This is a genomic window from Heliomarina baculiformis (assembly GCF_019966545.1).
GTDB lineage: Bacteria > Pseudomonadota > Alphaproteobacteria > Rhodobacterales > Rhodobacteraceae > Heliomarina > Heliomarina baculiformis.
This window is the reverse complement of sequence record NZ_JAIMIC010000009.1, coordinates 1-57,671: the sequence shown is the minus strand read 5'-3', so window position 1 is coordinate 57,671 and position 57,671 is coordinate 1. Positions and strand designations below refer to the sequence as shown.

General features: G+C 58.6%; 50 protein-coding genes (1 of these 50 running past the window's edge). 33 read left to right on the top strand and 17 right to left on the bottom strand.

The genetic code is table 11. The features are described 5' to 3' along the window. The 8 genes from MF268_RS19885 to MF268_RS19850 all read left to right on the top strand — a co-directional run. Positions 1–3,889 carry the 3' portion of a type I polyketide synthase gene (locus tag MF268_RS19885; RefSeq protein ID WP_238372611.1) on the top strand. The gene continues 2,480 nt to the left of window position 1, outside the view, so 3,889 of the gene's 6,369 nt are visible here — the last part of the coding sequence; its start codon lies off the left edge, out of view; its stop codon occupies positions 3,887–3,889. 42 nt (positions 3,890–3,931) lie between these two features. Next, a complete protein-coding gene (locus MF268_RS19880; RefSeq protein WP_238372610.1) occupies positions 3,932–4,762 on the top strand; it encodes a hypothetical protein in 831 nt (276 codons plus the stop codon). Positions 4,763–4,955: 193 nt separating this feature from the next. Further along, positions 4,956–5,978 (top strand): MBL fold metallo-hydrolase, encoded by a 1,023-nt coding sequence (locus MF268_RS19875; protein ID WP_238372609.1) that lies wholly within the window; start codon positions 4,956–4,958, stop codon positions 5,976–5,978. Positions 5,979–6,121: 143 nt separating this feature from the next. Beyond that, positions 6,122–6,952: an SDR family oxidoreductase gene (locus MF268_RS19870; RefSeq protein ID WP_238372608.1), complete on the top strand. Its 831-nt coding sequence runs from the start codon at positions 6,122–6,124 to the stop codon at positions 6,950–6,952. A gap of 63 nt (positions 6,953–7,015) precedes the next feature. Continuing rightward, complete coding sequence (locus MF268_RS19865; protein ID WP_238372607.1) at positions 7,016–8,173, top strand: acyl-CoA dehydrogenase family protein; 1,158 nt, start codon at positions 7,016–7,018, stop codon at positions 8,171–8,173. A 74-nt stretch (positions 8,174–8,247) separates the two neighbouring features. After that, a complete protein-coding gene (locus MF268_RS19860) occupies positions 8,248–9,819 on the top strand; it encodes a class I adenylate-forming enzyme family protein (protein ID WP_238372606.1) in 1,572 nt (523 codons plus the stop codon). 100 nt (positions 9,820–9,919) lie between these two features. Then, positions 9,920–10,894 (top strand): phosphotransferase, encoded by a 975-nt coding sequence (locus MF268_RS19855; protein ID WP_273545114.1) that lies wholly within the window; start codon positions 9,920–9,922, stop codon positions 10,892–10,894. A gap of 51 nt (positions 10,895–10,945) precedes the next feature. Beyond that, the gene (locus MF268_RS19850) at positions 10,946–11,599 is read left to right on the top strand and encodes a GntR family transcriptional regulator (protein ID WP_238372604.1); all 654 of its coding nucleotides are present in this window, start codon (positions 10,946–10,948) and stop codon (positions 11,597–11,599) included. Positions 11,600–11,631: 32 nt separating this feature from the next. On the opposite strand, the gene MF268_RS19845 is transcribed toward MF268_RS19850, so the two are convergent. The 8 genes from MF268_RS19845 to MF268_RS25435 form a co-directional block, all read right to left on the bottom strand. After that, on the bottom strand, positions 11,632–12,408 hold the full coding sequence (locus MF268_RS19845) for an enoyl-CoA hydratase-related protein (RefSeq protein ID WP_238372603.1): 777 nt from the start codon (positions 12,406–12,408) through the stop codon (positions 11,632–11,634). A gap of 2 nt (positions 12,409–12,410) precedes the next feature. Continuing rightward, entirely contained in the window at positions 12,411–13,187 is a 777-nt protein-coding gene (locus MF268_RS19840; RefSeq protein ID WP_238372602.1) for an enoyl-CoA hydratase-related protein, read from the bottom strand. Continuing rightward, complete coding sequence (locus MF268_RS19835; protein WP_238372601.1) at positions 13,184–15,130, bottom strand: acetyl/propionyl/methylcrotonyl-CoA carboxylase subunit alpha; 1,947 nt, start codon at positions 15,128–15,130, stop codon at positions 13,184–13,186. The genes MF268_RS19840 and MF268_RS19835 overlap by 4 nt, the downstream gene beginning before the upstream one ends. A 17-nt stretch (positions 15,131–15,147) precedes the next feature. Further along, a complete protein-coding gene (locus MF268_RS19830) occupies positions 15,148–16,764 on the bottom strand; it encodes an acyl-CoA carboxylase subunit beta (RefSeq protein ID WP_238372600.1) in 1,617 nt (538 codons plus the stop codon). Positions 16,765–16,874: 110 nt separating this feature from the next. Beyond that, positions 16,875–18,167: a TRAP transporter large permease gene (locus MF268_RS19825; protein ID WP_238372599.1), complete on the bottom strand. Its 1,293-nt coding sequence runs from the start codon at positions 18,165–18,167 to the stop codon at positions 16,875–16,877. After that, complete coding sequence (locus tag MF268_RS19820; RefSeq protein ID WP_238372598.1) at positions 18,164–18,661, bottom strand: TRAP transporter small permease; 498 nt, start codon at positions 18,659–18,661, stop codon at positions 18,164–18,166. Before MF268_RS19820 ends, MF268_RS19825 begins: the two co-directional genes overlap by 4 nt. Continuing rightward, positions 18,648–19,682: a TRAP transporter substrate-binding protein gene (locus MF268_RS19815; protein WP_238372597.1), complete on the bottom strand. Its 1,035-nt coding sequence runs from the start codon at positions 19,680–19,682 to the stop codon at positions 18,648–18,650. Before MF268_RS19815 ends, MF268_RS19820 begins: the two co-directional genes overlap by 14 nt. A 146-nt stretch (positions 19,683–19,828) precedes the next feature. Continuing rightward, positions 19,829–20,638, bottom strand: coding sequence for a helix-turn-helix transcriptional regulator (locus MF268_RS25435; RefSeq protein WP_238372596.1), 810 nt, complete (start codon positions 20,636–20,638; stop codon positions 19,829–19,831). A 198-nt stretch (positions 20,639–20,836) separates the two neighbouring features. On the opposite strand from MF268_RS25435, the gene MF268_RS19805 reads away from it, so the two are divergent. The 3 genes from MF268_RS19805 to MF268_RS19795 all read left to right on the top strand — a co-directional run bounded on the left by MF268_RS19805 (position 20,837) and on the right by MF268_RS19795 (position 23,785). Then, positions 20,837–22,108, top strand: coding sequence for an acyl-CoA dehydrogenase family protein (locus MF268_RS19805; protein WP_238372595.1), 1,272 nt, complete (start codon positions 20,837–20,839; stop codon positions 22,106–22,108). 86 nt (positions 22,109–22,194) lie between these two features. Then, entirely contained in the window at positions 22,195–22,848 is a 654-nt protein-coding gene (locus MF268_RS19800; RefSeq protein ID WP_238372594.1) for a glutathione S-transferase family protein, read from the top strand. 79 nt (positions 22,849–22,927) lie between these two features. Beyond that, positions 22,928–23,785 carry a beta-keto acid cleavage family enzyme gene (locus MF268_RS19795; RefSeq protein WP_238372593.1) on the top strand — a complete coding sequence of 286 codons (858 nt, stop codon included), beginning with the start codon at positions 22,928–22,930 and terminating at the stop codon, positions 23,783–23,785. Between the two features lie 123 nt (positions 23,786–23,908). Here MF268_RS19795 and MF268_RS19790 read toward each other — a convergent pair whose 3' ends face one another. From MF268_RS19790 to MF268_RS19780, 3 genes are all read right to left on the bottom strand, one after another. Continuing rightward, positions 23,909–26,026: a 3-hydroxyacyl-CoA dehydrogenase NAD-binding domain-containing protein gene (locus MF268_RS19790; protein WP_238372592.1), complete on the bottom strand. Its 2,118-nt coding sequence runs from the start codon at positions 26,024–26,026 to the stop codon at positions 23,909–23,911. Positions 26,027–26,045: 19 nt separating this feature from the next. Further along, entirely contained in the window at positions 26,046–27,215 is a 1,170-nt protein-coding gene (locus tag MF268_RS19785) for an acyl-CoA dehydrogenase family protein (RefSeq protein ID WP_238372591.1), read from the bottom strand. A gap of 127 nt (positions 27,216–27,342) precedes the next feature. Next, positions 27,343–29,040, bottom strand: coding sequence for a dihydroxy-acid dehydratase (locus MF268_RS19780; protein ID WP_238372590.1), 1,698 nt, complete (start codon positions 29,038–29,040; stop codon positions 27,343–27,345). 219 nt (positions 29,041–29,259) lie between these two features. Between MF268_RS19780 and MF268_RS19775 the strand changes: the two genes are divergently transcribed. Genes MF268_RS19775 through MF268_RS19750 form a run of 6 tightly spaced genes read left to right on the top strand, consistent with a single transcriptional unit; the run spans position 29,260 to position 35,308 of the window. Beyond that, the gene (locus tag MF268_RS19775; protein ID WP_238372589.1) at positions 29,260–30,279 is read left to right on the top strand and encodes a TRAP transporter substrate-binding protein; all 1,020 of its coding nucleotides are present in this window, start codon (positions 29,260–29,262) and stop codon (positions 30,277–30,279) included. Between the two features lie 60 nt (positions 30,280–30,339). After that, complete coding sequence (locus tag MF268_RS19770) at positions 30,340–30,888, top strand: TRAP transporter small permease (protein ID WP_238372588.1); 549 nt, start codon at positions 30,340–30,342, stop codon at positions 30,886–30,888. Then, positions 30,885–32,177, top strand: a complete 1,293-nt coding sequence (locus MF268_RS19765) for a TRAP transporter large permease (RefSeq protein WP_238372587.1) — start codon at positions 30,885–30,887, stop codon at positions 32,175–32,177. Before MF268_RS19770 ends, MF268_RS19765 begins: the two co-directional genes overlap by 4 nt. Before the next feature lies 1 nt (position 32,178). After that, complete coding sequence (locus tag MF268_RS19760) at positions 32,179–32,676, top strand: MarR family winged helix-turn-helix transcriptional regulator (RefSeq protein ID WP_238372586.1); 498 nt, start codon at positions 32,179–32,181, stop codon at positions 32,674–32,676. Next, on the top strand, positions 32,673–34,502 hold the full coding sequence (locus MF268_RS19755) for an AMP-binding protein (RefSeq protein ID WP_238372585.1): 1,830 nt from the start codon (positions 32,673–32,675) through the stop codon (positions 34,500–34,502). The genes MF268_RS19760 and MF268_RS19755 overlap by 4 nt, the downstream gene beginning before the upstream one ends. Then, positions 34,499–35,308 (top strand): enoyl-CoA hydratase/isomerase family protein, encoded by an 810-nt coding sequence (locus MF268_RS19750; RefSeq protein WP_238372584.1) that lies wholly within the window; start codon positions 34,499–34,501, stop codon positions 35,306–35,308. Before MF268_RS19755 ends, MF268_RS19750 begins: the two co-directional genes overlap by 4 nt. Positions 35,309–35,356: 48 nt before the next feature. Here MF268_RS19750 and bchO read toward each other — a convergent pair whose 3' ends face one another. The 4 genes from bchO to crtA are packed head-to-tail and all read right to left on the bottom strand — an operon-like array spanning position 35,357 to position 39,612. After that, positions 35,357–36,232 carry an alpha/beta fold hydrolase BchO gene (gene bchO, locus MF268_RS19745; protein WP_238372583.1) on the bottom strand — a complete coding sequence of 292 codons (876 nt, stop codon included), beginning with the start codon at positions 36,230–36,232 and terminating at the stop codon, positions 35,357–35,359. Position 36,233: 1 nt separating this feature from the next. Continuing rightward, on the bottom strand, positions 36,234–37,889 hold the full coding sequence (locus MF268_RS19740; RefSeq protein ID WP_238372582.1) for a magnesium chelatase subunit D: 1,656 nt from the start codon (positions 37,887–37,889) through the stop codon (positions 36,234–36,236). Positions 37,890–37,912: 23 nt separating this feature from the next. After that, a complete protein-coding gene (bchI, locus tag MF268_RS19735; protein WP_238372663.1) occupies positions 37,913–38,917 on the bottom strand; it encodes a magnesium chelatase ATPase subunit I in 1,005 nt (334 codons plus the stop codon). Further along, positions 38,917–39,612 (bottom strand): spheroidene monooxygenase, encoded by a 696-nt coding sequence (gene crtA, locus MF268_RS19730; protein ID WP_238372581.1) that lies wholly within the window; start codon positions 39,610–39,612, stop codon positions 38,917–38,919. Before crtA ends, bchI begins: the two co-directional genes overlap by 1 nt. Positions 39,613–39,728: 116 nt before the next feature. Between crtA and MF268_RS19725 the strand changes: the two genes are divergently transcribed. The 3 genes from MF268_RS19725 to tspO are packed head-to-tail and all read left to right on the top strand — an operon-like array spanning position 39,729 to position 42,801. Beyond that, the gene (locus tag MF268_RS19725; RefSeq protein ID WP_238372580.1) at positions 39,729–41,279 is read left to right on the top strand and encodes a phytoene desaturase; all 1,551 of its coding nucleotides are present in this window, start codon (positions 39,729–39,731) and stop codon (positions 41,277–41,279) included. Then, positions 41,276–42,316 carry a 15-cis-phytoene synthase gene (crtB, locus tag MF268_RS19720; protein ID WP_238372579.1) on the top strand — a complete coding sequence of 347 codons (1,041 nt, stop codon included), beginning with the start codon at positions 41,276–41,278 and terminating at the stop codon, positions 42,314–42,316. Before MF268_RS19725 ends, crtB begins: the two co-directional genes overlap by 4 nt. 5 nt (positions 42,317–42,321) lie before the next feature. Further along, positions 42,322–42,801, top strand: coding sequence for a tryptophan-rich sensory protein TspO (tspO, locus tag MF268_RS19715; protein WP_238372578.1), 480 nt, complete (start codon positions 42,322–42,324; stop codon positions 42,799–42,801). On the opposite strand, the gene crtC is transcribed toward tspO, so the two are convergent. Beyond that, on the bottom strand, positions 42,794–43,663 hold the full coding sequence (crtC, locus tag MF268_RS19710) for a carotenoid 1,2-hydratase (protein ID WP_238372662.1): 870 nt from the start codon (positions 43,661–43,663) through the stop codon (positions 42,794–42,796). The genes tspO and crtC overlap by 8 nt on opposite strands. A gap of 41 nt (positions 43,664–43,704) precedes the next feature. After that, complete coding sequence (gene crtD / locus MF268_RS19705) at positions 43,705–45,213, bottom strand: 1-hydroxycarotenoid 3,4-desaturase CrtD (protein ID WP_273545104.1); 1,509 nt, start codon at positions 45,211–45,213, stop codon at positions 43,705–43,707. An 84-nt stretch (positions 45,214–45,297) separates the two neighbouring features. Between crtD and MF268_RS19700 the strand changes: the two genes are divergently transcribed. The 13 genes from MF268_RS19700 to dxs form a co-directional block, all read left to right on the top strand. Continuing rightward, entirely contained in the window at positions 45,298–46,167 is an 870-nt protein-coding gene (locus MF268_RS19700) for a polyprenyl synthetase family protein (RefSeq protein ID WP_238372576.1), read from the top strand. Between the two features lie 4 nt (positions 46,168–46,171). Further along, the gene (locus tag MF268_RS19695) at positions 46,172–47,293 is read left to right on the top strand and encodes a methyltransferase (protein ID WP_238372575.1); all 1,122 of its coding nucleotides are present in this window, start codon (positions 46,172–46,174) and stop codon (positions 47,291–47,293) included. Between the two features lie 129 nt (positions 47,294–47,422). Continuing rightward, on the top strand, positions 47,423–48,364 hold the full coding sequence (gene bchC / locus MF268_RS19690) for a chlorophyll synthesis pathway protein BchC (protein WP_238372574.1): 942 nt from the start codon (positions 47,423–47,425) through the stop codon (positions 48,362–48,364). Then, the gene (locus MF268_RS19685; RefSeq protein ID WP_238372573.1) at positions 48,361–49,365 is read left to right on the top strand and encodes a chlorophyllide a reductase iron protein subunit X; all 1,005 of its coding nucleotides are present in this window, start codon (positions 48,361–48,363) and stop codon (positions 49,363–49,365) included. The genes bchC and MF268_RS19685 overlap by 4 nt, the downstream gene beginning before the upstream one ends. Continuing rightward, positions 49,366–50,889 (top strand): chlorophyllide a reductase subunit Y, encoded by a 1,524-nt coding sequence (gene bchY, locus MF268_RS19680; protein ID WP_238372572.1) that lies wholly within the window; start codon positions 49,366–49,368, stop codon positions 50,887–50,889. It abuts the gene before it with no gap. A gap of 190 nt (positions 50,890–51,079) precedes the next feature. Next, on the top strand, positions 51,080–52,567 hold the full coding sequence (gene bchZ / locus MF268_RS19675; RefSeq protein ID WP_238372571.1) for a chlorophyllide a reductase subunit Z: 1,488 nt from the start codon (positions 51,080–51,082) through the stop codon (positions 52,565–52,567). After that, positions 52,564–52,791 (top strand): cytochrome PufQ, encoded by a 228-nt coding sequence (gene pufQ, locus MF268_RS19670; protein WP_238372570.1) that lies wholly within the window; start codon positions 52,564–52,566, stop codon positions 52,789–52,791. Before bchZ ends, pufQ begins: the two co-directional genes overlap by 4 nt. Positions 52,792–52,911: 120 nt before the next feature. Beyond that, positions 52,912–53,061, top strand: a complete 150-nt coding sequence (gene pufB, locus MF268_RS19665) for a light-harvesting antenna LH1, beta subunit (protein WP_088634358.1) — start codon at positions 52,912–52,914, stop codon at positions 53,059–53,061. A 13-nt stretch (positions 53,062–53,074) separates the two neighbouring features. Further along, positions 53,075–53,233, top strand: coding sequence for a light-harvesting antenna LH1, alpha subunit (gene pufA / locus MF268_RS19660; RefSeq protein WP_238372569.1), 159 nt, complete (start codon positions 53,075–53,077; stop codon positions 53,231–53,233). Between the two features lie 136 nt (positions 53,234–53,369). Further along, the gene (gene pufL / locus MF268_RS19655; protein WP_238372568.1) at positions 53,370–54,209 is read left to right on the top strand and encodes a photosynthetic reaction center subunit L; all 840 of its coding nucleotides are present in this window, start codon (positions 53,370–53,372) and stop codon (positions 54,207–54,209) included. Between the two features lie 2 nt (positions 54,210–54,211). Then, on the top strand, positions 54,212–55,198 hold the full coding sequence (gene pufM / locus MF268_RS19650) for a photosynthetic reaction center subunit M (RefSeq protein WP_238372567.1): 987 nt from the start codon (positions 54,212–54,214) through the stop codon (positions 55,196–55,198). A gap of 1 nt (position 55,199) precedes the next feature. Further along, positions 55,200–56,312, top strand: coding sequence for a photosynthetic reaction center cytochrome PufC (gene pufC, locus MF268_RS19645; RefSeq protein WP_238372566.1), 1,113 nt, complete (start codon positions 55,200–55,202; stop codon positions 56,310–56,312). Positions 56,313–56,505: 193 nt separating this feature from the next. Then, a partial coding sequence (gene dxs, locus MF268_RS19640) for a 1-deoxy-D-xylulose-5-phosphate synthase (protein ID WP_238372565.1) occupies positions 56,506–57,671 on the top strand: 1,166 nt, incomplete at its 3' end.

Sequence of the window (57,671 nt, the reverse complement as noted above, 5' to 3'; positions counted from 1 at the left end):
TTTCCAAACGTTTCTCGAGGTTGGACCTTCGGCGAGCCTGATTGGCATGGCAAGACAATGCGAAAAATCCGAAAAAGCACACTGGGTGAGCTCCTTGCGCAAGGGTCGAAATGATAACGAAACTCTTAAAGGAGCTGCAGCCGCGCTTTATGTGCACGGCCAAAAATTGAACTGGGAAAACCTGCTCGGCGGCGGTCTATCTCCGGTATCACGCCAAGCCTTGCCAACTTACCCGTTTCAACGTGAACGCTACTGGGCAGAATTCGACGAAAATCAGAGCGCTGTTACGACACGGGGGAACCACCCATTGCTTGGAAGTTCCAATCCCGGGCCTGTTCAAGTATTTCAAAGCAGCATCGGAATTTCGACAGATGCATGGCTGGCAGATCATCGTATCTATGATCATGCGCCTTTTCCCGCAGCCGGGTTCATTGAAATGGCGTTAGGCGCGGTAAAAGAGGCAACCGGTTCATCTACGCTTGCGTTGCAAGACATCGAGATTCGCAATGGATTGATCCTGCCAGAGGACAACAGCGTCGAGATGCAAGTTGTCGTAAATACCGAAGGCTCCACCCTAAGTGATATCCGGATCTATAGCCTGGCCCCATCAGATGGCGGCGAAACCTCTGATTGGCGGCTGCACATGCGAGCCAAACTAACTGAAGCCAAGACACCCAAAGATGGACTCGCACTGCCGGAAATTCCCGGATCCGCGACCTGTATTAAAACAGACGACTTTTATAGCTGGTTGGTTTCGTTTGGCATCGATTATGGCCCGGCTTTCCGCCCGCTCAGCGACATACGCTGCTTTGGGTCCGAAGCCTGGGCACAGATCGAACTGTCAGACAGCTTATCGGACAAGGGATTCATAGCGCATCCCTCTCTGGTCGATGGCTGCGCTCAGTTGCTCGGCGCGCTCTTGTTCGAGTCCGAGAAAAGCGGCGATGCATACATGCCCGTTGCTATGCGTGATTTTCAGGTATTAGCTCCGGTGCCTCGCAAAGTGCATTGCCATCTAACCCAGCGCGAAACGGCCGAAGCAGATCAGTACGAATGCGATTTCAATCTCTTTGATGGCGAAGGGAATGCTGTTCTGTTTGCAAGGGGATTCCGCTTTCAGCGCGTCAAGCGCAGCACCCTGCGCCGGATGCTCGGGGCGCAGGATCGTGGCGACTGGCTTTCCGACATCACTTGGAAAAGTGTGCCGCTACCGGAAGCGCCGGTTGATCAGTGCATCGGTAAATGGCTGATCCTTGCCGATGAGTCAGGAACGGGCGAAAAGCTTGCAAATCGGCTGCGTGCTGCCGGCGGCGAAATCTGCATAGCTCGGCAGGGACCTAAACTTGGGATCGGCGACCCCCAAACTACGGTTAGTGAGCATACCATAGGGAAAATCGAAACACTGCTAGAAGACGCAGGCCCGGTTACAGGTATCCTGAACTTTTGGCCATTGGATGCCCATGAACATGACGCGCTTCTCGGCGCGGCCCTTGGCCTGGCGCAAGCTGTTCCGGATGGGACAAGGCTGTGGTTCGTCACGCGTGGTAGCCAGTCCATCTTTGGCGAGCCTCCGAACCTCGCACAATCGCCAGTGAATGCCTTTGCCGGCGTCGTAGCATCAGAAAGACCTGAAATTCATTGTGTCCGTATCGACCTCGACCCAAGAGTTTCGGACAGCGAAATCGAACAGTTATTCCTTTCGGTCAGCAACCCGGATGACGAGGATCAGACGGCATTTCGCGGCGACTCGCGTTATGCTGCGCGCCTCGCCCCGGGACGTACCTTAGCTTCTGCTGGCGAAGAGTCCGTAATGCTCGACATCACCAAGCGTGGGATGCTGGAAAACCTGACGTTGACCAAGGTAAACCGCGTACCACCAGGTCCGGAGCAGATCGAGGTGCGAGTCCGCGCCACTGGGGTCAATTTCCGTGATGTCTTGAACACGCTTGGAATGTATCCCGGCGATCCCGGACCGCTGGGTAGCGAATGCGCGGGCGTCGTAACCGCTCTAGGTCCCGACGTTACCGAATTTGCCATTGGTGACAAGGTCGTAGCCATGGCAGACAGAAGCTTTGCCACCTATGTGACGGTGAATACCGCGCTGGTGGTTCCCAAGCCTTCCAATCTTACCATGGCGCAGGCGGCGGGTGTACCGGTTGCCTATCTTACTGCGGGTTATGCGCTAAAGACTCTCGGAAATGTCAAACCGGGCCAAAAGGTTTTGATCCACGCTATAACCGGTGGTGTTGGCATGGCCGCGACACAGATCGCTCTGAACATGGGCGCAAGGGTCTTTGGCACTGCCGGCACACCCGAAAAACGTGCTTTGGCTCTTGAACTGGGCGCCGAAGCCGCCGGCGATTCCCGCTCCCTGTCGTTCGTGTCGGACCTGACGGATGCGACCGATGGCACAGGATTCGACTTTGTCCTCAATTCTCTCGGGGGCGAGTTCATTCCTGCCAGCCTTGGCCTTTTGTCGGAAAGCGGTTGCTTTGTCGAAATCGGCAAGACTGACGAATGGGATCAAGCCCGTATTGACAAGGAATATCCGGGCCGCAGCTATCATCAGCTTTATCTGGGTGACATCACGGCTGCGGACGCTGGGTTGGTGCGCGGCCTGCTACAGGAAGTCTACGATCAGATGGCAAAGGGTGCACTAACGCCAATGAGCCATCGTGCCTGGCCGCTTGAACAGGCTCAGGATGCTTTCCGTTTCATGGCCCAGGGACGTCACACCGGCAAGATTGTTTTGACACAAACCCGGCCTCAAGGAATTTCCGCCGACGGGAGCTATCTGGTTACGGGCGGTTTGCGAGGGATCGGGTTGCGAACAGCCAGATGGCTTGCCGAATCCGGCGCTCGCAACCTCATCCTGATCAGCAGATCCGGCGAAACTGCAGATGCCAAGCTGGAAATCGACAAGCTTAGAGGGCTTGGTGTGACGGTCCTCACGCGCGGCGTCGATGTGGCGGACAAGGATGCAATGGCAGAGGTCATAACCGAAGCGCAACAAAAGATGCCACCGCTTCGGGGTATCATACATGCCGCAGGTGTCCTTGATGATGCGGTGATTTCGGAAATGACACCCGCACGCATTCATAAAGTCATGTGCCCAAAAGTTGACGGCGCCCTTGTTATGCATACGCTGACAGCAGAGCAGGATCTGGATTTCTTCGTGATGTTTGCCTCCGGTGCAGGATTGATGGGTGCGGCCGGGCAATCGAACTACGCCGCCGCCAACGGCTTTCTTGACGCCTTCGCGCACTGGCGGCGTGCGCAAGGTCTCCACGCGATGAGCGTGGACTGGGGAAGCTGGGCCGAAATCGGCATGGCATCAGAGGTCGACGATCGGCACCACAAACGCTGGGAAGCCATGGGCCTGAAGATGATCCAGCCCGACGATGGCGTAGAGATGCTGGCAGATGCATTATTTGGCAGCCCGTCGCCGCAGGTTGGTATCGTTCCGATGAACCGTTCCAAGCTGCCGTCCACCTCGGGACCGCTATTCAAAGATATCATCAAACAGACAACGAAAGCGGAAAGTGCCCCAGAAGAGGATGTACTGGAAAAGCTTGCCACAGCGAGTAGTGATGAGCAGTCGGGGCTACTGGCCGATTGGTTGGCGGATCAGATTGTTCGTGTTCTGGCTCTTGAACCGGGAATGGCCGACCAGCGGGATCGATCTCTGATGGATCTCGGCATGGATTCCCTGATGGCGATGGAGCTTCACAATCGGTTGCGTACCGGTCTTGCCCAGACGATTCAGGTCAGCGAACTCCTCAAGGGGCCAACGGTAAATGATCTGACCGAGATGTTGTTGAAGAAGTTGAACGGAACGGACTCGGCCGAGGGCGAGGGCGAGGGTGAACGAGAAGAGGCTGAAATCTGAATGCGCTCTCATAGCGAAAGCAACCGGTCAGCGATAACTTTCATGTTTCTGTTTGCTGTTGGTTGGTTTGTCGTCGAAAATGTCTTTGGCCATCGAATTCGACAGCCAATCAACCTGTTGCAAATCGTCTGGTGCCGTTATCTCGTTCATATCATTGTTGTGATGTTGGTGTTTCACAGACAGACTTTCTGGCGCACAGGACGACCCGCCTATCAGCTTTCCCGTTCGGTATTAATGTTGACTATGCCGCTCGGCTTTGTTGCGGCTATGTTAGCCGGCGCATCTGGCGGGCAGGCATGGGCAGGCTTCTGGGTCGCTCCGCCACTTATGCTGGTTTTTGCGTGGTTGATTAATCACGAACCGCCCCGTCCGATGATGGTTATCCTAGCCTGCATCAGTTCGATGGCGGCTATCGCAGTCATCGGAAGCTTTCCGTCTCTGGAAATTCTGCCCGTTACAGGATCGATTATCATGGCAGCTTCGTTTGCGACCTATGTGGCGATGACACGGTCCCTGCAAAGCGAACCAATTGCGACCAATCTCTTTTATACCGCGATGGTTCCCTTCGTAGTGCTTGCGCCTGCAATGCCTTTTGTTTGGGAAACACCCGGCTTGCACGATGCCCTCGCGATTATCGGCATTGGTGTCACCGGCTTTGTTTCGCTCTATTTTCTGGATCTTGCGACTGGGGCATCACCCATAGCGTTTACTGCACCAATATTGCCTTTGCTTGCGGTTTTCCCATTACATACTTCACTTGGCGATCCCGAGGGCTTCCCCACGTGGAGGGCGCTAATTGGGGCGACCGCAATCATTGCTGTTGCAGCTTTTTGCCTATTATCCAAGAACCAAAAATCAAGCGCTTTAAGCTAGATAGGTTTCCTTCAGCTTCTCCTCCAACACGCAATCAGCGACCGCCGCCGTGCTCAATTCGACTGAGCAGCTTCAGTTCTGGCACAGGTAAATAATGGCTTGCGCCGGTTCCTCGGATGCGTTCGAAAGTACTGCGGCCTTCGCGAACAAATGCGCGCCGAGGTTTTCGCATAGCTGACAAAAGGACAATGACATGCTGGATTTCCCCTATGATACCGCACCGGCTCCGGGTGAAGTCGTCACTGTTCGCCCAGGTCTGCTCTGGGCGCGGTTGTCGCTACCTTTCCGGCTGGATCATGTGAACGTCTATTTTATCGAGGATGATACCGGCTGGGTCATAGTTGATACCGGTATCGACAACAAAGTCGGCCGGGCACAGTGGCGTGCCTTGTTCGATGGACCGTTGAAAGACTTCAGGTTCAGCGGCCTTCTGGTGACGCATCACCATCCTGATCACATCGGTCTGGCAGGCTGGCTTTGCTCGACGCTGGAAATTCCCCTGATCGCCAGCCGCACCGCATTTCTTTCCGCTATGAACTTCTACAACTCGCCAGAGCTTCTGGCTGCGACCGCATATAGCCGGTTCTACGCAAGCCACGGCATGACACCCGAAGTTGCGGCGCTGGTAAGCACGCAGGGGCAGGAATATATGCGGATGCTTTCAAAGCCGCCGTTTACTTATCGCCGGATTCAGGATGGCGACGTTCTGGAACTGGGCACGCGGAGGTTCAAGGTTTTGACCGGGGATGGCCACTGTCCCGAACAGGTTATGCTGTACCTGCCGGAGGATGGATTGCTGCTTGCCGCCGATCAAGTCATTGAGAAAATCAGCCCGAACGTTTCCGTTATGGCCTTTGAACCCGCGGGCGATCCGCTCGGAAGTTTCATCGAGTCGCTCGCTCGGATCCAACGAGACGTACGAGACGATGTTTTGGTTTTATCAGGACACAGATTGCCATTCTACGGACTGCACCACCGCTGCGCTGATCTGATCGCACACCATGAAGAGCGCTGCGAAATCATCCGAGATGCCGTTTTGAACGAACCGAAATCCGCAGCGGATCTGGTGCCGATCATGTTTCCGCGAGAACTAAGCCCTCATGAAATGAGCTTTGCCTTTACCGAAGTTCTGGCACACACGAACTACCTTGTTGCACGCGGTGGTTATACTTGGGTCGATCGCGGTAACGGCACGCAGGCCATTGCCGTAACGTAATTTTCTTCCAGCATCTCAACGCAAGAGTACCCCCTTCGCCGCCGGATAGAACTCTGCGGTAACGATGGAGTCTGCCGCCTGCATAATGCCTGCTTTGCCAGGCTGTTGCGACGGAGGCCCGAACCCCCGGGGGGCACCTGAATATGGCCGAAAAGCTGCGAGGCCGAACTGTTTTCATAACCGGCGCGAGCCGAGGCATCGGTCGAGAGATCGCCCTGCGCGCCGCGCGTGACGGAGCCAACATTGTCATTGCCGCCAAGTCCGCAGAACCACATCCGAAATTGCCCGGGACCATTCATTCCGTAGCTGAGGAGGTCGAGGCGGCGGGCGGACAGGCCCTGCCGGTCCAGCTTGATGTACGCGATGACGCTATGATCGCGGCAGCAATGGAGCGCGCCGCAAAGCAGTTCGGCGGAATAGATGTCGTGGTGAACAATGCTGGCGCCATCCGGCTCGACCCCGTGGAAAAGATCGAGATGAAACGCTTCGATCTCGTTTTCCAAATTAACACGAGGGCCGTTCTGGCGGTCACAAAGGCAGCCCTGCCCTATCTCGCCAAATCCGATCATGCCCATGTGCTAAGCCTCTCGCCCCCGATCAACCTCAATCCAAAGTGGCTGGGATCGTACATTCCGTATATGACGACGAAATACGCGATGACTTTGTTGTCGCTTGGCATGGCTGAAGAGTTTCGCGATCGTCAGATCGGGGTAAACACGCTTTGGCCGCGCACGACCATTGCCACGGCGGCCGTCGAATTCGAAGTCGGAGCGGAGTACATCGCCCGTTCGCGCACTCCGGCGATCATGGCGGAAGCGGCACATGCCATTTTGGTTTCGGACCCCGCAGAAATGACAGGCCAGACGTTTCTGGACGAAGAGATACTTCGAGAGCGGGGCGAAACGAGTTTCGACCAATACCTTAACGACCCAGCATGTACGCAGCTCATGATGGACTTGTACGTCGACGATTGAAGCGAAGGCACAGGCATTAGAAACGAACATGCGTAATTGCGTCACCACGATGGAGGTTTATTCTTGCAGTTGACCCATGAGCACGAGGCCGTGCGACGCTCGGTCCAGAGTTGGATCGAAGACAAAGTGAATCCCTATGTTGATGAGTGGGAAGCCGCTGGCATCTATCCCGCGCGCGAGGTTATGGGGACACTTGGACAACTTGGCATGCTCGGCGTCTCAAAGTCCGAGCAATTCGGCGGGTTGGGACTCGACTTTTCCTATGCCGCTGTTCTGGCTGAGGCATTGGGGGCCATCAAGTCTGGCGGCGTGGCCATGAGCATAGGTGTACAGACCGACATGTGCACACCGGCTCTTGAAAAACACGGCAGCGATGAACTACGCGAGGCATATCTACGGCCAGCGATTGCCGGCGAGATGGTCGGGTGTATCGGGGTTTCTGAACCGGGCAGCGGATCGGACGTAGCCTCGGTCAAAACAGTAGCTCGGAAAGATGGCGGCGATTACGTCATCAATGGCACCAAGATGTGGATCACGAACGGCACTCAGGCCGATTTCTGCTGCCTGCTGGCTAACACGGGCGATGGGCCGGTCCATCGAAACAAATCGCTGATCGTGGTGCCGATGAATACGCCGGGTATCGAAGTCGCCAGAAAAATCGAAAAGATCGGGATGCGGGCCTCGGACACAGCGCAACTCTATTTTGACGATGTGCGCGTGCCCCAGTCCAACAGGATCGGCGAAGAAAACATGGGTTTCATCTACCAGATGGAACAGTTCCAAATCGAACGGCTCTGGGGTGCGCTGAACAATGCAGCTATGTTGCAACGCGCAATCGATTGCACAATTGCATATACGCGCGAACGCCGTGCATTTGGCAAACCAATCATTGAGAACCAGTGGGTCAATTTCAAACTGGCAGAAATGCAATCCGAAGTTGAAGCGCTAAACGCGCTCAACTGGCGCGCCGTCGAGATGATCGTGAATGGCGAAGACGCTACCAAGCTTGCGACAATGGCCAAGCTAAAAGCGGGGCGACTGGCCCGCGAAGTGGCTGACGGCTGCCTGCAATTCTGGGGCGGTATGGGTTACAGCGAGGAAAGTGAAATCTCCCGCATTTACCGCGATACGCGATTGACCTCCATCGGAGGCGGCGCGGATGAGGTCATGCTGCGCATTCTGACGAAATACATTGGGATCGCGGGCGACGGGAACGCCTAGCTTATTGCCACAAGTTTTGCCCGTCCTGCCTGTTAGGCTCAGCGCAATGTCGGCGTTCAACAGGGGAGGAGCATATGGCAGGCTACAATATCGATGGAGGCGTCACACCGCCCCCCTCTTGTATTTCCCGCATCGCGATCGGCGACATTCTGCGCCGTACAGCGCGGCGTATGCCCGGGAATATCGCTCTTGTCGATGGCAAGCGCAGGATATCCTATGGCGAGCTGGATGCTGCAGCCAACAGGATGGCACACTACCTGATAAATGCCGGCTGCAAGCCCGGGGACCGCTGTGCCATGATGTTCGGCAACTCCATCGAGTTGGTCGTGACGCTTTTCGCGATCCATCGTGCCGGGCTGGTCTGGGTCCCTATCAATCTGATGCTGGATGATGAAGACGTAGAATTTACGCTCACCCATGCCGAAGTAGGTCACGTGGTTATCGAACCTGTTTTCGCCGACCATCCGAACCTTGGCGCTGTTGCAAAGAAATTGGGGTTCCCCGTAACGGTTGCCGAGCAGGGTTTTTCGTTCTGCGCGGACCTTCCCGAGAGCGAGCCGCAGGTCGAGATCGACCGCGACGACATTGCCGCAATCATATACACGAGCGGCACGACCTCGAAACCGAAAGGTGCGATGCATTCGCATTTGTCCATCTACATGTCGATCATGGCTGATGCGGTCGAATGGAGTCTTACGCGCGAAGACGGCATTCCGCTCCAGCTCCCTCTGTTTCATTGTGGCGCGCACGTGCTGCTTTTGTCGTTCATGCTCGTCGGTGCGAAATGCGTTTTGCTTCGGGGGTTCGAACCCGCAGCCTTACTTGCAGCAATCGAAGAGGAAGAACTGAGCGTGGTTGTCGGTTTGCCGATGATGTATGCAGCGATGCTGGATCATCCCGATATGGAAACGCGCTCACTGAAATCGCTGCGCTTCGGGCTTCATACTATGGCGCCGATGTACGAGTCTCTGATGCGCCGCATGATCGACCGGATCTGCCCGACATTCATGCTGACGTCGGGCCAAACAGAGATGTACCCTATCACAACTATGTCGCGGCCCGAGATGCAGTTGAAACGCTTTGGCAATGTCTGGGGCGAGCCAACTGTAATATGTGACCTGGCTATCATGGGACAGGATGGAGAGCTGCTACCACCGGGCGAAATCGGTGAACTCGTGCATCGGGGCCCTAACGTCATGTTCGGCTACTACAAGAACCAGGATGCGACGGATGAGGCGCGGCGTTTCGGTTGGCACCATACCGGCGACGTTGGCCGTATCAACCAGTGGGGCGAGTTCGAATTCCTCGACCGTACAAAGGATATGATCAAGAGTGGCGGCGAGAATGTCTCCTCCATGCAGGTGGAATCGCACCTTTTGAACTGCTCCGGGGTGCTTGAGGCAATTGCCGTCGGTATCCCCCACGAGAGATGGGGCGAGGCGGTCACGGCCTTTGTCGTTGCAAAACCCGGTGCGCCCCAGGACCCGCAGCCAATCATGGATGAACTGGGAAAGCATCTTGGTGGATTTCAATTGCCCAAGAAGATAGTTTTCGTGGACGAGGTGCCTAAAACCGCGACAGGCAAATTGCGCAAGGTCGAACTGCGTATGGCATATTCTGAGCTATACACCGACGAAATGGCCTGAAACGGCGGCACCGCCAACAGGAGCAGGAAGAGTAACCGTGTCTCAAACTCAGACGGCGGACAAGGCACAGTGGCCCGACGTAAATGCGCTCTCGAATTGGATGCAAGCAAACGTCGAAGGTTTTTCCGGCACTCCGGCCCTCAGCAAGTTCGAAGGCGGGCAATCCAACCCGACATTCCGTGTGTCCTCGGAAAACGGCGAATACGTCCTGCGCCGAAAACCCGCCGGGCCAGTGCTGAGCAGCGCTCACGCGGTTGACCGCGAGTTCAAAGTTTTAACCGCAATGAAAACAGCGGGAATTCCAGTGCCAAAGGTTCATGCGCTGTGCACCGATGAATCTGTGATCGACAGTATGTTCTATATAATGGACTTCGTCCCCGGACGTGTTTTCTGGGATCCGCGCCTGCCTGAACTGACCAAGTCCGAACGGGCAGGAATCTTCGATAGCATGAACGAAACAATTGCCCGGATTCATCGTCTCGATCCTGATGAGATCGGTCTAGAAGATTTTGGTCGCAAGGAAGACTACCTCAAACGACAGATATCTCGTTGGACCCGCCAGTACGAAGCAGCCCGCATCGGCGAAAATGACAATATGGAGCGGCTGATCGAATGGCTGCCAGAGCATTTGCCAGACGAACATCCGGCCCGTGTCGTGCACGGCGATTATCGGCTCGACAACGTTCTCATCCATCCGTCAGAACCGCGTGTCATTGCCGTATTGGACTGGGAATTATCGACCATCGGGAATCCGATTGCGGATTTCGCCTATCATCTCATGACGTGGCGCTTTGCACCTGACTTGTTCCGAGGTTTGGCCGGAACAGATTTCGCGGCAACCGGCATTCCTGATGAAACAGAATATGCGCAAAAGTATCTCCAGCGTGTCGGGCTAAAGGCCCCGGACAACTGGAAATTCTATCTTGTCCTCAGCATGTTCCGAATTGCCTCCATTCTACAGGGTATCGCAAAGCGTGCAGTCGAAGGAACCGCTGCGGACGAACGTGCCAAAGATGTCGGCGCTCAGGCAGGCCCTATTTCCAAAGTCGCCTGGAGGCTTGCCAAGAACCTGTGAGTGAGTTCAAAGCTCTATGAATGTTGTCCATTCCCTTTGAGAGGTATCCGGATGCCTGGAGGCATCGAAAAGACAGACAAGGGCTCGAGTACGTCGAGCTATATTGTTCGCGATGTGGTTCGTGGACTTTACGAAGGCCGGTATGTGGCCGGTCAGCGTCTGGTCGAACCGGACCTCATGTCACATTACAACGTCGGCCGCAGCACCGTACGGGAAGCTCTCAAGGAACTGAGTTCCGACGGGATTGTCGTTCTTGCCGCCTTCCGCGGTGCCCAGATACGCAAGCTGAGCCGGGAAGAAGCCGCAAACCTCTTTTCCATAACCGAAGTCGTGCTGGGCCTTGCAGCCCGACAGGCCGCCCAGAAGATCGAAGCACCCGGAGCCCGCGAGAGCATCGAAGAGCTTTTCCGTTCGATCGAAGAGTATCGCGACGAAGAAGGTCGCTTCGAGTTTCTCCGTCGCCGGAACAGGTATTTCCGGCAGCTTGTAAGAATCAGCGGCAATGAGGAAATTCACCGTATCCTGCCGCGTTTGCAGGTGCACCTGATCCGAAATCGGCTGTCCGTACCCTCGGTAGAACGCATAGAAGGCTATCGCAAGATAACCGAAGCAGTGCTTTCCGGGGATGGAGCGCAAGCGGAACAGATTGCGCGCGCCTATGTGGCTAAGACCGCAGCATTCATTGTGCCTCATTTTCCGGAATGATCTTGGCAGCTAAACGCCTTGAATTTCTGAGCTTAGACGCCGCGCCATATTGGTGACCGTTTTTCCAGAAAGGCCCGCGCGCCTTCCTGCGCGTCTTCTGACCCGATGGTTTGATCCAGGTATTTATCGTTGAGATGCCACAGTACCTCTTCATTGCCACTGGCGGCCGTACGTGCAAGGTCGAGGCTGAGGCTTACCGAGAGCGGAGCGGAAGCTGCGATTTTTTCGGCTAGTTCACGGGCTGTTTTCATAAGACTCTCTGATGGTACCACCCTGTTGACCAAACCTAGTTCGAGCGCGCGCGCCGCAGTGATGGGATCACCAGTGAGGGTCATTTCATTCACCACAGCGATCGGCAACCGCCGAGCAAGCCGGAACACGCCCCCTGCCCCGGCGATCAATCCACGCCGAGCCTCAGGCAGACCAAAAACTGTGGTATCCACAGAAACGGCCAGATCGCAGGCAAGCATGATTTCAAAACCGCCTGCCATTGCCGGACCATTAACCGCTGCGATCACAGGCTTGCGGCGTTTCACTCCGACGAACCCTGCAAATCGCCCCGAGCCGTGAAGTATCGCTTTACCTTCACCGTTACCAAAAGCAACAAGATCCATACCTGCGCAAAAGGAAGAACCTGCGCCTGTCAGGATGGTTACAGAGACCGAAGAGTCGTCTTCACATTTCTCGATTGCCTCGTTCAATGCCTTGGCTAGTAGGGCGTTTACCGCGTTCCGGCGCTCGGGGCGATTGAGCGTGATCGTCGCGATATTGCCGTCGATCTCTAGCAGGACAGCAGGCTTTTCAATCATTACTACTTTCCGGTGAATTTCGGGGATCGCTTCTCGTTGAATGAGGCAAGCCCTTCCTTGGCGTCTTGGGTCAGGGTCATCAGACCCAGCTGACCTTCCGCAAAAGCAATGGCCTGATCAAAGCTCATCGCGTCCACGACGCGCATTGCATATTTCCCTCGACGCAGTGCAGAGGGCGAGGTCTTGGCCAAGCTGGAAACAATGCCGTCCGCGCATTCAACCAGTTGCTCGGTCGGGACGACACGGTTAAGCAGACCCGCCTCCATCGCGTCTTGTGCAGAAAACAACTCCCCAGTCAGCATCCATTCCCGTAACGTCCGTGCAGGGACAAGTGCCTTCATCAACGCCAGTACCTGCATCGGGAACAGACCGATCTTGGCTTCTGGTAAACCAAATTTTGCCGTATCTACGGCAATGGCCAAATCAGCCATCGCAACAAGACCCATGCCACCCGCCACACAAGTCCCGTTGACGACTGCGAGAATCGGCAAGGGGCAGTTCTGAGCCTGGCGCAGCAGATTTCCATATGCGGTAGAAGGCTCGGCAAAATTGAAATTGAACCCACCCCCGGGCTGAAGATCGCCCCCGGCGCAAAAGGCCTTATCGCCCGCGCCGGTCAGTACGATGCACCGGACGTCTGGGTCGGCCTCGGCCTGTTTGATGCCGTCGGATATGCCTTCGATCAGGTCATTATTGATCGCATTGCGCTTTTCCGGGCGATTGAGCGTTATTCGAAACGCATGGTTCTCGCGGCTGTACAGAACGACGGCGTTAGTCATGCGGCGTCGATCTCTACCAGGACGGCATGGGTGCTGACCTGCATACCTTTCGTAACGTTCACTGCCGTCACCGTTCCGCTAAGCGTACTGGCATGCGTGTGTTCCATCTTCATCGCTTCTACCACGACAAGCTTTTGTCCCTTTTCAACGGTGTCGCCGACGGCGATATCAACAGAGACGATATTGCCATTCATCGATGCGCGAACTTTGCCATCGCCACCTGCGGCCTCGGCAGCAACGGTCGGCTGGAAAGTGAGATCGAGAAAATCATAACTGCGCCCCTGATAGTGAACTGTAACGCGGGTTTCGTCCTGCCAAAGCAGTGCTTTACTGGTTGCCCCATTCAGTTCGAGCGTAACTCTAGGGCCGTCGACCGTGGTCACGCAAAGCTCAAGAGGTTCCTCACCCGACATTTCCACATGACATGCCCCATTACGGAAAGCTTGCACGATGGGGGCAAACGCGCGCTCTCCACGGGCCAGACGCAACGGTGTATAAAACCCGTGGGTCAAACGATTGCCCGGACCCGCACGCATGAGAGCTGCGGTAATCATCGCAGCACGGGCTTCGCGGGTTGTTTCGACTGCCATCAGATCGTCGCCGTGATCAGCGATGAACGCCGTAGTTGCCCTACCCTCCGCGAAAACCGAGTGGGACAGACAGTCAGAAAGGAAGTTCTTGTTCGTCCGAAGACCGATCGCCACAGTGTGATCCAGTGCCGAGACTAATTTTCGCCGCGCATTGTCACGAGAGCTGCCATGGGCGATGAGCTTAGCGATCATGGAATCGTAAAAGGGCGGTATTTCGGCACCACTGCGCAGCGCGTGGTCTACCCTTACGAATGACGCCGGCTCCCATAGTTCCAGTCGACCGCTTTGCGGCATGAAACCAGCGGCGGGGTCTTCGGCGCAAAGGCGAACCTCGATTGCATGGCCACTGTAGAAAACATCACTCTGGTCAATCGGCAGCTTCTCTCCGGCGGCAACCCGCAATTGCAGTTCCACCAGATCAAGACCGGTGATCATCTCGGTGACAGGATGTTCAACCTGAAGCCGTGTGTTCATTTCCATGAAAAAAAAGTTGCCGTCACCGTCGAGCAGATATTCAAAGGTTCCCGCACCCGCGTAGCCAATCGCCCGAACTGCATCGATCGATGCTTTACCCATCCGCTCTCTAAGCTCAGGGTCGACAGCGGGTGACGGCGCTTCCTCGATCACCTTCTGATGGCGGCGCTGCACCGAACAGTCCCTTTCTCCACAGTGAATGGCGTTGCCATGGTGATCCGCCATAACCTGAATTTCCACGTGGCGCGGGTTCAGGATGGCCTTTTCCAACAGGACGATGTCGTTACCAAAGGCGTTCCTGGCTTCCGATTTTGCCGACTGCAGAAGGTCCAGAAACTCCTGTTCCGTCGAAACCAGCCGCATGCCGCGCCCGCCACCGCCAGCCGTCGCTTTGATCATGACCGGAAAGCCGATGCGCTTGGCTTCTTTTAATAACTTGTCGCTGTCCTGATCTTCACCCTGATAGCCCGGCACGCAGGGCACGCCGGCCTGTTCCATCAGTGCTTTTGCGCCTGCCTTGTCGCCCATGTTGCGGATGGCTTCGGCGCCCGGCCCGACAAAAACGATACCGGCCTGCTCGCATGCAATTGGCAGAGCATCATTCTCGGCAAGAAAGCCGTAGCCAGGATGTATCGCATCGGCACCGGTCTGGCGGGCGGCATCGATTATCGCCTCGATTTTCAGATAGGACTCTGACGGAGCGGCCATTCCAATACATACCGCCTCATCGGCGATGCGAACATGTTCTGCCTTGGCATCCGGTTCCGAGTAAATGGCGACGGTTCCATATCCCATGGTCCGGGCGGTTTTCATGATGCGGACTGCTATCTCGCCCCGGTTCGCGACAAGCAGCTTCTGGAATGATTTGGGTCTGGTCATCATACGTCTCGCGGTTATCAGGGGCGCGCCACGGCGAACTGGATTTCATTAGGCCTGCGATCGTCGGCTTCACGCGCGATCTGCATCAACTCGATCATAAGATCACGAGTATCCCGTGGATCGATCACCCCGTCGTCCAGCACCCGGGCAGAGGTGTAGAATGCATCCATCTGACGGTTGAAGTTTTCGGTGATCCTGGACTTGAGCGCATCCAGCTTTTCGTGGTCGACGTCTTCGCCCAGCCTTTCGGCGCGCATTTCCTGCACCACGGCCATGGTTCCGGCTGCCTGCTCGCCGCCCATGACGGCCGTCTTCGCGTTGGGCCAGGAAAAACAGAACCGGGGATGAAACCCGCGCCCGCACATGCCGTAGTTTCCAGCCCCGAAAGACGCGCCACAGTAAATAGTGAACTGTGGAACGGTGGCAGTCGTCACTGCCTGAATCATCTTGGACCCATGCTTGATGCTCCCTGCTTCCTCGTAACTGCGACCGACGAGGAACCCCGTGGTATTATTGAGGTAAAGGATCGGTGTTCCGGCCTGACAGCAGGCCTGAATGAAGTGCGTTGCTTTTGCTGCGCCACTCGGGTCGATGGGTCCGTTATTCGTGATGATACCTATCGGCCAGCCTGCAATTTTGGCATTGCCACAAACAGTCGCGCCGCCATATCGCTCACCGAATTCGACAAAATCGGACCCGTCCACAAGGCGCGCGATGACCTCTTTCATATCGACTGGTTGGCGGTGATCCATCGGCATCAGGCCTAGCAGGTCTTCGCGGTCATAGGCCGGTTCGGCGTATGATCTCTCTCCCTTCGATGCCGCATTCCATTCGATGTTTTTCAGGATCGATCGCGCCAGTCCGATGGCCTCACGATCATCCTCTGCCATGTAATCGCCCAGCCCCGAAATCCCGGTATGCATCTCGGCGCCGCCAAGCTCTTCTTCTGTGGCGATTTCGCCAGTCGCGGCTTTGAGCAGCGGGGGACCGGCCAGAAAAGCCCGGGTACGTCCACGCACCATGATGATGTAATCGGAAAGCCCGGTTTGATAGGCACCGCCCGCAGTTGAACTTCCATGGGTGATCGTGACAACAGGCAACCCCGCCGCCGAAAAGCGGGCGATGTTGCGGAAGAGGTTACCGCCCCGCACGAAATCTTCGACCCGATACGCCATAAGATTTGCACCGGCGCTTTCGACTAGCTGGACATAGGGCAACTTGTTCTCGAGAGCGATTTCCTGAATGCGAAGCTGCTTGTCCAGACCCATAGGTTGCAGCGCCCCGGCGGCAATGCCGGAATCCGAAGCGTTGATCATGCAGCGCACGCCCGAGACATAACCAATCCCCGCGATCACGCCGCCACCGGGAACCGACTTTTCGGTGTCCTCCTGATCAAGCCCATAGCCCGCCAGCTTGGACAATTCGATAAACGGCCGACCGGGATCGAGCAAAAGAGCGACCCGGTCACGGGGCAAGAGTTGGTGCCGTTTTTCGAAGCGCTCGCGCGATTTTTCCGAAGCCTTTCGGGTGCGGGATTCTATGTTTTCCATTTGGTCGAGCAGATCGGTCATACCTTTACGGTTGGCCGCGAAGGTCTCTGCGTCGGTGGAAATGGAGCTTAAAATCTTTGCCATGTCTAACCCGGATTATTGCTTGAAAGTTCGATGGACGCAGGCGTCCCGATCAGTTCCATTGTTTTCTGACAGTTCATACCGGCTGCGGCTTGCGTCGTTTAGCTGAAGCCTCAAAAGAGCAACCTGGGCAGAAAGAGCGATATCGCGGGAATCGAAGCAATCAGCGCGATGCGCAGTATATCAGCGATCCAGAACGGTGTGACGCCGCTGAAAATGGTCGTGGTGGCCACGTCCGGCAGAACCGAGCGCAAAACAAAAACATTTATGCCGATCGGAGGCGTCAGCAGCCCGATTTCTACCGAAACGACAACGACGATGCCAAACCACACCGGGTCGAACCCAAGTTCGACGATGATCGGAAAGAAGATCGGAACCGTCAAAAGAATCATCGACAGGCTTTCGAGGACGCAACCGAGGACAAGATAAATGCCGACGATTGCCGCGATCACCATCCAGGGTTTCACCTCCTGACCGGTAACCCACTCAAGAAAGCTGGTATGCATGCCGGTGTAGTTGATGAATTCGCTGAAGATTGTCGCACCGATCAGCACTCCGAACATGATGCCGCTGGTTCGGGCGGAATCGACCAGCACCTCGATAAAGGCACGAAAATTCATCGAACGACGCAGCAGCGCAAAGACAAAGCTGATGCCGGCCCCCACACCCGCCGCCTCGGTCGGCGTGAAAAAGCCGCCGTAAATTCCACCGATGACGATCACGAAAAGCGCAAGCACGGCCCAGACACCACGCAGCGCTGCGATCCGTTCCGACCAGCTCATTTTCGGCCCGGCAGGTCCCATGTCGGGATTGCGCCAGGTTACGTAACGCACGGCGAACATGTATCCGATGAGACCGATTAGACCCGGTATCATGCCAGCAGCGAAAAGCATGCCGATGTTGGTTTCGGTGATTACACCGTAAAGGATCAGGATAACGCTTGGCGGAATAAGGATCCCGAGCGTACCGCCTGCAGCGATGGATCCGGTCGCAAGGCGGTCGTCGTAGCCGAATTCGCGCATGGAAGGCATCGCGACCTTGGCCATCGTGGCAGCGGTCGCAAGCGACGATCCGCAAACGGCGCTGAACCCCCCGCAGGCTACGACAGTCGCCAGCGAAATCCCGCCCCGCAGATGACCCATAACGGCGTAGGCGGCAGCGTATAGCTCGCGAGAGATTCCTGCCCGGGTCAGAAAATTACCCATCAGTACGAAAAGAGGGATAACCGAAAGATAATAGTTCAACAGGCTCGACTTGGCAGTCAGAGCTACCATTGCAAATGCTGGCTTCCATGAGATCAGCAGACCAAAACCAATGAACCCGACAAGGCCAAGCGCCACAGCCAACGGGACACGCGCAAAGATAAGGATGAATGCGGCGAGTACGCCGATAAGTGCTTCGGTCACGCCTCTGTCACCTTGCAAGGATTGAGTATAGCGAAAAGGAAAGCCAGCGCCGAAATTCCGAAAAGAACGGCGACGCCGTAGAGGACGGGTGCCATGGGGATTTCAAGAAGCGGCGTCTGCCCGTCGAAACGAGCTGTCTTGTCGCCTTCGATCCATACCCGCCAAGCGACAAAGGCAAAGCTGACAGCACAAAGCAGGTTTGAAAGACCAACCTGCCATGGCCGAAACCTTTCGGGAACGAACACGTCAAGGACATCGATCGTCGCGTGAAGGCCGCGCCAAGCAAGCGAGGGAAAGACACAGGCGATTGTTATGGCAACTGCCAGTTCAGTTAGTTCCGTCGCCCCCGCCATCGGGGATCGGAAAAAACTGCGCCCGACCACATCAAAGAACGCGATCCCCATCATACTCAAAAGAGCCAGTGCGGCCAGACCATCGGTCAGTGAAATGACTAGCCTGACAGCACTAAACCGCTTGGCATTACTCGCCGGCAAGTTTCGCCTCCTCCTTGGCGATCTCCGCCCGGAATTCGGCAAGCACGCCCGCCGCGTCTTCGAGGCCCATTTCCGTTGCCTTGTCGATCCACGTCTGGTCGATGGACGCCAGATTTTCCTCGAGTGCTTGAATCATTTCTTCGGAAGCCGGTGTGATCGTGCCGCCTTCATCAAGCACATCCTGCCGGCCCCGCGCGTTAAGCTGATGATAGACTTCGGCAATACCGGTCGAGAAAACTTCGCCCGATACGCTCCAGAAAGCTTCCTGATCGGCTTCGGACAGTTCAGAGAGCGTGTCCTCATTCACCACAAAGGATATACCCGCACTGCCGAGGCCACCCGGAACAGTCAGGAGGTTGCCGATGGATCCGGCGATCTTGAAGCTGTTGATGGTTTCGGTCGATGATATCATCCCGTCCACCACACCGGTGGAAATGAGTTCATACATCTCGCTGATCGGCTTGTTGACGGGCGCGCCGCCCAGCGAAACGACAACCTTTGAACCGGTTGCCGTCGGTACCCTCAGCTTGAGACCCTTCAGCTTGTCCATGCTGTCGATGGGTCCGGGTCCGGTTGCAAGCGCCATGGGCCCAACCGAAGATTTCGCGACGGGAATTGCATTCTCGTACTCGGCGAATTGCTCGAGATATTTCTTATATATGCGCCAATAGGCTATGCTGATCGCCCGGGCGTCGTTGCCAAGGAAAGGTAGCTCGACGATGCCATTCAAGTTAAAGCGCCCTGCGGAATAGCCATCGACAATAAGCGACATGTCGGCCAGCCCGTCGCGCACCACTTCGAACTGGGTCGGAACCGTTCCAACGACCTTGGGTAGGATTTCAACGGTGACACGGCCCTCTGTCGCCTCGGCCACATCTTCGATCCAGGGCTGAATTACTTCGGACATGAAGGGATGTGTTGCAGGCAGCCAGTTGGAATAGCGCAGTGTCGTATCGGCGGACAGCGAAGTGGCTGTCAGACAGATCGCAATTCCCGGGGCGAAAGTCTGAAAAAATGTCATGTGGTCCTCCCAAAATGCTCTGACAGGACTGTCTCATCTGATTTTTTCCAAAACTTGCGTCGATACGTTGAGACCGGGGAATTGACCTGACCAAACGAAACGCGACCCGATTGGAAGCGGGTGGCGTTAACGGTTTGACCGCGGTTTCAGGCGCAGGAATAGGCCATCATTCGCGCGCTGCTGTCCACGCGGAGGTTCTGCGAACCGATCCGGATCGACCTGGGCTGCAGCCCGAATGTCTTGCGGATCGAGTGGCTGAAATGGCTCGAGTCTGGATATCCGAGGGTCAGAGCCACATCGGTAAGGCTGCTGCTGTTGTTTGCATGCAAGAGAAAGGTCCGGGCACGCCGCCACATCCGGTAATTGCGAAAGGACACGCCGGTTTGTTCCTTAAACAGATGAAGAAAGCGCGATGACGACAGCCCAATCTTGGCGGCGAGATCTGCGGCCAGCGATTGGCTCTCAAGACCTTCCAGTTCCAGTTCATTCAAAACCGAAACGACCCGCATATCGATTCTCCGTGTATCAAGCTCTCGTCCGATCACGATCCGATCGAATTCACGGGTCGTCATCTCACCATCCGGTCTTGACCCGGAAAGCTGTGCCGTAACCGAACGTAGCCTCGCAACCAGACCCGCAACACATTCAGGATCGCGGTATTCGGCAATCAGGCGTGAGAGTTCCGACCTCTCCAGCCGTTCAGGTTCAATCAATACGCTGATGATCTTGCCGCAATCCGAAACCACCTCGTGTGACTGATACGGCTCGACGATGGCTATTTGATGCCGAGACCACTGTCCATTACCTTCCTTGAGCCGAAACTGGCCTTCCGGAGCGAGATAAATGGAGACCGCGCCTAGTTTGCGGGCCTGCATCTTGTGACCAAGGAGGCCAAAGTAGAAAACCCGGTCATCTAGAACCAGCATGTATTTTCTGTCTGCGATATTGTCGATCACGGCTGCCTCCCTACAGCTATTAATCACTTTGGCCGCGACTCTCGCGCTCTCCCACATCGAATTCATCGGCCGTGCAGAACCGTAGACCGCGAAATTTTTAGGGTCAACTTTTTCGTCTGACGTTATTGCCTGTCGAAGATGGTGACGATAGCGTGATCGCCAGCAGAGCAGCATGTCATCTCATAGGGAAAGCTCATTATGATTCCGGAAATTTCGCAAAAATCACAGTCGTTAAAGGCTCGGATCGAGACTTTCATGGAAGAGAACATCTATCCGAACGAGGGTCGATTCTACCGAGAATCAGAGGACCTAGGGCCATGGAAAGTTCAGCCAGTCGTCGAAGAACTCAAGGCAAAGGCGCGCGAGCAGGGGCTTTGGAACCTTTTTCTGCCTGAATCCGATCGGGGCGCGGGGCTATCCAATCTGGAATACGCACCGCTGTGCGAAATCATGGGCCGCAGCCACCTTGCACCAGAAGTTTTCAACTGTTCGGCACCAGATACGGGCAACATGGAAGTTCTGGAACGCTATGGATCCGAGGCGGACAAAAAGCGCTGGCTTGAACCATTGCTGAACGGCGAAATCCGGTCTGCTTTTGCGATGACGGAACCCGCAGTGGCCTCCTCGGACGCACGCAACATCGAGAGCGCGATTGTACGCGATGGCGACGAATACGTAATCAACGGTATCAAGTGGTACACGACCGGCGCGACCGACCCCCGCTGCAAGATCATCATTTTTATGGGTAAATCCGATCCGAATGCGAAAACCTACCGTCAGCAGTCCATGATCCTTGTCCCAAAGGACACGCCGGGCGTAACGGTCAAACGATCACTACCTGTCTTCGGATTTTATGGTGTACCGGATCGGGCATCCGAGGTCATTTTCGAAAACGTCCGGGTCCCCGCCGAGAACATGTTGCTCGGAGAAGGCCGCGGATTTGAGATTGCGCAAGGCCGCCTGGGGCCTGGGCGCATTCATCACTGCATGCGGCTCATCGGGCTGGCCGAGCGAACGCTTGAAAAGATGATTTTGCGATCCGAAGATCGCTTTGCATTCGGCAAGCTGTTGTCGGAACAATCGGTCACTCGCGAAAGGATCGCAGAATCCCGCATCATGATCGAACAATCGCGTCTGCTGACACTGCGCGCAGCGCATATGATGGACGCTGTGGGCAATAAAGAGGCCAAGTCCGAGATCGCTATGATCAAGGTCGCGGTACCGCAGATGGCGTGCCAAGTACTCGATTGGGCGATACAACTTTTCGGGGGCGGCGGCACAAGCAATGATTTCGGACTGGCCTCTGCCTATGCGACAGCCCGGCTCTTGCGGCTTGCGGATGGTCCGGATGAAGTACATCGGGATCAGATTGCGCGACTTGAGTACAAAAAGCTGCGCAATCGCAACGACCTTGCCGGTGCCGATGGATGGCAGGCCGCAGTTTCGGACAGGGCTTTGGGCGTGGCATGAGCCATGCTTGACTGGCTGCCCAGCGACTTTGCACAATTCTTCATGCAAAGCTCGGAGCAAACTGCCGCGAACACGGGGGGATGGTGATGCTGCAACTCTGGCATTCAAGCGATGCGCGCTCGTTCCGGGCGCTATGGTCGCTTGAGGAACTTGGCCTAAAATACGAACTGCACGTTCTCCCGTTTCCGCCCCGCGTACACCGGAAAGAATATCTCGGTGAAAACCTCCTTGGGACCGTTCCATTGCTGGTTGATGGCGAAACGCGGATGACCGAATCCTCCGCAATCCCGCATTACCTTTCGACCGTGCATGGTGATGGCCGGCTTGCGCTAGAACCGGGCCATCGCGACTATGGCGCCTACCTCAACTGGCTGCACCATGGCGAGGCGACACTGACCTTTCCACAGACGATCTACCTGCGCTACGCGATGCTTGAGCCGAAAGAGCGACGCCAGCCGGTCGTGGCCGAAGACTACAAGACTTGGTTTCTTGCGCGTCTGCGCCTCACTGAACATACACTGTCCGACGGGCGCGATTACCTGCTTCAATCCGGGTTCTCCAACGCAGATATTTCTGTCGGGTATGCCTTGATGCTGGCCGTCATCATCGGGCTTCGCCACGATCTGCCAGAGCATTGTCTTGCCTATCATGATCGCCTTTGCGCCCGTCAGGGCTACCTTCAAGCCAAGGCGGCGCAGGGCGCAGACCTCGAACTCTCGGGTTTTCAAGAGCAGTCCTGAAACGCGACAGCGCCTATGCGCAAGCCGCAGTGATATTGGTTGGCTATCCTCTCGGAAAAGCTGAAATTCCGGAGTTCTCATGTCCAAAGCCATCATCACATGTTCGCTCAACGGCGTGCTGACCAACCCAAAGCAGCACAATGTTCCCGTCACGCCCGATGAAATGGCGGCCGAGGCGCGGCGGGCCTATGATGCTGGCGCCTCTGTTATGCATATCCATCTGCGTAAACAGGGGCCGGACGAAGGCCATCTTGGTTCCTGGGACCTCGGCCTTTCGAAGTCGGTTCAGGCCGCAATTCGCGACGCCTGCCCCGATGTCATCATCAATCACACGACGGGTGTGGTCGGACCAGATTATCAGCCCGCTCTGGACTGTGTGGCCGAGACCCGTCCTGAGATGGCCGCCTGCAACGCAGGTTCGCTGAATTACCTTAAACTACGTTCGGATGGCAGCTGGGCCTGGCCGCCGATGATGTTCGACAACCCGGTCGAAAAGGTACAGGCATTCCTCGACGTCATGGCCAAAGCCAATACAGTTCCCGAATTCGAATGCTTCGACGTGGGGATCGTCCGTTGTGTCGATATATATCAGCGCAACGGCATGTTTTCCGGGACGGCGCAGCTCAATTTCGTAATGGGCGTCTCATCCGGCATGCCCACGAACCCCGACTTGCTGCCAATTCTCGTGGACCTCGCGCCGGAAGATTCCCGATGGCAGGTCACGGCCATTGGCCGGGCCGAAATCTGGCCATTGCACAGGCGCACCGCGGAACTTGGCGGGCACCTGCGGACGGGTCTCGAGGATACGTTCTATATCTCATCCGGCGACAAGGTGAACTCGAATGGACCGCTGATCGAAGAGATGGCAAAAATGGCGCGCGAAACCGGTCGCGAGGTCGCATCCCCGCAAGAGGCGCGCGCCATTCTAGGGCTTTGAAATAGGAATAGTTTCAGTATCCGGAGCGGAAAAAACCGCTTTGGAGAAAAAGTAAGTAAGAACAGACTGAACGATAGTCTGAAAGTCGCAGCTAACTTCCGTCGTAAGAGGGCAAAGCCACTCTTATGTTTCCCGACGCCAGTCTGAAAGACGCTCCCCTTTCTCCGCAAGTCGGCGCAACAGCGGAGAAACCGTCCAGTATCCGTGCTCATTGCCCAGCGTTGCCGCGTAGTAGTCAAGCCGTGCCACGATCTTTTCCAAGCCGATCTCATCGGCCATAAAGACCGGACCGCCACGCCACGCCGGAAAACCATAGCCTGCTGTCCAGACGATATCTACGTCGCCAGGGCGGTAAGCGATTCCTTCTTCAAGAATAAATGCCGCTTCGTTGGCCATAGGAAACAACAGGCGCTCAAAGATCTCCTCGTCCGGTATGTTGTCGCGTCTATTGATGCCCTGCTCGCGCGCAAGGTGACGGCCAAGTTCGGCTGTCTCTTCGGATGGGACCGGGTTGCGGCATTCGTAGCGATAATAACCGTGACCCGTTTTCTGACCGTGCTGGCCGCGTTCATACAAGTTGCGGCACATCGCACGGTAAGCAGGATCCTGAGGACCGTCGCCGCCCTTGATCCATTCAATAACCGTCCGCGCGCCCACGTCCACGCCTGCCATGTCGAGCATCCGGCTTGGTCCCATTGCCATGCCCAAGTATTTTGGGTTCTCAATAATGCCATCGATCTGGACAGGGGTCGCTCCTTCGACCTGCATCGCCTCGCTTTCGCGCATATAGACCTCGGCCATACGATTCCCGATGAAGCCATAGCAGACACCGCTTACAACGGCTGTCTTCCGGATCTTGCGCGCCAGCAGCATAACCGTTGCCAATACATCTGGCTCGATGTCCGCGCCGCGCACAATCTCGAGTAACTTCATGATGTTCGCCGGGCTGAAAAAATGCGTGCCAAGCACGTCACCGGGGCGCCCTGTGGCGGCAGCAATCCGGTTCACATCCAGTGTCGAGGTATTCGTCGCGATGATCGCGCCGGGCTTGCAGATCTCACCAAGTTGCCGCGCCACTGAAAGCTTCAATTCCATATCCTCGAAAACAGCCTCGACGACGATGTCGCAATCGCCCAGATCGGACATCTCCGTGGAACCGTTCATCGCGCCTAGCCGGGCCATAACCGCTTCTTCGCTCATTAAACCGCGGGACTGGGTCGCCTTGTAAGCATCGGCAATCAACGCCTGGCCGCGCACAAGCGCCTCTGAAGAGGTTTCGACAAGCGTCACCTGAAACCCGGCATCGGCAAAGGTCATCGCAATGCCGCCGCCCATCGTTCCGACACCGAGAATACCAACCTTTTCGACCGGTCGAGGCTTGGTTTCCCGATCAAGTCCGGGGATTTTCTGGGCCGCTCGTTCGGCAAAGAACAGGTGCCGCATGGCGCGCGACTGGGTTGTTCCGATCAGATCATGGAACGCGCGCTTTTCCACTGCTTCACCGTCCGGAAACGATTTGCGAGCGGCCGCTTCAAGGCAATCCGCCACGGCTGACAGGGCCGGTAGCCAGGGTTTAGCCTCCGCCGCTCGACGCGCCCCGGCCAGCACCGCATCCGCGTTATCGATATCCGGCGGTGTCAGGGCGCGTGTCCTGCGCGGCGCCATGCCCTGCACGGCAAGCTCAACTGCCTTGCTGCGCGCTGCACGACCAGGTTCATCGTCGAGCATGTCCACAAGCCCCGCTGCCAGCGCACCGGATGCACTCAAAGGCTTACCCTTGGAAATCATGTCAAGGGCGATTTCCAGCCCGACCAAGCGCGGCAGGCGTTGCGTCCCAAGTGATCCGGGGATCAGGCCGAGGGTGATCTCGGGAAGACCGAGCCTCGTCGAAGATGCCGCAATCCGGAAATGACAAGCCATGGCCAGTTCAAGACCGCCGCCAAGCACGGTGCCGAACAAGGAGGCCATCACTGGCCTGTCGCAGGCTTCGATCCGCGCCAATACGCTGTTGTAAGGGGCCGCGCTGAACTCCGGGTCTTCAAACGCCGCGATGTCGCCACCGGCTACGAATGTCCGACCAGCACACTCAATCACCAATGCTGTCAGGCCGGCGTCCTCTTCGAACTCCGTAAATGACCGGCTCAGATCGGCCACGAGTTCCGGAGAGATCGCGTTTACCGGCGGGTTGTCGATGCGAAGTATTCCAATACCATCCTCGCGCAGCAATTCGGCTTTTGCCATTTTTCTTCTTTTCCGTCTTTCAGATACCCAGTTGCGAAGCCGCAAGATTTCGCATGACCTCATCGGTGCCACCGCCGATGGTAAGGACTTTCACCTCGCGATAGATCCGTTCCGACACCGTGCCGCGCATGAACCCCATGCCTCCGAGAATCTGAACCGCCTCATCGGCGCAGAACTTCATCGCGTCGGTGGCGGTGACCTTGGCCATGCTGGTCCGCGCCACATAAAGGTTCAACGGATCAAGGCTATGCATGTGGCGCCAGATAATGTCGTAAGTCAGACACCGCGCGGCGTCGATCCGAGCTGCCATATCAACAAGCTTGTGTCGGATCACCTGATGTTCCGAGAGCGTAGATCCGAATGCACGCCGTTGCTGCGCCCATGCCAGTGCCTCTTCGTAGCAGACCTGCGCCATCGAATAGGCCATCACCGCGATGATCAGCCTCTCGCTGTTGAAATTCATCATCGCGGCCTTGAAGCCCTTGCCCTCTTCTCCGATCAGGTAAGAAGCGGGCACACGGCAGTCCGAGAAACTAAGCTGTGCGGTGTCGGATGCCCACCAGCCCATCTTTTTCAGCTCATGCCGCTGCAATCCCCGCGTTTCGCCCGGCACAAGCAAAAAGGAAATTCCCCCCGCACCACGTGCATCCGGGTCGGTCCGCACCGCGACGGTAAAAACATCGGCCTGCATCCCTGAAGTGATGAATGTCTTCTCTCCGTTCACCACGAATTCGTCGCCGTCTCGGATCGCCGTTGTCCTGAGTGCCGCCACATCCGACCCTCCACCCGGTTCGGTCACGGCAAGCGCGGCAATCTTTTCGCCACGGATGACAGGGATCGCGAATGTCCTGCGCAGCTCCTCGCTTCCATATTTCACGACAGGTGGAATTCCGATGGAATGAGAGCCGAGCGAGGCGCAGACACCCCCCGCACCACAACGAGACATCTCCTCGGTCACCACCACCTGCATGAAGAAATCACCGTTCGAACCGCCGACGTCTTCAGGAAAAAGGACACCCTGGATCCCTACCTCGCCCGCCTTCCGGAAAAGCTCGCGCGGCAACCGGCCCAAATTTTCCCACTCCTCCACATACGGTGTCATCTCGCGTTCGACAAAGCTGCGAAGGCTTTGACGGAACGCCTGATGCTCTTCAGTGAAATAACGATCAGCGGTTGAATTTTCGTACATCGATGCTCCCGGCAGCGTAGTTGACCGGCAGCATGCCATGCGGAGCGCATTTCGCGCTTGTCTTAACTAGCTGAAACGCGCCGTGGCTGCCGGAACCAATGGTTCCGGTACGGCCACTCCAAGACAGTCAGATCAGGTCGCCGCTAGTATCGACCGCACCGGAATGTGTCACCGCCCCCTTGTTGGCGCCGCGCACTACTGCAGCATATTTCTCGAGCAGACCGCCATGACGGGCCGGGTCGGCAAGTTTCTGCGACGCGCGACGCTTGGCAAGCTCATCTTCCGTTACTTCGAGAGTGATGGACGAAACACCGGCCCTCGCGTCTATTTCGATCATGTCGCCATCGCGAACCAGCGCTATTGGGCCGCCCACTGCTGCTTCGGGACTTGCATAACCGATGCAGAATCCGCGTGATGCACCGGAAAACCGCCCGTCCGTCACGAGGGCAACCTGTCCTCCCATACCCTGCCCATAAAGCAGGGCGGTAATGCCCAGCATTTCCTTCATACCCGGCGAGCCCTTGGGCCCTTCACCACGCACGATGATCACATCGCCCGTCTTGTAATCGCGTTCCTCGACCGCTTTCTGGCACGCACTCTCGCCGTCAAAAACGCGCGCCGGTCCCCTGAAAATCAGCTCTTTTAGACCCGCAACCTTGACCAGTGCACCATCCGGACAAAGATTGCCCTTCAGCACTGTCAGGCCGCCGCTCTTGGCAATCGGATCGGAAACCGGGCGAACGATCTCTCCATCCGCAACCCCGACGGTCGCCAACCCCTCGGCCAGCGTCTGTCCACTAACCGTCAGGGCGGAGCCATCGATGAAACCTCCACGGAGCAATTCTGCAAGAATGACCGGCGCGCCTCCGATCTCGTAGACGTCTCGCGCCAGGTACTTGCCGCCCGGAGACAGGTTACCGATCAGCGGCGTTCGGGCAAAAACCTCGGCGACGGCGTCAATGTCGAAATCGATCCCCGCCTCGTGCGCCATTGCAGGGATGTGCAACGCGGCGTTTGTCGATCCGCCGGTAGCGGCGACCAGGGCACAGGCATTCTCAAGCGCCGCACGCGTCACGATTTCGCGCGGCAATGGCGCCTTGCCCTCGATGACCTGCATTACTAGCCGACCAGCATCGCGCAAGTAAGGGTTTCGCGCCGAATACACTGAGGGCACCATCGACAGTCCGAGGGGAGACAGACCAATTGCTTCGGAAACCATCCCCATAGTGTTGGCTGTGAATTGTCCGGCACAGGCGCCGCCAGTGGGGATACTATGTTCAACGAACTCTGCCAGTTCCTCACGGGTCTGCTCTCCGGCGATCATTTTACCGATCCCCTCGAAGGCATCCAGAACTGTCACTTCCTCACGGTTCACCCGACCAGGAAGAGTAGCCCCGCCGAACAGGAAAACCCCCGGTGCATTGACCCGCAGCATCCCCATCATCAGGCCTGGAAGATTCTTGTCGCAGGCGCCCAGCCCGATCATGCCGTCAAAGCAATGCGCCCGCATCGTCGCCTCAACTGAATCCGCGATAAGTTCTCTCGAAATAAGAGAAAAACGCATTCCCGGATGCGCCATGGTCAACCCGTCGGAAACCGATACAACCGGCGTTTCATGGGCAAAACCGCCAGCCCCATAGATCCCGGTCTTGATCTGGGTAACCTGCGCAGGCAGCGTGATGTTGCAAGGGCTCATCTCACCGCCCGTATGGATGACCGCGACATGTGGACGCTCAATTTCCTCTTCGCTCAGTCCGAGACCGCGTAGGAAGGCCCGAGAGTTGGATCGCATGAGAGTATTGTAGATGGTGGGAAAACGACGCATGGGGCTCCTCCTGATTTCGGCGGATAGAACGTTGTTTCTTCGACCGCTTCAACCCCTACCTAATTGAAAGAAATGGCACGCCAAAGCGCTGGCCCGGGCCGTAAAGCCTGATCAAAAAATCGTTTACCTCAAGAAATCGGTTGATCCCTGAATAATGTTTGATATCCATCATTTTCAGAGCGCCGGAGATTCATCCCGGAACTCTTATGGGAGGATATCATGAAAACTATTAACATCGCGCTCGGCGCGACCCTGCTCCTTGCTGTTCCGGCCACGGCGATGGCTCAGGAGGTCACCCTGCGACTGTCGCACTGGATTCCCGCAAGCATTTCGCCTGCGTCCAAAGGCATCGAGCCATGGGCAAAGGATGTCGAAGCCGCCTCAGATGGTCGAATCTCTATCCAGATTTTCCCGGCGCAGCAATTGGGCAAGGCCCCCGATCACTACGACATGGCCAAGCAGGGCATCGTGGATCTCGCCTGGGTCAACCCGGGTTACACCGCTGGCCGTTTCCCGATCTATTCGCTGACCGAAGTCCCCTTCATGGCCGATGACTCGGTCAAAGGCGCCAAGGCGATCCATGAATGGTACATGGAATACGGTGCCAAGCAGGAAATGGGCGACGTAAAGGTCTGCTTCATCCATCCCCACGCCCCCGGCACCTTGCACTCCAAGGAAAAAATCACGGCTCCCGAAGGGATAAAAGGCAAAAACATCCGTCCTGCACATGCCACGATGGCCCGTTTCGTAAGCCTTCTTGGTGGCGGACCGGTTCAGGTTCCTGCGCCCGAAGTACGTGAAGCACTGTCCCGCGGAACGGCCGAGGCCGTGACCTTCCCATGGGGCTCGATGTATGACTTCAAGCTGACCGACGAAGTCCCTGAACACCTTGATATGCCGTTCTACCTTTCGGCACAGGTCATGATCATGAACAAGAACAGCTATGACTCGCTGTCGGATGAAAACAAGGCGGTCATCGACGATCACTGCACACCGGAATGGTCATCCAAGGTTGCCCAAGGCTGGTTCGACGACGATATGGCCGCCCGCGACAAGCTGATAGCCGACCCCGAGCAAACGCTGAACACGCCCACCGAAGAAGAAGTGGCGGCTTGGCGCGACGCGGCAGCGCCGCTGGTCGACGAATGGCGCGCAGCGGTCGAAGCCAAGGGCGGTGACGCGGATGCCATCCTCGAAGGCTACACCCAATCGCTCGAAGCGAACGACGCCCGCTACTAAGCAACCCCGACGCACTGGCGCAAAAACCGCGCCAGTGCGTGACTTAGGCGAGATACCCAAATGTCCCAGCCACAGAACGGTGGCCGCTCGCTCAGCGGCGCAATCCTGATCATAGAACGGATCGCAGGTATCGTACTTGGCCTCGTAACCGTCCTGATCGTAGCCTCGTCCATTGGACGCTACCTTTTTGCCAGCCCCATCGCGGACACCTTCGACGTTTCGCGTCTGGTTCTGGGGGTTGCCATTGCTTGGGGACTGGCGAGTCTTGGCTATCACGGTACCCATATCAAGGTGGACCTGCTGGCTCATTCGCTGCCCCGCAAGCTGCGCAACGCCATGAATTTCTTTGCCTGGTCCGTTCTGCTTGGCTTTACGCTGCTGCTGGTCTGGAAGATCTGGGAACGGGTACAGGCCGCCATGTCCGGTGGCGATGCCACGATGGAACTGCGTCTGGCCCACTGGCCGTTCTTTCTGGGCATCTGGCTCGGCATTCTCGCCGCGGTTTTCACGACCGCCATCCGTCTCTGGCTGATTGCCCGCGAAGGGCGTGACCTTGGCGAATACGATGGCATCGACGAGCACCTCTTGGAGGATATCAAGAAGTCATGAGTAATGAATTCGTCGCTGGCGCAGGCTTTGTCGCGCTGTTTATGCTCATGCTGCTTCGGGTCCCGATCGGCGTCGCGATGGGGCTTGTGGGCATCTTCGGTTTCGGTGCCGTTGTCGGTATGGGCCCAGCCCTGAACCTCCTCGCTCAATCGCCGATCAGCACCATCACAGACTTCAACCTGACCCTGATCCCGTTCTTTGTCCTGATGGGGGTTCTGGCCACCAACTCCGGCATGTCATCCGAACTGTTCCGCTCCGGGCGCGCATGGCTTGGCGGGCTGAAAGGCGGCCTCGGGCTAGCCTCGGTCGGTGCCTGCGCCGGTTTCGCTGCGATCTGCGGTTCCTCGGTTGCAACTGCCGCGACCATGACCAAGATCGCCTATCCCGAAATGAAACGCGCGGGTTATTCCGACGAAGCATCGACCGGCATCATTGCGGCCGGCGGGACCCTTGGGATTCTCATCCCGCCTTCGGTCGTTCTGGCGGTCTACGGGTTCATTACCGAACAGGATATCGGGTTGCTGTTCATCGCCGGTATCGTGCCGGGCATCCTAGCCGTCTTGATGTACATGCTGACGGTGCGTGTCTGGTATGGTGACAGCCTGCCCGCCGGAGACCGATTCAGCTTTGCCGAAGCGATGCGGTCATTAAAGGGCGTCTGGGCCGTTGGTCTGCTATTTGTCGCCGTGATCGTTTCGATCTATTTCGGAATCGTGACCGCGACCGAAGCAGCGGCCGCCGGCGCATTCCTTACGGCGATCATCGGCATTTCGCGCGGCAAGCTCTCTATGACCGGGCTGCTGGACAGCCTTGTCGAAGCCATGCGCACCTCTGTCGCGATCTACGTTGTGCTGATCGGTGCCACGCTCTTTGGCTATTTCCTTGCGATAACTCAGGTGCCGCAGGAACTGACACAGTTCCTGATCGATCTTGGTGCGGGGCGGTACGGCACCCTTCTTCTGATCCTCCTCATGTTCCTTGTCATGGGTTGTTTTCTCGATGCGATGGCGATGATCATCCTGATGGTGCCAATCGTCTTTCCCGTCATCACCGAGCTTGGCTTTGATCCGATCTGGTTCGGGGTCATCATCGTGATGACTGTCGAACTCGGCCTCATCACGCCACCGGTGGGCATGAACGTCTTCGTGATCAACTCGATCACACCCGGTGTTTCCCTACCTGCGATCTTCAAAGGCGTCCTGCCATTCGTCGCCGTCGATGTGCTACGCCTTCTATTGCTGATCGCCTTCCCGGCCATCGTGCTGTTCCTGCCGATGGGGATGCAGTGACATGGCGCGGGTCATGCGCGACAACACCGATTTGGTCGAGCCATCAGCGCTTTACGAAAGCGTCTCCTACAGACTCCGGCTCATTCAGATTGCCGCCTACAAGAGCTTTGAGAAACAGGTCAGCGGATTCGGATCGGCCCCGCGATATTACGGCGTCCTCAAGCTCGTTCAGGCCAATCCCGGCATCCACCAGATGCGGCTGGCCGAAGCGATCTATCTCGACCGGTCGAGCCTTGTGCCGATCATCGACACGCTGAACAAGGAAGGCTGGATCGAGCGCCGCACGACAAGCCATGACCGCAGGGTAAAACGGCTCTTCCTCACAGATCAGGGCGAACGAGACCTCGCCGCACTCGACACCGAAGTCGGCCGGCACGAATCCATGATGACGTCGGGCTTTTCAGCTAACGAGAAGACCCGGCTCTTACGGGACCTGGCCCGGATCGACGCCAATCTCCGTTCCTATCTCGTCGACGCCAAGGGAGGTCAGGAAGCATGAAGATTGCAAGTTCAACCGATCTCGAAAAGCTCGAGGCGCAAGGCCTCGACGTTGTTTTTCCCAATCGGACACCTTGGGACATCCTTCGTCACAGCGCGGCAACCTGGCCCGACCGTACCGCCATCCGCTATCTGAAAGACGCCGACGATCCTGACAAGGACACGCTTCTGACGTATGAGCAGTTCGCTCAAAAATGTCAGGCCGCCGCCCGAATGTTTCGCGAAATCGGCGTCGTACCGGGAAAATCCGTCGCCCTGCTGACGCAGCACACACCCTCGGCGCAGATCGCGCTCTGGGGCGCGCAGATCGCAGGCCACGCCTGCCCGATCAACCCGATGTTGAAGCCCGCCTATATCGCCGCCCTGCTCAAAGCCGGGGATGCGGCAGCGGTCGTCATCACTGGCGTCAATGCTGAAATCGACTACTGGACGGCGCTCGTTCCTGCGCTACGCGCCGAAGGCATCACCCTGCCGATCCTCGCCTGTGACAGCGATGGCCCCTGCCCCGGCGCTGACGGTCTGTTCGAGGATATGCTTGCTGAAGACGGTGGCGCCGACATCGAACCCGAAGGGGACGAAAACGCCCTCGCCGCCTATTATCACACGGGCGGCACCACCGGTGCGCCAAAACTTGTCTGCCATTCCCGCGGCAACGAAGCGCACGTTGGACAGTCCTGTGCCCTGCTCCACGATCTGAATGAAAACGATGTCGTAGTGAATGGGTTTCCCCTATTCCATGTCGCCGGCGCTTTCGTCTACGGGTTATCTACTTTGTCGGCAGGCGGTACGCTCCTTATTCCCGGCCGCCTCGGCATGCGAAACCAGGCTTTTGTACGGACCATCTGGCAGCAGGTGGAACGGCATGGGATCACCATCATCGGCGCTGTTCCCACCGTACTGGCCGCTCTGAACAGTATCGAAATCAACGCCGACATATCCTCGTTGCGGTGGTTCCTAACGGGCGGCTCGCCGCTGCCCACGGAACTCGCCGACGCAACCGAAAGAAAAACCGGCAAGGGCGTGCGTAACATCCTTGGCATGACAGAATGCGCCGGAGCCATCGCCGTCGAACCCGTTCATGCGCCCAGAACGCCACTTTCCTGCGGGCTGCGTATGCCCTTTTCCGAAGTCGCAATCTTCGCGGAAACCGAAGACGATCTCGACCCGGAAAAGCGGATGCCAACTGGCGAAACCGGAATTATTGCGCTCAAAGGGCCGAACGTGTCCTCCGGCTATTCAGACCCGGCTCGCAATGCGGGCACCTTTCTGCCAGGCGGCTGGCTCGTCAGCGGCGATCTCGGCAAGCTCGACGCCGAGGGTCGCCTTTACGTAACCGGTCGCAAGAAGGATATCATCATACGCGGCGCTCATAACATTGACCCGCAGATGATCGAGGACGCCCTGCTTGCCCATCCCGATGTCGAAAACGCGGCCGCCGTCGGCATGCCCGATGCTTATGCTGGGGAATTACCCGTCGCCTTCGTCACTTTACGCGGCGGCGCGACCCTTGATGAGAATGCCCTGATCGATTTCCTGCGCAATCGCATTGACGACCCAGTCGCCCTTCCCAAACGGATCGGTATCGAGGCTTCATTGCCTCTCACGCCCGTTGGCAAGATCTTCAAGCCAGACCTGCGCCGCAAAGCCATCGTATGGGCCATTCAATCCGCCGCCGTACGGATTGGTCTTGGTTCAGAAGATATCATGATCGCGGTGGACGAAAACCTGCAGACATCGGTGACAGCGCCCGAGGCCCGGGTCGAAGAACTCAAGAACGCGCTCTCCGGTATGCCTATCAGTCTTTCCCTGGCCGCGGATAAATCATGACCTCGCCGCTCCTCTATGACAAAAACGGTGCCATCGCTGTCATCACGCTGAACCGGCCAGACCGTCACAATGCGCTGACGCCGGAAATGATCTGCCGCCTTGCCGATGCCTTCGATGATTTCGAAGCCGACCACGACCTGCGCGTCGCCGTCATCACTGGTGCAGGAGACGGCAGCTTCTGCTCCGGTGGCGATCTTGCTCTCACTCTTCCTCTTTTGACTGGCGATCGCAGTCCGGAAACCGACTGGGACCACCGTCTCGCAGCAGACCGGGAAATCCTGTTCCGGTCAAACTTCAAGGGTGCCCATAGCACCAAACCGGTCATCTCCGCGATCAACGGTCATTGTCTCGCTGGGGGTTTCGAACTGATGCTTGCCACCGATATTCGCATCGCGACCGAGCGCGCGCGCTTTGGCCTGCCCGAAGCGCGTCATGCGCTCATCCCCTTCGCCGGCGCGCTCGTTCGGTTGCCACGACAGCTTCCCCATGCCGTTGCGATGGAAGTCCTTCTCACTGGTGACCAGATCGGCGTTGAACGGTTGCATGACCTCGGACTGATCAACCATGTCGTGGCCCAGGAAGAGGTCATGCAAACCGCGATGGCAATTGCCGAACGCATCGCTGCCAACGGGCCGGTGGCCATTGCCGAAATCAAGCGCACGACTTCCGAAAGCACCGGCCGACCCTTGGAAGAGGGCTATCAGATCGAAACGGAGAGCATGGACAGGGTCATGGCGACCGAAGACGCCCGGGAAGGTCCTCGCGCGTTCATGGAACGCCGCCCGGCGGTTTTCCGGGGAAAGTAACTTCCCGCCCAGCCGATCCCACGCCTGTGTTGAGCGAAAAGAACCAACTCAGACGGTCGCACAGGAAACAAAATCCAGAACGATCTTTGAAACCTCGGTGGATGCTTCTTCATGGGACAGATGACCAAGGCCGGTCAGTGTCACCACACGTGTATTGCCCATTCTCTTTGCCAGCCCCGTCGAATGCTCTGGCGGAACAGCCTTGTCTCCGGCGCCATTTATGAACAAGCAGTCCAAGGGCAACCCCGGCAGATCAACCAGCAACTTGTCGAGGGACCAATGCGCCATCATGTTCAACGTCGCGTCAACATGATCCCGATCCCCGATAAGCCTCGCGTACAACGCGATGCCCTCTTCATTCAGATGAGAACCAGTATTTTCGATGAGCGTTCGCGCGCGCTCCAGCCGACCTCCGCCAAGGGTAAAGGCCATCGCGGTCAATGGTGTGGCGGCAAGGGCCTTGGCAATCAGCGGATACAATAGCCCCGCCAATCCGTTGAACCGGCTAAGCGCGGGATTGATCCCGATCACCTTCGGCGCTTCGTGTCCTTCATCCGACAGCCGATCCGCGAGACGTAATGCGACAGCCGCCCCCGCCGAATGGCCAACGATGACAACCGGCTGCCACGCGCAGTGCCGACAAAGCGACTCCAGATCTTCCGAGGTTTCCTCAAGTCCAAACCGGCTGCGGCTTCCGACCCGGGTAAACCCCTGCCCCGGCATATCCACAGCCACGACGCGATGACCGACGGCCAGCAGCGGTATCACGTCACGCCATGTATGCGTCGATGCCCCCGCGCCGTGAAGGAGCAGTACTGTGTCCCCTTCCCCAACCTCCTGAACATGCCAGCGGTGCGGTCTCACCGTGACCTGCCGCGAAAACTCGGATAGCGGCCACGAGGGCAAGTCCCGTTCCCAGTCCATCCTAACCAAGACCTGTTGCGCGAATGGCAGCACTCATCTGTTGCGCATCGGCGCGCGGCAAGGGGATGTATTTTGCCCCCATGGCCTGCGCGATTGATTGCAACTGTGCGCCGGGCCGGTTCGCCGCATCCAGAACGACACCGTTCGCGATCTGACCCCGCAACCAAGCCGCGGTCTTCATCGCATCGTCATAGGCTGCGGCCCGATCTGCCGCCCCGTTCAGCGCAACGTTCGTCCGACCGTCCGTCAACAGTACGACCATCGAGGTCAGACCTTTCCGCCGCTCTTGCATGGCGAGCTCCGCAGAGGCATGCAACCCGTTCGCAAGCGGCGTGCCGCCACCACCGGGCATCGCTGCAAGACAGCGTTTTGCCTGAACGAGCGAGCGTGTGGGCGACAGCAAAAGTTCGGCCGAAGTGCCGCGAAAGCCGATCAAGGCCACCTGATCGCGCCGGGCATAGGATTGCGCCAAAAGCAGTTCCACCGCCCCCTTCGCTTCGGCAAGCCGGGTCACGGCGGTCGAGCCAGAAGCATCCACGACAAAGATCAGAACCCGATCGCTATGCTCTTCGAAGCGCTTCTGGCGAAGGTCGGACGGGTAAAAAACAACCTTGCGATGCCGTGCTATGCCCGTGCCACGCAACACCTGCCACGGGGCGGCGGCCTTTAGAGTTGCCAAAAGATCGATACGGTTGCGTCCGTCGATACGACCCGGCCGGGCCGGCAGTGGACGCCCCCGACGGTTGCCAGTCTTGCGCAGACCCGCGCCTGTCCCCGACGGCCCTACCCCTCGTACCTTGCCCTGAGACGAATCTAGCAGATGCTCGGGCAGCATGGCTTTGACTGCCGCTACGATCAGGTCATCAGGGATCTCAGCGGAATCCATATTGCCGTTTTCCGCCTGTGCTTCCGAGTCCTCAGGAGGCGCGGTCTGCTCCTGATCATCTCGTTGCGGAGCAATCGTCGCGCGGTGCGGATAGACCAGTTCGGCCGCGATCCTCATGTCGGTCTCTTCCACGCTGGATCGCCCTGACAGCGCAGCATGCGCCCGAGCGACCCGCAAGGCGAGCATAGGAGCACGCAAGCTGTGGATACCAAAACAGGCTGCGAGTTCGACCAGCCGCCGTTTATCGCCGGGCGCGGAAACGACGCCCCTGTAGCGATCACGTGCCTCTCGCAGATCGGGTTCACCGGGCCAAGCCGCTTCCGAAAAGGCGATACCACCAAGATCGATATGAAAAGCCAGTCTTTCGCTCAGGACAGTCGGTACAGCTTCCTCCGGCTCGGCCCCTTCGTCGAGCAGGATCAGGCAATGCATTCCACTGTCTTGGCTAAGGGCAAGCCGCGCGGCGAAATCGGCGCTGCAGCGCTCCGCCATGGGAACTATGACCACTCCGCCTTGCGATAAGAGACCCGGATTATGCGCGAGTTTACCCGCAGCCAGCGTCCGCGCCACGTCGATACCGCCGAACAGAAGATCATCGCCAGTCTTCGGGTGTAAACTGATGCGGCGCATGGCAAGTCGATCCAAGAGAGACGTGAACGCCTCCCGCGCGGGTCCTGCCCTTGCACGCACAGTGATCCCGCCAAGCCCGATGGGATCGATGCATAACAGGTGAAGCGCAAGACAGGCACGGTCCCACGGGGCGTGTTCCATGCTGTCAGTCGCTGCCACGCCATTCAATGCAAGACCTCTTCCACTGCACGCGAGACACGCGCCGTCGACCCCGCCTCGTCCATAGGATCGCGGCGCAACCGGTGGCTCAGGGCAAGACCGGCAACCGCGCGCAGATGGTCCCGGTTCAGCGTCTTGTCACTCTGATAAGCGGCCAGCGCACGCCCTGCCCTCAGCAGGGTCAACTCACCACGCAATCCATCAGCGCCCAGTTGCATGCAAAGCGCAGCGCAGTCCCGCAGCACTGCCTTCGGCTTTCGAATGGCTCCCAATTGCTCTCTCGCGGCAATGATGCGGTCGCGGACCACCCGCTCCCGCTTTTCCCATTTTTTTGCAAACTTCTCGGGGTCTGTTTCGAATGCTTCCCGCCGTTCAACCACTTCGACCCGCTCATCGATACTGTCAGGCGAACCAACTTCGACCAAAAGCCCGAACCGGTCCAGAAGCTGGGGCCGCAATTCGCCTTCTTCGGGGTTGCCGGACCCGATCAAGACAAAGCGCGCCGGGTGCCGGATCGAAAGACCATCCCGCTCGACCACGTTTTCGCCAGATTGGGCCACGTCAAGCAGCAGATCGACGATGTGATCCTCTAGCAAATTGACTTCGTCGATATACAGATAGCCCCGGTTCGCCTGTGCCAGCAGCCCCGGTTGAAATGCTTTTTCTCCCTGCGTCAGCGCGCGTTCGATATCAAGCGCACCCGTCACGCGGTCCTCGGTTACGCCAAGCGGCAGGTCAACGACCGGTGTCTGGCGCTCTTCGGTCTCGGTGCAGCATACCTTGGCCCACGGAGGGCAATCCGCCGGGGACGCCGCATTCACGGGGCACCCACGCACGACCGTGATCCTTGGGAGCAGGGCGGCGAGGGCGCGCACGGCGGTCGATTTGCCAGTGCCTCGGTCACCAAAAACCAAAACTCCGCCTAAGCTCGGGTCGATTGCCGTCAGGATCATCGCCAGTTTCATCTGCTCCTGCCCGACAATCGCAGAAAAGGGAAACGCGCGTCTTATCATGCGGCCGCCTTTCTGCTCAGGGGGCTGCCCCCACCCCAGGCACCGCATTCGTCGATGACGGAAAAACGCGCGTAAAGCTCTTCGCGGAACCAGTTGTTTTCCCGGACCGCCTTGATCGCCCTTGCATGCGGACCGTCCGCCCTTGCAAACGCTGCCATGCTGGAAAGGTCCGGCCAGATCGAAAAGGTGACTTGGTGCAATAGCGGCACCTCGCCGATACCGATCTTGAACAGGACGTCGCGATTTTCACCTATAACCGCGCTGATACCGGGCACACGCCGCCAGAACCTGAGCGCAATCGATGGCCTTATGGTTGCCCGCGTCAAAACCGCAATCGGACCTTCAAGCTGTTTCGGAACGCTTGCACAAAAAGGTTTTGTGCCAGACCATTGCCCCCGCACCGACACGGGCGAAAGAAACACGGTCCAATGATCCGCAGCGCGCCGATGAAACCGGCAAAAGACCGGCTGGGCCAGCCCTTGTTGGGCCGCAGGGCGATCATGCCAGACGCATAGAATGGCATAGACCGACGTATTGGGCACGGGCGTAAACCCTTCATCCGTTCCCGAGCCGCAAAGCTTCCAGAATTGTAGCCCGGCGATTCGAGACAGGGGACTTCGCGCAGCGCCCATCATCCACAGCGCCCAGACTTTTGCCGAGCGGCAGTCAAACCTAAAGAAGCTGAGTGTCACGACTTGAATGGTCCTTCCTCCCAAGTGTCAATTATTTCTGACACAACGCTGGCGATTTGGAAAGAAATTTCGTAAGGATTGTAAATAAGATTAGACGCTCATAGTGTGATTCTATCATGACGCGGTTCGAACCCTCTCTCCACGACTTGGCAAATTTTGCTGACCGGCCCCATGCGGTGGTCATAGGCGCAGGTCTGGGCGGACTTGCCTCGGCCATGCGGCTCAAAGCGAAAGGCTACCGGGTGAGCGTTTTCGACCGGCTTGATGGCCCGGGCGGGCGTGGTTCGGCATTGGTCGAGAACGGGCATCGGTTTGACCTTGGCCCGACAATCGTGACTGCTCCGCACCTGTTCGAAGAGTTATGGAAAACCTGCGGACGCGATTTCAACGCGGATGTCGAGTTGCGGCCGCTCGACACATTCTACGAAATCAGATGGCCCGACGGCAGCCGTTTCCCGGTCAGTCAGGACACCCAAGCGATGCGCCGACAAATCGCCCGCCTCTCGCCGAATGACGTGGCGGGCTATGACCGCTTCCTGCGCGAAAGCGCCGCTCGATACACCTATGGATTCGAACTGCTCGGTCGTCAGTCTATGCACAAGCTCAGCGATCTGCTGCGTGCCCTGCCCGTCTTCGTCCACCTTCGCGCGGACCGGTCTGTTTATGCCCACGTCGCAAGATGTTTCCGCGACCCAAGACTGCGGATGGCGTTCAGCTTTCATCCGCTGTTCATCGGCGGGGACCCGTTCAATGTGACATCAATCTATACGCTGGTCAGCCATCTCGAAAAGACTTTTGGCGTCCATTATGCGATTGGCGGAGTTGAGGCGATTGCCAAGGCGATGGTCAGGGTGATCGAGGAACAAGGGGGGCGGGTGCATATGGATGCGGAGGTGGATGAAATCATCACGCAGAACCACAAGACCATCGGTGTCCGTCTAAAGAACGGCAGGCTGGTAAATGCCGATATCGTCGTCTCCAACGCAGACCCGGGTCACACCTATCGCCACTTGCTGCGACATCACAAAAGGTCGCGCTGGACAAATACCCGGATCGCCAAGTCCCGCTGGAGCATGGGTCTATTCGTCTGGTATTTTGGCACGCGTGGCACGCGGGACCTCTGGCCAGACGTCGGTCACCATACGATCCTGAACGGCCCACGCTTTCAGTCGCTGGTACGCGACATCTTTGTGCGCGGCAAACTTGCCGATGATATGAGCCTCTATGTACACCGGCCAAGCGTCACCGATCCCGGCGTCGCCCCTGACGGGGGCGATACATTCTACGCACTCAGCCCGGTGCCCCATCTGGGACATCAAGACCCTGTCGACTGGTCAAGCATAGCCGAGGCATATCGCGACCGCGTCCAAAACGTGCTCGAGGAACAATTGCTACCCGGTCTTGGCAAATACCTGAGCGCCTCAAAAGTCTTTACCCCTGAAACCTTTCGCGACAGATACCTGAGCCCCTACGGCGCCGGTTTTTCAATCGAACCGCGTATCCTGCAAAGCGCATGGTTCCGCCCTCACAACGTCAGCGAAGAGGCAATGGGCCTCTACCTTGTCGGTGCCGGCACCCATCCCGGCGCCGGACTCCCCGGCGTCATTTCAAGCGCCGAAGTACTCTCGAAGCTTGTACCCGATGCATCCATGGCAGGTGTTAAATGATAAACCCCAGCGATATCGACCACTGCCGCGAGGCAATCCGCCACGGATCCCGGTCTTTCCATGCCGCTTCGAGCCTTTTGCCCGCGAGAGTGCGCGACCCGGTTTTGGCGCTTTACGCCTTTTGTCGTTTGGCCGACGATCAGGTCGATCTGCAACTGGAAAAATCGGCGGCTGTCCAGTCCCTGCGCGAACGGCTCGAGTTTGTCTATGAGGGTCGGCCCCGCAATCTCGCGGCTGACCGGGCCTTTGCCGCCATTGTCGAAGATTACGCAATGCCGCGCGCCTTGCCCGAGGCCTTGCTCGAAGGTCTGTCCTGGGATGCGATGGGACGACGGTACACGACCCTATCCGAACTAAGCGGCTATGCCGCCCGGGTCGCGGCATCGGTCGGGGCCATGATGTGCGTTTTGATGCAGGTTCGGGACCGCGATGCTCTGGCCCGCGCCTGCGATCTTGGAGTCGCGATGCAGTTGACGAATATCGCGCGGGACGTCGGCGAGGATGCGCGTGAAAACCGCCTTTATCTGCCGCTCGACTGGTTACACGAGCTCGACATTGATCCCGAAACCTTTCTGTTCGACCCGCATCCAAACGACCGGACAACGCCTCTCGTTCGCCGCCTGCTGGATCACGCGGATACACTTTATGCCCGATCCGAAGCGGGCATCAGCACCCTGCCCTTCGATTGCCGGGCCGGCATCTTTTCGGCGCGATACATCTACGCCGGTATTGGTGGCCGCATCCGCGCCAATGGATATGACACGATCACCCGTCGTGCACGCACCGGCATCGCGCAAAAGATCGGCTGGCTCGGTCTTTCCGCGGCACGGAGCCTTGCAAGCGTTGCCACGCCACAATCCTCCATCCTTTACGCCAAGCCACTGCCAGAGACTGCCTTTCTGGTCGATGCAGCAGCGGAAGCGTCGGTTAAGACAGATTCGTGGAGCGATACGCTCTGCACCGCCTTTACCCAGCTAGCACATGCCGACAACTCTCGCAAAAACGCATTTGTCGAATCCGCCGCCCGGTTTAAATAACCCTCATGTTCTGGATTTTGTTCATTGTCTTTCTGGCAGCCTGCATGGGCGCGGGCGCAACCGGTGCTGCGTTCAAACCTGGCGCATGGTACAAGAGCCTCGACAAACCATCCTGGACGCCGCCCGACTGGGCGTTCCCGGTCGTCTGGACAACGCTCTACATTTTCATGGCGGTCGCGGGCGCGCGCGCAGCCTTGTTGCCGGACAATAGTCTTGCCATGGCATTCTGGGCCTTGCAGATTGCCCTGAACTGCCTCTGGACGCCGGTGTTTTTTGGTTTGCACCGCATCCGTGAAGGCATGCTGGTGCTTTCCTGTTTGTGGATTGCAGTGGCTGCCACGATGATCGCCCTATTCCAGATCGACACCATCGCCGGGTTCTTGTTCGTGCCCTACCTCATATGGGTCACGACCGCCGGTGCCCTGAATCTTGCAGTCTGGCAGCGCAACCCGGAAGAAGCGCGCAGCCCCCAGACGCCTAGCTAACCTTCCACCCCGCCCGCCTCGGCACCCGCACGGCAAGCATTGCCTTGATCACCCGAGAGCGGAAACGCCGCAAATCAAGCGTTTCATGCACACCGGTTACCAGATTGCCGTCGATGCGCGTGCGCACCATGGACCGGTCGTAAAATGGCGCATCCAGCAGGCCCATGACAGCCTCTGGATCGCTGCCCGTGTCGCACCAGGTCGACCGCTCCAGCCCCCAAAGCGAACGGCCAAGCCTCGCTTTGGGCACTTCTATGACTTGCGCGATGCCCTGACCATCGAAATGGACCCCTGCCCGCAGTGAAGTGCCATCGACCCGCTCAGCCTGGTAAAAACAGGCGGCACCACCCCTGGTCGGAAACCGCGCCCAACTCCAGCTGTCGAAATCCTGTTCCAACGCCCGCGTGCCGAAATTCGCATCGAAATAGCCGTCTCCCTGCCACTGCCAGCCCTCGGCATCCAGACAGACATCGATTTTTGCTGATGGCCCGAAAGGCCGCCAGATATGGGCACCATCCGGCGTCAGTGGCATCTCGACTCCGGTCACGGTCAAGGGCGTTACTGTGACGCGCCCCTTGATCCGGCCAAGCCTTGGCAATGCGCCTTTTTCATCCAGCTCGATGCTTAACACACCGTTGTGCCATCGCATCGAAGACGGACCGATGCGAAGTGTGTCCGAGGATTGACGCAAGGCGTGCCGTCCCCGGTCAGTCATCGCAAAACGTCCGCCGGGGCCATAGGTCGCAACGTTGATACAGCAGTGATTGGCGGGATCGCGGCGCCCCGACCAGGCATACCACGGCGAAAAAACCGAGCCGATAAACCCGATTACCGAAATAGCGCGGCTTTTATCATGGCTGATGCCATCCACATACCACCATGCATATCCGTTGCCCGGGACGATCAGGTCAAAGCGTGGTCCTGCATGATCGCCTCGACCGCGTGCCGGGCGGAGAGCGCCGCCATCGGTACCCCCGCTCCCGGATGAACGCCGCCCCCCACCAGATACAGACCCCGCACCGAAGTCCGCGCCTGCGGACGGCGAAACGTCGACATCATGCCATGCGGGCTTTGACCGTAGAGAGACCCCGCACTGCCCGGAAACAGTCTCTCGAACCCCGCTGGCGTCGTCAGCGCCCCTTCTCCCGGTTCCGGAGCAAAGCGCATCCCGAACCGTTCCAGCGTTTTGAAAGTGATCCTGCGACATTTATCAAACTCCGGTTCTGGCGGTTCGGAAACTGTCAGCGGCGGGGCGTTGGCGATGATCTCGAACCGTTCCGGCTGGCCGTCGAGCTTTGTGTCCGAACCCGCCCGATCCTGCGCACAGACGTAAAGCGTCGGCGATTCCGGCGTTTGACCATCCCGAAGCGCGTCGAATTCCGCCTTTGGCTGCTCTGTGAAAAACACGTTATGCAGCGCCAGCTCCGGCCCAGAACACTGCGCGGCAAAGCTCCAGACGCGGGCCGACAGGCTGCGCGGCGCGTCAACTATGGTCCTGGCTATCCTACCCACGTTCTCACCAAGATGACCCAAAGCGAGGGCCCGGGGGTCGCCGTTGAAAACCACCGTATCGGTCGCAATGCGCGCCCCGGATTCGAGAACAACGGCTCGAACACCCAAGGGCCCGGCCTCAATCCGGTCCACCTGCGTGTTGAAGCGGAACCTGACGCCCTTGGTCTGGCAAAGCTTTGTGATTGCAAGGGCCAGCCTGTACATACCCCCTGCAACCGCCCAGACACCCGACGCTTCGGCCTGCCAGATCAAGGACATGATTGCAGGCGAGCGATAAGGATCACCGCCGACATAGGTCGCATAGCGTCCGAAGAGCTGGACGAGGCGCGGGTCGGAAAATCGCCGCGCCAAGCTTTGATGCAACGTCGAGAAAGGCGAGATGATCGGCACCAGACCGATATCCGAAACAGTGCGCTTTAATATGCCCGGCAACGATGGGCGCTGAGATCGCATGACGGGTCCGTCGAAAGCAGCAAACAGACGGCGCGCATCAGCGCAGAACTGTCTGAACGCCTCGGCGTCTTGCTGGCCTGCAAAGGAACGTACGGCCTCGTAGCTGCGCGCCTGATCTGAAAACAGATCAAGGCTTGAACCATCGGGCCAGAAATGCCGCGCGATCATTTCCTCCCGGATCAAAGTGACATGAGTGTTCAGCCGCGTATTTGCAGCTTGGAACAGATCGTCGAACACCCCGCGCAGCGTGAGGACGGTCGGTCCGGCATCCACGGGTCCGACCGGCGTATCGACCACCCGCATCTTACCACCGGGCGCGCTTTGCCGCTCGCACAGCGTAACATCGGCCCCGGCCGAGACCAAACGCAGCGCGGCAGCCAATCCGCCGATACCCGCGCCAATGACGACAGCCCGACTTCCTGCAAACTGAGAATGCGACAGCTCCATTAAAGAAGAGTTGACTCGTTACGTACATGTGTCCAGTATTATTTACACCTTAGTGTCAATATTTGATTACGGAAGCGAGGCTACATGCCCTTGGATGACCGCATCAACGCCGCCGTGTCCCGGGCCATCAGCCTAAGCAGAGGTCCCGCAGCACCCGGAAAACTTTCAACCTGCCTTCACTATGCCACCCATCCGGGCGGGGCACGGATACGCCCGACCATTCTGGTCTCGGTCGCGAAGGCCTGCGGCGATGATCAACCGGAGCTTACGGATCATGCTGCTGCGGCACTTGAGCTGATCCACTGTGCAAGTCTCGTTCACGACGACCTTCCCTGTTTCGACGATGCCGCTTTCCGGCGCGGCAAGCCGTCGGTTCACTGCGCCTTTTCCGAACCTCTTGCGGTTCTGACCGGTGACAGTCTCATCATCCTCGCCTTTCAGATTCTTGCCCGGGCCACAGTCGATCACCCAAGTCGCGGCGCCGAGCTTTTACTGACGCTGACCCGGTGCAGCGGCATGCCCCACGGTATCTGCGCAGGACAGGGCTGGGAAAGCGAAGAGGTCATCGATCTCGCCGCCTACCACCGGTCCAAAACCGGCGCCCTGTTCATCGCCGCAACCCAGATGGGGGCTATCGCCGCAGGGCAGGAAGCCGAACCCTGGTACGAGCTGGGCGACCGGATCGGAGAGGCATTTCAGGTTGCCGACGATCTGCGCGACGCGCTTTGCGATGAAACAACGCTGGGCAAGCCGCAGGGTCAGGACGACCTTCATGGACGGCCGAATGCCGTAGCCACACTCGGGGTGCAGGGCGCGTATGACCGGCTCCGGGATATCCTTGCCGGGGCAATCGCGTCTATCCCGTCCTGCCCGGGCGAAGCCATGCTCGCGCATATGGTGCGCGCCTATTCGGAAAAGGTGACACCCGCGATGCCGGCGCGCCACCGAGCCTGATGCGATGGACGTGCCCGACAGGTCTGGCCGCTCAAAACCGCGTAGAGGCACGAACTGGCTCCACAGGCTGATCGCGAACCCCGCATTTCAGGCATGGGCCGCGCAAAACCCCTTCACCCGGTCGATTTCGCGTCGCGAAGGTGCCGATCTTTTCAATCTGGTACAAGGCTTTACCCACAGTCAGACGCTGCTGGCAGTGGTCGAGCTGCGCCTCCTTCATCGCCTGTATGACGCGCCCGCCATACCGTCCGACCTCGCCAGACTGTGCGATCTGAAAGAACCCTCGATGGTTGTTCTTTTACAGGCCACCGCGGCGCTGAGGCTGGTGAAACGTCAAAAAGACGGTCGCTACGCCCTTGCTCGAAAGGGGGCCGCCCTGCTGGGTGTCCCGGGGCTTGAAGAGATGATCCGGCATAACCGCCTGCTCTACCGCGATCTGGAGGACCCGGTTGCCTTTCTGCGCGGCGAGACCATACCAGAGGTTGCCGCTTTCTGGCCCTATGTCTTTGGCGAGGGTGCCGCGATCAACCCGGAGGCATCGCAAGAATTTTCGCGTCTCATGGCCGACAGCCAGTCCCTAGTGGCACAGGAGATCCTGTCAACAATCTCCCTCAAGGGCATCAAGCACTTGCTGGATGTGGCCGGCGGCAGCGGTGTGTTTCTATCCCTCGCCCTGCGCCAGTATCCGGGCCTGACCACCGATCTATTCGATTTGCCCACCGTCATCGATACTGCCCGGACTCGTCTTGATGCCCATCCGGGCAGGGTGCAATTTCACTCAGGGGATTTCCGCAATGATCCGCTCCCGACCGGAGCGGACGCCATTTCCCTGATCCGGGTTCTGTTCGATCATCAAGACGATACGGTCCGCGCGCTGTTGCGAAAGGTACACGAGGCTTTGCCCCCAAACGGGCGTCTCATCATCGCCGAACCGATGTCTGGCGGTACCCGACCGGACCAGGCGACAGACGTCTATTTTGCGTTCTATACCAAAGCAATGGGCACCGGCCGGACCCGGTCGGCCGATGAGATCATGACGCTTTGCCGGGCAGTCGGTTTCCGCGGCCTGCGCAATCCGGCGACGCACCGAAGCTACGTCACTTCGGTCGTGACCGGGTTCAAATAGGTTCAGCCGCTATTACAACATTATGTCAGTTTTAGTTGACAGTTATATATGTAATGGTAGGCTGACATAATCACTGTCAATATACCGAGTCCCTTTTGACGGGACCGCCCACCCGAAGGGAACCATCCGTTGCAGACCGCCGCCATCGTCCTTCAAAGCCCGCGACATCTCGGCGTCGAAACGATTGGCCTGCGTGAGCCGAGCGACGGCGACGTGGTCGTTGAAATCTCTCACAGCGGTATTTCGACGGGGACCGAGAAACTCTTCTGGACCGGTGACATGCCTCCCTTTCCCGGCATGGGATTTCCGCTTGTGCCCGGGTACGAGGCCGCAGGCGAGGTGGCCGAGGCACGCCCCGAAACCGGTTTCCGGCCCGGCGATCACGTATTCGTTCCGGGCGCCAATTGCTACGAAGGCGCCTTTGGACTGTTCGGCGGATCGGCCCGGCGTATTGTTACCCCTGCCGAACGGATCACGCGCGTCGACGCAGCACTTGGGCCCCAAAGCGCGCTTCTTGCGCTGGCTGCGACCGCGCGTCATGCGATAGCCGGGTTAAAAAATTCAGTGCCTGACCTAATCGTCGGCCACGGGGTTCTGGGACGCCTGCTGGCACGGCTGACTATTGCCGCCGGTGCACCCGCCCCCACTGTCTGGGAAATCGACCCGACCCGTCGGTCAGGTGCCGAAGGCTATCAAGTCATTGCGCCCGAGGCGGACTCCCGGCGCGATTACCATGCCGTTTATGACGCCTCCGGCAACGGGGCGATTTTGAACGACCTCGTGGGGCGCATACAGCGAGGCGGCGAAATCGTTCTCGCGGGGTTCTACGCCGCGCCCCTCAGCTTTGCCTTTCCGCCCGCCTTCATGAAGGAGGCCCGGTTTCGCATCGCTGCAGAGTGGACCCGCGACGACATGACCGTCACACGCGCGCTGATCGAATCCGGGGCGCTGTCGATGTCTGGCCTAATCACCCATGAAAGCCCGGCGACAGATGCGGGGGCGGCCTACCGACAAGCCTTCGAAGACCCATCGTGCCTTAAAATGATCCTCAACTGGAAGGACGTATCATGAAAGACGACGTGCCGAACCTCAAGGATTTCGACAAGCGTCTGCGTGACGAAGCGCATGAGGATCTGGCCGATGTCATTGCCTCGGAAGCGCCGAAAAGCAAAACGCAGATCATCGCGATTTATGGCAAGGGCGGCATCGGCAAGTCATTCACACTAGCGAACCTCAGCCACATGATGGCCGAGCAGGGCAAACGGGTCCTGCTGATCGGTTGCGATCCGAAATCGGATACCACCTCGCTCCTCTTCGGAGGAAAAGCATGCCCGACGATCATCGAAACATCGACCCGCAAAAAGCTGGCGGGCGAAGAGGTGAAGATCGGCGATGTCTGTTTCAAACGCGGCGGCGTTTTTGCCATGGAGCTTGGCGGTCCGGAAGTCGGCCGAGGTTGCGGTGGGCGCGGGATCATCCACGGGTTTGAGCTGCTTGAAAAGCTCGGCTTTCACGACTGGGATTTCGACTTTGTCCTCCTCGACTTTCTGGGTGATGTCGTCTGCGGCGGATTTGGCCTGCCCATTGCACGGGACATGGCGCAGAAGGTGATCCTTGTAGGGTCGAACGATTTACAAAGCCTCTACGTGGCGAACAACGTCTGCTCGGCAGTCGAATACTTCCGCAAGCTGGGTGGCAATGTCGGCGTTGCCGGGCTGGTCATCAACAAGGATGACGGATCGGGAGAGGCACAGGCTTTCGCGACGGCGGTCAATATCCCTGTGCTCGCCTCGATCCCGCAGGATGACGATTTGCGCAAGAAATCAGCGAATTATCAGATCGTCGGCACCGGGCACAGCCCGTGGGGCGCCCTATTCGCCGAACTCGGTATGAATGTCTCCGAGGCGCCGCCGATCCGGCCTGCACCGCTCGATCAGGACGGGCTGCTGGCGCTGTTCGACAGCAAGGACACCGGCGGTGACATCGTGCTGGAACCGGCGACGGACACCGACATGCGCGGCAAATATGCGGCTGCGAAGCCGTCCCTCGAAGTGATTTATGACGAGGCCTGAATGAGCAATGACCGGACATATGACGGCGAAAGCCAGCCCGAGGCCCTGAGTGAGACCGGCGGCTGTCACGGGGGTGGCGCGCTTGAGGATGCCGCGCGTCAGGCCGGGCACTCCGCGTTGCTGGATCAATATGCAGCGGATTATCCCAAGGGCCCGCATGACAAACCGCAATCCATGTGCCCGGCATTCGGCAGCCTGCGTGTCGGGCTGCGCATGAAGCGGGTGGCGACGGTTCTGAGCGGATCGGCCTGCTGCGTTTATGGGCTGACTTTTGTTTCGCACTTCTACGGCGCGCGGCGCTCGGTTGGCTATGTACCGTTCAATTCGGAAACGCTGGTCACCGGCAAGCTGTTCGAAGACATCCGCGAAAGTGTTCACGAGCTGGCCGATCCGGACCGATATGATGCCATCGTCGTGACGAACCTTTGCGTGCCGACCGCAAGCGGCGTGCCGCTTCGGCTTTTGCCGAAGGAAATCAACGGGGTACGCATTGTCGGCATCGACGTGCCGGGATTTGGCATTCCAACCCATGCCGAGGCCAAGGACGTGCTGGCCGGTGCCATGCTGGATTATGCGGCCCGCGAAATCGCAGCCGGCCCGGTCGCCGCGCCGTTAGCCGGACGAGATGATCGTCCAAGTGTTGCCCTCTTGGGCGAGATGTTTCCGGCCGATCCGATCATGATCGGTGCGATGCTGGCCCCAATGGGATTGGCCGCCGGACCGGTGGTGCCCTGTCGCGAGTGGCGCGAGCTTTATGCCGCGCTGGATTGCGGCGCGGTGGCGGCGGTGCATCCGTTTTATACATCGGCGGTCCGGGCGTTCGAGCGGGCCGGTCGGCCTGTCGTTGGCAGTGCGCCGGTGGGTCTGGACGGCACCGCAGACTGGCTGGCGAATATCGGGGAAACCTTTGCTATCGCTGCGGATAAGGTCGCCGCTGCCCAGAACGCCTTTCTCCCCGCGATCAAGTCGGCGCTGGCGCAGGCGAGGGTCGACGGAGTCATCACGCTCTCGGGGTACGAGGGCAGTGAATTGCTGGTCGCGCGCCTGCTGATCGAAAGCGGGGCGGATGTTCCCTATGTCGGAACCGCCTGCCCCAAGACACCATGGAACGCCGTCGATGCGGCATGGCTGGCCGACCGGGGTGTCAAGGTGACTTTCCGCGCCTCGCTGGAGCAGGATTGCGCCGCGATGGAAGCGATCAAGCCGGATCTGGCGATTGGTACGACGCCGGTCGTGCAGAAAGCGAAACAGCTCGGTATTCCGGCGCTTTACTTCACCAACCTGATTTCCTCGCGGCCGCTTATGGGACCCGCCGGTGCTGGATCGCTGGCCGAAGTCATCAACGCGGCGATTGCCAACAAGGGCCGGATGGACCGGATGCGCGCGTTTTTCGAAGGGGTCGGCGAAGAGGATACCGCCGGAATCTGGGAAGGCGCGCCGAACCTGCGCCCCGATTTCCGGGCGCAGCATCAGAAGAAGCTCGACAAGCTGGCGCGCGCCGCCAAGGCACAGGAGATGATCTGATGCGGCGGGGTGAAGCGACAGGGATCGGGAGAGCTGGAAACAGGGGGTGTTATCCGTGCACGATCCGTACACTACCTGTACACCGCCGCAGCGCAGCATTTTATGGACAGAGGTGCCAGGGGGCTCTGCCCCCGTCCTGCGGACTCCCCCGGGATATTTCCGACCCAAAGAAGCCAGGGGAGGCGGTCCCATGCTGATCCAGGACCATGACCGGGCGGGCGGCTATTGGGGCGCAATCTACGCGTTTTGCGCGGTGAAAGGGTTGCAGGTCGTGATCGACGGGCCAGTGGGCTGCGAAAACCTGCCGGTAACAAGCGTGCTGCATTACACGGATGCCTTGCCGCCCCATGAATTGCCGATCGTGGTGACCGGTCTTGGGGAAGGCGAAATGGGATCGGGGACCGAGGAGTCCATGAAGCGGGCCTGGGAGACGCTGGATCCGGCGCTTCCGGCGGTGGTGGTGACGGGTTCGATTGCCGAGATGATCGGCGGCGGGGTGACACCGCAGGGCACGAATATCCAGCGTTTTCTGCCGCGCACCATCGACGAGGACCAGTGGCAGGCGGCGGACCGGGCGATGACCTGGATCTTTACCGAGTTCGGCATGACCAAGGGGCGGATGCCGCCGGAGAAGAAGCGGGCCGAGGATGCGCCTCCACGTGTGAACATACTCGGGCCGATGTACGGCACGTTCAATATGCCCTCGGATCTGCACGAGATCCGGCGGCTGGTGGAAGGGATCGGGGCCGAGGTCAACATGGTGATGCCGCTTGGCGCTCATCTGGCCGAGATGCGCAACCTTGTGAACGCCGAGGTGAACATCTGCCTCTATCGCGAATTCGGGCGCGGGCTGGCCGAAGTGCTGGGCAAGCCCTATCTGCAGGCGCCCATCGGGGTCGAGTCGACCACGCGTTTTCTGCGCCGCCTTGGCGCATTGCTGGGGCTGGACCCGGAGCCCTTCATCACTCGCGAGAAACATTCGACCATCAAGCCGGTGTGGGATCTCTGGCGTTCGGTCACACAGGATTTCTTTGCCACCGCCTCCTTCGGGATCGTGGCCAACGAAACGTATGCGCGGGGCATCCGGCTCTTTCTCGAGGACGACCTGGGATTGCCCTGTGCCTTTGCCGAGGCGCGAATGGCCGGACGCAAGACCGACAGTGAGCGGATAAGGGCGATGATCGCCGCGAAACGGCCGCTAATCCTGTTCGGGAGCGTCAACGAGAAGATGTACCTTTCCGAGTTGAAAAGCGGGCACGGGCCGAGCCCGGCGTTTATCCCCGCCAGCTTTCCCGGCGCGGTGATCCGCCGGGCGACGGGGACGCCTTTCATGGGATATGCCGGGGCCACCTATCTGGTGCAGGAACTGTGCAACGGGCTTTTCGATGCGCTGTTCCATATCCTGCCGCTGGCGAGCGCGATGGATGCGAGCGAAGCCACGCCGACGCCCCTGCGACGCGATTTCCCGTGGGATTCGGATGCGCAGACCGAGCTGGAGCGGATCGTGGCCAGCCACCCGGTACTGACCCGTATTTCAGCTGCGAAATCCCTGCGCGACGCAGCGGAAACCGCCGCGCTGAACCGCGGCGAAGAACGTGTCGTGATCGAAACGATCAGGGCGCTGGCGCCGGAGGGCGCCGGACCCGGACGACCGAGAAGAGGAGGAGACCTCGGATGACGATGAACAGCAATGTTTCCCGCGACCCGCATTTCCGGGCGCAGCGGGCGGAGCGCTTTGAATACAGGGTGTATTTCACCCTTATCTTTCTGCTCGCGCTGCCCTTTTCGACCGTCGAATGGATGCTTTGCATCAAGCGACAGCGCACCCTGAATCTGCGCGGCCCCCTGGCGCGCGCCTGGCTTGAAGCGGACCGCATCACGCCAGTCATTTTCTCGGCCTGACGGCCGGGCCACGAGCTGTACGCCCGGAAGGGCGGCCAGATCCGGCGGGGCAGATCTCTGCCCCAATGGGACCCCGCCGCAGGGTTTGCGGTGTCAGCGTAACTTTCCGGAGGATCGTTCATGGCTGATAGAACCGACCTGTCCTTTACAGGTCTTACCGACGAGCAGGCCCAGGAGCTGCATTCGGTCTACATGAGCGGCCTCTGGCTGTTCGTGGCGATCGCAGTGGTCGCGCATATCGCGACATACATTTGGGCTCCATGGTTCTGAGGAGGATTGACACATGGCAAAATTCTACAAGATTTGGCTGATTTTCGATCCGCGCCGCGTGTTTGTTGCACAGGGCGTCTTCCTCTTTCTGCTCGCAGTGATGATCCACCTTGTGGTGCTGAGCAACGGTCTCAACTGGTTTGAAACCGCCGCAGCAGAACAAGGCATGTGATCGCACGCCGCACGACTTCTCGTTCGTGCGGAGAAACAACAAGGCTGCGGGCGGTGCGCCCGGCCGCAGCCGCATAGGGACACCCATGACGGCTGGCGTCTGACCGGACCGGCCGCCCAGTGCGGAGGCGATCAAAATGGCACTGCTGAGTTTCGAGAGAAAATACCGCGTCCGCGGCGGCACACTGATCGGCGGAGATCTGTTCGATTTCTGGGTGGGTCCGTTTTTCGTGGGCTTTTTCGGTGTCACCACGGCGTTCTTCGCCCTGCTCGGCACGATCCTGATATTCTGGGGGGCCGCGCATCAGGGCACTTTCAATCCATGGCTGATCAACATCGCGCCGCCTGACCTGTCCTACGGGCTTGGCATGGCGCCGCTGATGGAGGGAGGGCTCTGGCAGATCATCACCTTCTGCGCGACCGGCGCCTTTATAAGCTGGGCCCTGCGCGAGGTGGAAATCTGCCGCAAGCTTGGCATTGGGTATCACGTGCCCTTTGCCTTCGCTTTCGCGATCCTTGCCTACGTGACGCTGGTGATTTTCCGCCCGCTGCTAATGGGCGCATGGGGACATGGATTTCCCTACGGTATTTTCGCGCATCTCGACTGGGTATCGAACACCGGCTACGCCTATCTGCATTTCCATTACAATCCCGCCCATATGCTGGCGGTGACCCTGTTCTTTACCACCTGCCTTGCGCTGTCGCTGCATGGCGGGCTGATCCTGTCGGCCGCGAACCCGGAAAAGGGTGAGACTGCGAAGACGCCGGATCATGAAGATACCTTTTTCCGCGATTTCATCGGCTATTCGATCGGCACGCTGGGAATTCACCGGCTTGGCTTTCTGCTGGCGATCAACGCGGTCTTCTTCTCGGCCGTCTGTATCATCATCAGCGGCCCGGTCTGGACCAAGGGCTGGCCCGAGTGGTGGAACTGGTGGCTCGAACTGCCGATCTGGCCGTCTCAGGTGGGGATGTAATCATGGCTGATTATCAGAACATATTCACGCAGGTTCAGGTTCAGGGCCAACCGGAATGGGGCATGAACGACAACGGCCGCATGATGGAAGAACGCATCGGCAGGCCCGGCTTTTCGAAGCTTTTCGGCTGGTTCGGGAATGCGCAGCTGGGGCCGATCTACCTTGGCTGGACCGGAATGATTTCACTCGGGGCAGGCGGGCTGTGGTTCTTTATCGTAGGTCTCAACATGCTGAGCCAGGTTGACTGGTCGATCTCGGAAATGCTGCGTCAGCTGTTCTGGCTGGCGCTTGAACCGCCGAGCCCAGAATACGGGCTGAAGATCCCGCCGCTGAACGACGGTGGCTGGTACATCATCTCAAGCTTCTTCCTGCTGGTCGCTGTCTGCACATGGTGGCTGCGATCTTACCTGCTGGCGCAGGAGCAGAAGATGGGCAAACACGTGGCATGGGCCTTTGCCAGCGCGATCTGGCTGTTCCTTGTGCTAGGGCTGTTCCGGCCGATCCTGATGGGGTCATGGTCCGAAGCGGTGCCCTACGGGATCTTCCCGCATCTCGACTGGACGGCAGCATTTTCGATCCGCTACGGCAACCTTTACTACAACCCGTTCCACTGTCTTTCCATCGTCTTCCTTTATGGCTCGGTTCTGCTTTTCGCGATGCACGGCGCGACGATCCTTGCGGTGACGCGTTTTGGCGGCGACCGCGAGCTGGAACAGATATTCGACCGGGGCACGGCGTCGGAGCGGGCCGCGCTGTTCTGGCGCTGGACCATGGGGTTCAACGCAACGATGGAGGGCATTCACCGCTGGGCGTGGTGGTTCGCCGTCCTGACGCCGATCACCGGCGGAATCGGCATCCTGCTGACCGGGACAGTTGTCGACAACTGGTTCATCTGGGCACAGGAGCACAATTTCGCACCGATGTATGACGGCTCCTACGGCTACGAAGCCTATGGCACCTACGAGGGCTTTATCGGGGAGGGAAATTGACATGTTCAGTTGGTTCACCGAATGGAACAAGCGCCATCCAGTCGACGTCTACCGGCCGGCTATTCTGGTCGGCGTGGTCGGCGGCGGCGTTTTCGTCGCGACCATGCTGGTGGCCTGGGGTCAGCCCTTTGCCACCAAGAGCCTGCAGACCGGTCCGCGCGGCACCGGCATGTCGGTGCCCGAATTCGTCGCCGATCTGGCCACGCCCGATCCGACCATCGACGACTATTATTCAGACAGCCCCTACCCGCCCGAGGGCGGCGAGGCGCTGGCGGGCGATGTCTATCAGAACGTGCAGGTGCTGGGCGCGCTGACCGAGGACAATTTCAACCGCCTGATGCTGGCAATCACCATGTGGGTCTCACCCGATCAGGGTTGCGCCTATTGCCACGGCGATGGCGACCTTGAGACCTATGCGGAGGACAATCTTTACACCAAGATCGTGTCCCGCCGGATGCTACAGATGACGCAGAACATCAACGAAAACTGGGATGGGCATGTGAATGCCAACAAGATTGTCGGCGTCACCTGTTACACCTGCCACCGGGGGCAGAATGTGCCCAGCGGTATCTGGTTCCAGTCGACACCGACCGTGACGAATATGGCGGGATGGTCGGCCAACCAGAATTACGTGACGCCGGTCAGCCAGTATACCTCGCTGCCCTCGGATGCGCTCGAGACCTATCTGGCCGAGTATGGCAACATCAAGGTGCACGATCTGGAAAGCCGCGTCGCGGGCATTCCGGGCCAGGACAATTACCCCGGCATCCAGAATGCAGAGCGGACGTTTTCACTTATGAACTACTTTGCGAACTCGCTGGGTGTGAACTGTACCTTCTGCCACAATTCGCGCGCGTTCTACGACACGGCGCAGATCACGCCGCAATGGGCGACCGCTACGCTCGGGATTGCGTTGGTTCAGGAATTGAACATCGAATATCTCACGCCGCTTCAGGACGTCTACCCGCCGGAACGGCTTGGCCCGCTGCATGGCGATGCGCCCAAAGCGGCCTGCAACACCTGCCACAAGGGTTATCAACAACCGATGCAGGGACTGAACGTGATCGAGAACTACCCGGAACTCGCGACAAGCGGGGAACCGGTCTACGAATAGAAGACCGGCGGACGGTTTCGCGCCGCCCCTCTTCAAGCCAGGCACGGGCTCATTGCTTCTCGGGTCCGGGCGCGGATTCCTCCCCGGTTTCCGTAACGCCCTGTTGGCGACAGGGGCGGGCGCCGTACCGATCATTCCCGTTCGGCTACGGCGCCCATGCATCACCGACGAAGCGCGCAGGAGGCATTTACCCATGTCCCGACCTCAATTTTCTCTTCTTGATGGCATCGCCGGACCGGCGGACCTGAACCGCCTGAGCGATGCGGAACTTGGTCGCCTTGCCGACGAGCTACGCGCCGAAGTCATCGCATCGGTGTCCGAAACCGGCGGGCATCTTGGTTCCTCGCTTGGGGTGGTCGAACTGACCGTCGCGATCCACGCGGTGTTCAACACCCCGATGGACAAGTTGATCTGGGATGTCGGGCATCAGTGTTATCCACACAAGGTGCTGACGGGGCGCCGCGACCGTATGCAGACGCTGCGCAAGAAAGACGGGCTGAGCGGGTTCACCAAGCGCGACGAAAGTGTCTACGACCCGTTTGGGGCAGCACATTCGTCGACTTCGATCAGTGCAGCACTTGGGTTCACCGTGGGCCGTGACATGGGTCAGCCGACAGGCGACGCGATTGCGGTGATTGGTGACGGAGCGATCAGCGCCGGCATGGCCTATGAGGCGCTGAACAATGCCGGGGCCGAGGGCCGTCGGCTATTCGTGATCCTGAATGACAACGAGATGAGCATCGCGCCGCCGGTCGGGGCCATGTCGAAGTATCTCTCGGGGCTTTACGCGCAGGAACCGCTGGCCCGGATCAAATCGCTGGCCGAAGGTTTCGAGGCCGCGCTGCCCGCGCCATTGCGTGACGGGGCGCGGCGTGCCCGTCAGCTTGTCACCGGTATGCCCGGCACCGGGGCGCTGTTCGAAGAGCTGGGGTTCGAATATATCGGACCGATCGACGGGCATGACATGGCACAGCTTTTGCCGGTGCTGCGCGCTGCGCGGACCCGGACGACAGGGCCGGTGCTGATCCATTGCTGCACGGTCAAGGGCAAGGGCTATGCGCCCGCCGAGAGCAGTGCCGACAAGTATCATGGCGTCGCGTCTTTCGATATCGGCACCGGGGCGCAGAAGAAACCGAAGGCGAGCGCGCCAAGCTATACCAGCGTCTTTGGCCGGAGCTTGTGCGATCTGGCCGCGCGCGATCCGCGCGTGGTGGCCGTGACCGCCGCGATGCCGTCAGGCACCGGCGTCAATATCATGGCCGAGCGGTTTCCGGCCCGGGTGTTTGACGTCGGTATTGCCGAGCAGCACGGGGTGACCTTTGCCGCCGGGATGGCGGCGAGCGGGCTGCGGCCGTTCTG

What these genes read in the sequence shown, in the direction of transcription:
- MF268_RS19880 (WP_238372610.1), top strand. Translation starts at nt 3,932, where the DNA reads ATGTTTCTGTTTGCTGTTGGTTGGTTTGTCGTCGAAAATGTCTTTGGC.
- MF268_RS19875 (WP_238372609.1), top strand. Translation starts at nt 4,956, where the DNA reads ATGCTGGATTTCCCCTATGATACCGCACCGGCTCCGGGTGAAGTCGTC.
- MF268_RS19870 (WP_238372608.1), top strand. Translation starts at nt 6,122, where the DNA reads ATGGCCGAAAAGCTGCGAGGCCGAACTGTTTTCATAACCGGCGCGAGC.
- MF268_RS19860 (WP_238372606.1), top strand. Translation starts at nt 8,248, where the DNA reads ATGGCAGGCTACAATATCGATGGAGGCGTCACACCGCCCCCCTCTTGT.
- MF268_RS19855 (WP_273545114.1), top strand. Translation starts at nt 9,920, where the DNA reads ATGCAAGCAAACGTCGAAGGTTTTTCCGGCACTCCGGCCCTCAGCAAG.
- MF268_RS19850 (WP_238372604.1), top strand. Translation starts at nt 10,946, where the DNA reads ATGCCTGGAGGCATCGAAAAGACAGACAAGGGCTCGAGTACGTCGAGC.
- MF268_RS19845 (WP_238372603.1), bottom strand. Translation starts at nt 12,408, where the DNA reads ATGATTGAAAAGCCTGCTGTCCTGCTAGAGATCGACGGCAATATCGCG.
- MF268_RS19840 (WP_238372602.1), bottom strand. Translation starts at nt 13,187, where the DNA reads ATGACTAACGCCGTCGTTCTGTACAGCCGCGAGAACCATGCGTTTCGA.
- MF268_RS19835 (WP_238372601.1), bottom strand. Translation starts at nt 15,130, where the DNA reads ATGACCAGACCCAAATCATTCCAGAAGCTGCTTGTCGCGAACCGGGGC.
- MF268_RS19830 (WP_238372600.1), bottom strand. Translation starts at nt 16,764, where the DNA reads ATGGCAAAGATTTTAAGCTCCATTTCCACCGACGCAGAGACCTTCGCG.
- MF268_RS19815 (WP_238372597.1), bottom strand. Translation starts at nt 19,682, where the DNA reads ATGACATTTTTTCAGACTTTCGCCCCGGGAATTGCGATCTGTCTGACA.
- MF268_RS19805 (WP_238372595.1), top strand. Translation starts at nt 20,837, where the DNA reads ATGATTCCGGAAATTTCGCAAAAATCACAGTCGTTAAAGGCTCGGATC.
- MF268_RS19800 (WP_238372594.1), top strand. Translation starts at nt 22,195, where the DNA reads ATGCTGCAACTCTGGCATTCAAGCGATGCGCGCTCGTTCCGGGCGCTA.
- MF268_RS19795 (WP_238372593.1), top strand. Translation starts at nt 22,928, where the DNA reads ATGTCCAAAGCCATCATCACATGTTCGCTCAACGGCGTGCTGACCAAC.
- MF268_RS19790 (WP_238372592.1), bottom strand. Translation starts at nt 26,026, where the DNA reads ATGGCAAAAGCCGAATTGCTGCGCGAGGATGGTATTGGAATACTTCGC.
- MF268_RS19785 (WP_238372591.1), bottom strand. Translation starts at nt 27,215, where the DNA reads ATGTACGAAAATTCAACCGCTGATCGTTATTTCACTGAAGAGCATCAG.
- MF268_RS19780 (WP_238372590.1), bottom strand. Translation starts at nt 29,040, where the DNA reads ATGCGTCGTTTTCCCACCATCTACAATACTCTCATGCGATCCAACTCT.
- MF268_RS19775 (WP_238372589.1), top strand. Translation starts at nt 29,260, where the DNA reads ATGAAAACTATTAACATCGCGCTCGGCGCGACCCTGCTCCTTGCTGTT.
- MF268_RS19770 (WP_238372588.1), top strand. Translation starts at nt 30,340, where the DNA reads ATGTCCCAGCCACAGAACGGTGGCCGCTCGCTCAGCGGCGCAATCCTG.
- MF268_RS19765 (WP_238372587.1), top strand. Translation starts at nt 30,885, where the DNA reads ATGAGTAATGAATTCGTCGCTGGCGCAGGCTTTGTCGCGCTGTTTATG.
- MF268_RS19760 (WP_238372586.1), top strand. Translation starts at nt 32,179, where the DNA reads ATGGCGCGGGTCATGCGCGACAACACCGATTTGGTCGAGCCATCAGCG.
- MF268_RS19755 (WP_238372585.1), top strand. Translation starts at nt 32,673, where the DNA reads ATGAAGATTGCAAGTTCAACCGATCTCGAAAAGCTCGAGGCGCAAGGC.
- MF268_RS19750 (WP_238372584.1), top strand. Translation starts at nt 34,499, where the DNA reads ATGACCTCGCCGCTCCTCTATGACAAAAACGGTGCCATCGCTGTCATC.
- bchO (WP_238372583.1), bottom strand. Translation starts at nt 36,232, where the DNA reads ATGGACTGGGAACGGGACTTGCCCTCGTGGCCGCTATCCGAGTTTTCG.
- MF268_RS19740 (WP_238372582.1), bottom strand. Translation starts at nt 37,889, where the DNA reads ATGGAACACGCCCCGTGGGACCGTGCCTGTCTTGCGCTTCACCTGTTA.
- MF268_RS19725 (WP_238372580.1), top strand. Translation starts at nt 39,729, where the DNA reads ATGACGCGGTTCGAACCCTCTCTCCACGACTTGGCAAATTTTGCTGAC.
- crtB (WP_238372579.1), top strand. Translation starts at nt 41,276, where the DNA reads ATGATAAACCCCAGCGATATCGACCACTGCCGCGAGGCAATCCGCCAC.
- tspO (WP_238372578.1), top strand. Translation starts at nt 42,322, where the DNA reads ATGTTCTGGATTTTGTTCATTGTCTTTCTGGCAGCCTGCATGGGCGCG.
- crtD (WP_273545104.1), bottom strand. Translation starts at nt 45,213, where the DNA reads ATGGAGCTGTCGCATTCTCAGTTTGCAGGAAGTCGGGCTGTCGTCATT.
- MF268_RS19700 (WP_238372576.1), top strand. Translation starts at nt 45,298, where the DNA reads ATGCCCTTGGATGACCGCATCAACGCCGCCGTGTCCCGGGCCATCAGC.
- MF268_RS19695 (WP_238372575.1), top strand. Translation starts at nt 46,172, where the DNA reads ATGGACGTGCCCGACAGGTCTGGCCGCTCAAAACCGCGTAGAGGCACG.
- MF268_RS19685 (WP_238372573.1), top strand. Translation starts at nt 48,361, where the DNA reads ATGAAAGACGACGTGCCGAACCTCAAGGATTTCGACAAGCGTCTGCGT.
- bchY (WP_238372572.1), top strand. Translation starts at nt 49,366, where the DNA reads ATGAGCAATGACCGGACATATGACGGCGAAAGCCAGCCCGAGGCCCTG.
- bchZ (WP_238372571.1), top strand. Translation starts at nt 51,080, where the DNA reads ATGCTGATCCAGGACCATGACCGGGCGGGCGGCTATTGGGGCGCAATC.
- pufQ (WP_238372570.1), top strand. Translation starts at nt 52,564, where the DNA reads ATGACGATGAACAGCAATGTTTCCCGCGACCCGCATTTCCGGGCGCAG.
- pufB (WP_088634358.1), top strand. Translation starts at nt 52,912, where the DNA reads ATGGCTGATAGAACCGACCTGTCCTTTACAGGTCTTACCGACGAGCAG.
- pufA (WP_238372569.1), top strand. Translation starts at nt 53,075, where the DNA reads ATGGCAAAATTCTACAAGATTTGGCTGATTTTCGATCCGCGCCGCGTG.
- pufL (WP_238372568.1), top strand. Translation starts at nt 53,370, where the DNA reads ATGGCACTGCTGAGTTTCGAGAGAAAATACCGCGTCCGCGGCGGCACA.
- pufM (WP_238372567.1), top strand. Translation starts at nt 54,212, where the DNA reads ATGGCTGATTATCAGAACATATTCACGCAGGTTCAGGTTCAGGGCCAA.
- pufC (WP_238372566.1), top strand. Translation starts at nt 55,200, where the DNA reads ATGTTCAGTTGGTTCACCGAATGGAACAAGCGCCATCCAGTCGACGTC.